This is a genomic window from Arthrobacter sp. zg-Y750 (assembly GCF_020907365.1).
GTDB lineage: Bacteria > Actinomycetota > Actinomycetes > Actinomycetales > Micrococcaceae > Arthrobacter_B.
In genome coordinates this window covers 281399-335659 of sequence record NZ_JAJJOC010000016.1, presented here as the reverse complement: position 1 = coordinate 335659, position 54261 = coordinate 281399, and the positions used below count along the sequence as shown (strand labels likewise).

Genomic DNA, 54261 nt, shown 5'->3' with positions numbered 1-54261 from the left:
CCCCCCGCGGCGGGGGGGGGGGCGGCGCCCGGGCCGGCCCCCCCCCGGGGGGGGGGGGGGGCCCCCCCCGCTGCTTTTAGTTGTGGTCTCCGGTGCAGGCGCCATGGTCTGTGAAGCGGGCAGCAGGTACGCGTGATCGCTTGCACTCAGTGTGTGGGAGTGCTAATTATTGACTTAGCACTCTTGCCGGATGACTGCTAAAAGTCCCCCGGCGTTGAGTGAACCAGCAACCACTGGGGTGAGGTTCGGGGAACCGCGTAAAGAGATCGCGCTAGCCGGGCCGTCCGTCGCGGGCACCTCAGCCGGGAATGGAAATTTTTGCTCCAAGCATGACTGTTCCGGAAGGACGATAGCCGTTATGGCCAAGATCATTGCATTTGAAGAAGAGGCACGCCGCGGCCTCGAGCGCGGGTTGAACATCCTCGCCGACGCCGTCAAGGTCACCCTCGGCCCGCGTGGCCGCAACGTAGTCCTCGAAAAGAAGTGGGGCGCTCCCACGATCACCAATGACGGCGTGTCCATCGCCAAGGAGATCGAACTGGACGATCCCTACGAGAAGATCGGCGCTGAGCTGGTCAAGGAAGTTGCCAAGAAGACTGACGATGTTGCCGGTGACGGCACCACCACGGCAACTGTCCTGGCCCAGGCGCTGGTGCGCGAAGGCCTGCGCAACGTTGCCGCCGGTGCCGACCCGCTGAGCCTGAAGCGCGGCATTGAGAAGGCTGTTGCAGCCGTCACCGCCGAGCTGATTTCTTCCGCCAAGGAGATCGAAACCAAGGAGCAGATCGCGGCTACGGCTTCCATCTCCGCCGGTGACCAGCAGATCGGCGACCTGATCGCCGAAGCACTGGACAAGGTCGGCAAGGAAGGCGTCATCACGGTCGAGGAGTCCAACACCTTCGGCCTGGAGCTGGAACTCACCGAAGGCATGCGCTTCGACAAGGGTTACATCTCCGGTTACTTCGTCACTGACGCTGAGCGCCAGGAAACGGTCCTCGAGGATCCGTACATCCTGATCGTCAACTCCAAGATCTCCAACGTCAAGGACCTCGTTGCCGTCCTCGAAAAGGTCATGCAGTCCGGCAAGCCGCTGCTGATCATTGCCGAAGACGTCGAGGGCGAAGCCCTGGCAACCCTGGTGGTCAACAAGATCCGCGGCACCTTCAAGTCCGTAGCCGTCAAGGCTCCGGGCTTCGGCGACCGCCGCAAGGCCCAGCTGGCTGACATCGCCATCCTCACCGGCGGCCAGGTCATCGCCGAAGAAGTTGGATTGAAGCTCGAAAACGCCACGCTCGACCTGCTGGGCAAGGCCCGCAAGGTTGTAGTCACCAAGGACGAAACCACCATCGTCGAAGGTGCAGGCGACGCTGAAGAGATCGCCGGCCGCGTCAACCAGATCCGCGCCGAAATCGAGAACTCCGATTCCGATTACGACCGCGAGAAGCTGCAGGAACGCCTTGCCAAGCTGGCCGGCGGCGTCGCCGTCATCAAGGCCGGTGCCGCAACCGAGGTGGAACTGAAGGAACGCAAGCACCGCATTGAGGACGCCGTCCGCAACGCAAAGGCTGCCGTTGAAGAAGGCATCGTCGCCGGTGGCGGCGTGGCCCTCATCCAGGCCGGCCTCAAGGCCTTCGCCAACCTCTCCCTCGAGGGCGACGAAGCAACGGGCGCGAACATCGTCCGCGTTGCCATCGACGCCCCGCTGAAGCAGATTGCCTTCAACGCCGGCATGGAGCCCGGTGTTGTGGTGGACAAGGTCCGCGGCCTGCCCGAAGGCTTCGGCCTGAACGCAGCCACCGGTGAGTACGAAGACCTGCTGGCTGCCGGCATCAACGACCCGGTAAAGGTGACGCGTTCCGCCCTGCAGAACGCTGCCTCCATCGCCGGCCTGTTCCTGACCACCGAAGCTGTGGTTGCGGACAAGCCGGAGAAGTCGGCTCCCGCCATGGGCGGCGCTGACGAGATGGCCGGCATGGGCGGCATGGGCGGCTTCTAAGCCCCCGGCTGACTCGGCTCAGCCTCTGCGCCACGCGTAAAGCAGGCACGGCACCCCGTTGGGGTGTCGTGCCTGCTTTGTTTAACCCGGGTCTAATGGCGGAACAGTGAGGTGTTCGCTGCCTCCGTTTCGGCATACTGCGCCGACGCGAAGGCCAACGCCTGGTTAATGCTGTCCAGGGACTCCTCCACACGGGCCTGCGTAGCCCGCCAATCAGTAACCAGCGACTGGAAGTTGGCCGAGGCAGCGCCCCGCCAGATCTCGCCCAATGACGCTAGTCCGGCCTGCATGCCGTTGACGTCCGCCCTCAGGCGCTCGATGGTTCCCTGTACTTCTGCACTCTTGGCGGCCAGCGCCTCGCTGTCCACGGCGAATAAGGGCATGTCTTCCTCCTGGTAAGGGTGCGGTTCGGATACCGGCAAGGCTAAGCAGCCCCGGGCACCGGAGCATGCCGGGAGGAACCCCTGTGGACGGCAGGAACAGGTGTTACACGGCCGGAAGGGGTGTGGAGGAGCGCAGGGGCGCCCGTCAGTTTCCCTTGCCCTCTTCGGCCCCGTCAGCGTCTTCGACCTCATCAGGGCTCTCCGGGAACTGCTCGGGTGCCCGGTACGGCAGCCGGATGGAGAGGGTGGCGCCGCCGCCCTCTGTTTCCGCGAGCCGCACCGTCCCGTCGTGCTGGGCCACCAGGGCAGCCACGATGGCCAGCCCAAGCCCGGTGCCGCCGGTTTCCCGGTAGCGGGAGGAATCGGCGCGGTAGAAGCGCTCAAAGACGCGCGCGGCGTCGTCCTCCGAGATGCCGGGGCCGTGGTCTCGCACCTCCAGGACGGCGTCCATCCGGTCGTGGATGACCGGGGCAACCCCCACCGCCACCTCAATGGGCGAGCCGTCCGGGGTATAGCGCAGCGCATTGGTCATTAGGTTGGCCACCACCTGGCGCAGCCGTGCCTCGTCCCCCATGGTGGGCGCACTCTGCGGACCGTTCCCGTCCAGCCCCACCACCTTGATGACCCGGTCCGGTGCGCTGGCGCGGGCATCCATGGCGGCGTCGTTCCCCAGGATCATCAGGTCCACCGGTTCGTATTCCAGCGGCCGCTGCTCATCCACCCGGGCCAGGGTGAGCAGGTCTTCCACCAGTTGGCCCATGCGTTTGGCCTCGGATTCAATCCGTCCCATGGCCGCGGCAACTTCATCGGGTTTCTGCAGGGCGCCGTGCCGGTACAGTTCCGAGAATCCGCGAATAGTCACCAGGGGTGTCCGCAGCTCGTGGGAGGCGTCCTGGACAAAGCGGCGCATCTTCCGTTCGGACTGGGTCCGGGCGGCGAAGGCAGTCTCAATGTGCGCCAGCATTGCGTTCAACGAGCGGGAAAGGCGGCCGATTTCCGTGGCGGGATTGCCGACCTCCACGCGCCGGGACAGGTCGCCGGCGGCAATGGCGGCTGCCGTCTTCTCCACCTGGCTCAGGGGCCGGAACTGCCGGGTCACGGCCCAATAGGCAATACCGGTGGCGCCCAGGGTGCCCAGCAGCCCCACGGAGAAGACCAGCGAGGCGGCCTCGTCCACTGTAGCGGCCACCGAATCCAGCGGAATGGCAACGGCCACGGAGCCGGGCAGGTTCTGGAAGTCGTAGATCCGTACCCGCCACCCCTTGGACATGGGGGAGGTGCCGCGTACGTCAAAGCCGCGCGTTCCCATTTCGGCGACCTGGTCGGAGGTGTAGTCCGGGATCATTGGGATGTCCGCCGCGGACTCGGAGTGGGTCGCGGGACCGTGGCTGCCGTCTTCGTTCAGGTAGAGGCCGTAGTAGCGGAACAGGGACGCATCGGTGCTGGGGTCATTCACCAACAGGTAACGGGAGACGGCAGGAGCGTTCTCGTTAATGTCGGCATCCAGGCGGCCCACCAGGATCTGGCGCAGCACATAGATGGTCGCCAACCCGGTGATGGTTACAGTCACCACCATCAGCACCGCCATGATGGCGACCAGCTGCGACCGCAGCGAAGCGGATTTCCAGCGCCGTACCAAGGCCCTAGCGCTTCTCCGAGGAGCGGAGCAGGTAGCCCACGCCGCGCTTGGTCTGGATCAGGGCCGGGGCGTCGGGGCTGCGGTCGATCTTGCGGCGCAGGTAGGAAATGTAGGACTCCACAATCGAAGCGTCGCCGTTGAAGTCGTATTCCCAGACATGGTCCAGGATCTGGGCCTTGGACAGCACCCGGTTGGGATTAAGCATCAGGTAGCGCAGCAGCTTGAACTCGGTGGGGGAGAGATCGATGGTGACGCCGCCGCGGCGGACCTCGTGGGCGTCGTCGTCGAGCTCCAGGTCATCCACGCGGATGACGGCGTCATCATCCTCCAGGGGCTGGGTGCGGCGCAGCACTGCGCGGATGCGGGCCACCACCTCGTCCAGGCTGAACGGCTTGGTAACGTAGTCGTCGCCGCCCACGGTCAGGCCGGTGACCTTGTCCTCGGTGTCGTCGCGGGCGGTCAGGAAGACCACGGGGAAATGCTGGCCGGCAGCGCGGAGCCTGCGGGTGAGCGTGAACCCGTCCATGTCCGGAAGCATCACGTCCAGGACGGCGAGGTCCGGGTTGTGCGAGTCCACGGCGGCCAGTGCTTCACGGCCGTTGGCGGCAGCGACGACGTCGAAACCGGCGAACCGCAGCGAGGTGGACAGCAGTTCGCGGATGTTCGGCTCATCATCGACAACAAGGAGGCGTGCTTCGGGTGCAGACGATTTGTTCACCTGCCCAGTTTCTTACATTTAGCTGGACGTTGTCTGTAGGTGCGCCGGATGAATTCTGGAAGTGCTCAGTAAACATCTGGTGCAAAGCCGGGGAAGCTGCCGGAACGTCGGAGAACTTAGACAGGCTTTTCGATATCGGAGGCGTCGAGGATGGAATACGCATAACCCTGCTCGGCCAGGAAGCGCTGCCGCTTGGCCGCAAAGTCCTGGTCCAAGGTGTCGCGGGCCACCACTGTGTAGAAATGGGCTGCCTTGCCGTCCGCCTTGGGGCGCAGCAGCCGGCCCAGCCGCTGCGCTTCCTCCTGCCGGGAGCCGAAGGAACCGGACACCTGGATGGCCACGGAGGCCTCGGGCAGGTCGATGGAGAAGTTGGCCACCTTGGAGACCACCAGGGTGTTCAGCTTGCCCTCGCGGAATTCGCCAAACAGCCTCTGGCGCTCCTTCACCGGGGTATCGCCCTTGATGACGGGGGCGTCCAGGCGTTCAGCCAGTTCGTCCAGCTGGTCCAGGTACTGCCCGATGACCAGGGTCTGCTCACCGGTATGGCGCTTCACCAACTGCTCGACGACGCCGGTCTTGGTCTCCGACGTCGAGCACAGCCGGTACTTGTCCCCGTCTTCGGCCATGGCGTAAGCCACCCGCTCATCGCGGGGCAGGTCGACGCGGACCTCGACGCATTCGGCCGGGGCAATGTAGCCCTGCGCCTCAATGTCCTTCCAAGGAGCGTCGTACCGCTTGGGCCCGATCAGGGAGAAGACCTCACCCTCGCGTCCGTCTTCGCGCACCAGCGTGGCGGTCAGGCCGAGCCGGCGGCGGGCCTGCAGATCCGCCGTCATCCTAAAGATCGGGGCCGGCAGCAGGTGCACCTCGTCATAGATGATCAGGCCCCAGTCGTTCGCGTCCAGGAGTTCCAGGTGCGGGTACAGGCCCCCGCGCTTGAGCGTCAGGACCTGGTAGGTGGCGATCGTGACCGGGCGGACTTCCTTCACGGCACCGGAGTATTCACCGATCTCGTCCTCGGTCAGCGAGGTCCGCTTGAGCAGTTCGTCTTTCCACTGCCGGGCGGAAACGGTGTTGGTGACCAGGATCAGCGTGGTGGTGGAGCTGGTTGCCATGGCGGCGGCTCCCACCAGGGTCTTGCCGGCGCCGCAGGGGAGGACCACCACACCGGACCCGCCGGCCCAGAAGTTCTCGGTGGCCAGTTTCTGGTACGGGCGCAGGGCCCAGCCGTCTTCATTCAGCATGATGGGATGCGGGGTGCCGTCCACGTAGCCGGCCAGGTCTTCGGCAGGCCAGCCGAGCTTGAGCAGCAGCTGCTTCAGCTGCCCCCGCATGGCGGACTGCACCACCACCGTCTCGCCGTCGATCCGCGGACCGAGCAGCGGCTGGATCTTCTTGGCGTGCATTACTTCTTCCAGCACCGGGTAGTCGGTGGTGCGCAGCACCAAGCCGTGCTGGGGGTCCTTTTCCAGCCGCAGCCTGCCGTACCGGGACATGGTTTCTTCAATGTCGATCAGCAGTGAATGCGGCACCGGGAAGCGTGAATAGGTGAGCAGCGTGTTCAGGACCTGCTCGGCGTCGAGCCCCGCGGCACGCGCATTCCACAGACCCAGCGGGGTCAGCCGGTAGCTGTGGATGTGCTCGGGTGCCCGCTCCAGTTCGGCAAACGCGGCAATTGCATGCCGTGCCTCGGTTGCCTGCTCATGGTCGACCTCAAGGAGAATCGTTTTATCGCTCTGGACAATCAACGGTCCGTCAACCATGCGCCGGGCTACCCTCCACTATTTCCACATCCATAATCCGATGTACTGACACTGTACGTTCCACGTCGTGGCGCGGATCGTAGACCCGCACCCTTCCCTCGGTCACCGATAGGGGAACGAATATCTCCTGCCGCTGATTCCCCTGGCTGTCCACAACGCCCATCCGCACCGAACTCTTGGTCCGGATGGCCTTGCGCAGGGTCTCCAGGCTGACGAGGGACTGGCTTTCCCCGTTCGCCTGCAGCGGCGGTCCTTCGCCGCGCAGGGCTGCCAATTGCCGTTCCAGGTCCGCGTCGGTCAGTTCCCACGGGTTCAGGCGCGTCTTGGAGGAGGACGGGGCGGCCACCGGGACCATCCGGTGGGAGCCCACCGGTTTGCGGGCCGGGCCCTCCAGCGCCGGGGGATACCCCAGATCCCGCAGGGACGAGGTCAGTTCCTTGGCCGGCACATTGGCCGCAACCACTGTGGGTGCCAAGCGGACCAGTCCCAGCGACGCTGTCCGCGGATCGGCCAGCAGGGCATTAAGGCCGGCTTCGTCGTCGCTGCGGAGGTATGACCCGGCGGCTCCCACCCGCAGCCTGCCGTACCGGGCGGCGGTGTCCTCCACCAGATAGCGCAGCGGCTGCGGAACCTCCGTGGCTGAATGCTGGCGCAGGAAGGCAAGAATGCCGTCGGCGTCGTGCCCTTCGTCCAGCGCGCGTCGGATGGAATCCGCGGAGAAACGGTAGATGGCCGCCGGGCCCTGACCCTCGGCGGTGGAGATCAGCGCCAGTTCCCGCGCGACGTCCGGCTCCAGGTAACCCGGTGCCACTGCCGTCAGGTCAGCCTGCAGCAGGAACGAATTCAGGGGTGCGGGCAACGCATCGCGCAGCACCTGCGTGGCAGCGGCATAGTCCCCGGCGGCCACGGACGAGCCGAGCAGCGTCAGTGCACCGGAGCCGAGCAGGCCCAGCTGCGCAGCTTCCTTGAGGATGCCCGGAACCAGGCGTGCGAACCGCCGCTGCAGCCGCGGCTGGTGCCAGGTCAGGGCACTGATGAGGTCTTCCGGATCAAACGCCCCCACCGTTCCGTTTTCGCTGTCGCGCTCGGAAAGGAGGGCAAGCATTTCCATGGCCCGACGGCGGACCACGGGGGCGTCGGGCCGGGATACTTCGGCGGCCAGTGCGTTGACCGCGCCGCCTGCCGGCAGGGGAGCACCCACGAGGGAAGGTGCACGGTCCGCATCCAGCCACGCTTCAACCAGCCGGCGCCACTGCTCTTCGCGGTTCTCGTTCAGCCAGTTCCCTTCGGAGGCGCCCCACCGGGAAGTGGCTGCGTCCAGGGTGATCAGCCCGGCAATGGCGGCCAGCTCCAGCAGCCAGGAGGTGGTGGCGCCGTCGAGCCGCAGCGACTCGGACAGGCGGCGCACTTCGCGTACACCCACTCCGCCCGAACGCAGGGTGCCGACCGGATTCTCGGCCGCCAGCGCCAGCAGTTCCGTGACTAGGCGCAGGGTCTCGGCCACTGCACCGAACGCGGCGTTATCCCTCAGGTTTCGGGTGACACTGCGGGGAGAGGGGCGGGGAGCTTCGAGCTGGAAATCGGACACAATGACGTGCCCGCGCGACGCCTGGCCCACGGGACGGGGCAGTTCCACGTGCAACGCGTCCAGGGGAACCAGCAGGCCGCGGGAAACCAGCCACTCCACCGGTGTGGGGGAGGGGTTGTCCAAGACGGCCCGTCCCATGGTGGCTTTCTTCGGGATGGTGCCCACCGGGGAGTACTTGAACCGCCGCAGCAGCTCCGTGGTGCCCGGACGCGCCCCGTTCATCAGCGCCGCCCAGCCGGCAGGATCGGAAACCAAGTGGTGCAGGGAATGGGCAGCCGTGGCGGGGGTGTCCGCTTTCTCCAAGGGCAGCCCGGTGCTGCGCAGCCCTTCCACGATGCCCACCAGGCGCTGCCCGAACTCCGGGTGCTGTGCGGCGAGGGTGGAGTAGGGCCGGCCGAGACCCGCGGGATAGGCGCCCAGCGCCTCACCCAGAACGGACACCGGCAGGTAGAAGCGGCGCGAAGCGTCAGCTTTCGGCGCTCCCGGATGCGGTTTGGCCCGCCGCAGCAGGGCCAGCGAATGGAGGTGGGCCAGGATGGCGTCCAGGGACTTGATGGTGGACCCGGCAATTGCGGCCTTCAGCCATGAGGCGGTGGTGCTGAGCTGGGAATCTTCGTTGGTGGTCAGGTCAACGGCTTCAAGCACCTGCAGCTCGGGGGCAGTCAGCTTTTCAAGGATGCGCTGCACGCTGACCCGAGTGGAGGCGCGGGCCGCCAGGGCCTGGAAATCGGGGACCGGAGGAAGGACCAGATCGGGCCGGGCCGCGAACAATTCACGCAGCTGGTCGTCGCTGCGTGCGGCTAGATCATCGGCCAAAGCTCGAATCGCGGACATCAGCACCACGTTACCTGAGTGGGAAGGGAAACGGACCGATCAGCCTCGGCGTCTGCGCCGAACTCCGCTGATGACCAAACCTGCCATCAGCAGGAAAGCGAGAGGTAACGCAAAGTAGACGGCAGCAACCAGCCACGGGGCAACCGACTGGCCCTGCAGGGCAAGGATCAAAACGGCAGCCAGGGTTCCCAGCCCGAACAGGGCCAGAAGACCGGCCGCCGCGGCCAGGGCCCCCGAAATCCACGCGCGGGTGCGGCGGGGCCCAGGCTGGGAGCCGGAAACAGAGGCCGAGGCGGACCGGACGGAGTCCGGCGGGGTTTTGTTCATGGTGATTAACGCTAACAGCGGAAATCCGCGGGACAAAGGGGCAGCCTTGGAGCCCCTATTCGCTTGTCGGGATATTCTAAAGGGAACAGACTTCCCCGTAGTATCTCAGAGGTACGGGTACCCCCCCCGCTGCTTGCTGGGCAACGCGGAAACGGTGGCGGAACTGAACGGTCATGCAACAAGGCAGATGTCCTGCCGCAATCGGAACTAAGAACGAGGTAACCGAAGTGCCTATCGGCAAGGTCAAGTGGTTCGACACCGGCAAGGGTTTTGGTTTTCTGGCCACGGACGATGGACAGGAAGTCTTCCTCCATGCCTCGGCCCTGCCGGCCGGCGTCAGCGAGGTTAAGCCCGGTACGCGCATGGAGTTCGGTGTAGCCGACGGCCGGCGCGGACCGCAGGCCCTCTCCGCCCGCATCTTGGAGGCACCGCCGTCGGTTGCCAAGGCCACGCGCAAGGACGCCGAAGACATGGCCGTTATAACGGAAGACCTGATCAAACTGCTCGATGGCATTTCCAACGGACTGCGCCGCGGCCGCTACCCGGAAAAGAAGCATGCCACCAAGGTGGCCGCTGTGCTGCGTGCCGTTGCCGATGACTTGGATATATAAGGTTCGTGCGCTGAAGTGACAATGACACCCGTAACTCCCTCTCCCGAAACGCCCTCCGACCCGGCGGCCCGTAAACGTGCGCCCCGGCGGTCGGGGAAGCCCGACGCCGTGCTGGCTGCCGCGGTGGCGGAAGCACGTGCAGGCCTGCTCGAAGTTGCGTCCCCGGCTGAAGTTGGGGAGTACGCGGGGGCCGCGGCCGACGGCGAACGGCTGGTGACCCACCGGTTCACCTCGCTGCGTCCCGGTTACCGCGGCTGGCAGTGGTACGCCACTGTTGCCCGGATGCCGCGCAGCAAGAAGGTGACGGTCAGTGAAGTAGGACTGCTTCCGTCGGAGGATGCGCTGCTGGCTCCGGAGTGGGTGCCCTGGTCGGAGCGGCTGCGTCCGGAAGACATTGCTGCCGAGCAGGAACAGTTGGCCCTCGAACAGGCCGCCCGGGAACATGTTGACGACGAACAGCACGCCCACGCCGAATCCCGGGACAAGGATGGCCAAGCGCGGGACGGCGCTCCCGAAGACGGCGCACGCCAAGACGATGCAGCGCAGTCCGGCGCGCAGGATCATCAGGAGACGGACGCGCAGGAGGACGAATAATCCGTGGCGGTTGCGGCAACTGGTTCAACAATCCCTGAGGGGGCGCTGAGCTGATGTTCCGCTCCCTCCGCCTCTTCAACTACCGGATCTGGTTCTTCGGCGCACTGGTTTCCAATATCGGCACCTGGATGCAGCGGACTGCGCAGGACTGGCTGGTCTACGACATCCTCACCAACCAGGATGCCGCAGCCATGGGAATCGTGATGGCGCTGCAGTTGGGGCCACAGCTCCTCCTGGCACCGTGGTCCGGCCTGATAGCCGACTCCTACAACCGGCGCAAAGTCCTGCTGATGACGCAGATCAGCATGGGTGCCCTGGGGCTGGCCCTGGGCCTGCTCGTGATTTCCGGCCAGGCGCAGCTGTGGCACGTGTACGCATTTGCGCTGGCCCTGGGCATGGTGTCGGCGGTGGACGGACCGGCGCGCCAGGCGTTCGTCTCCGAGGTGGTTTCCGAGCGGGATCTGCCCAACGCCGTGGCCCTGAACAGTGCCTCCTTTAACGGGGCGCGGATGATCGGCCCCGCCGTCGCCGGACTCCTGACCGTCGCCGTCGGGCCGGGGCTGGTGTTTGTACTGAACGCCGTGACGTTCGGCGCCATGGTGCTCGCACTGCTGAATATGCGTGCCGGCGAACTGCGCGTGCTCCCCAAGGCGCCCCCGGGGAAGGGCCGCATCCGGGCAGGACTGGCCTATGTGAGGCACCGGCCCGACCTCATCATGGTGATGCTGGCAATCTTCATCGTGGGCACCTTTGGCATGAATTTCGCCATTTACATAGCGGCCATGGCACGTACCGAGTTCGGCCGGGACGCGGGCACGTTCGGCCTCCTCAATTCGGTGATGGCGATCGGTTCCGTCGCGGGCGCCTTGCTTTCCGCGCGGCGGGACAGGCCGCGCCTGCGCTTTGTCTTCGGAGCCGCAGGGGCCTTTGGCTTGTTCTGCATCCTGTCCGCAGCCGCGCCCACCCTGATTTTGTTCGGTCTATCCCTGATCCCGGTGGGCCTGTCCGCACTGACCCTGATGACGAGCGCCAATGCGTATGTTCAAACCACCACCGCCCAGGTCATGCGCGGGCGGGTGATGGCGCTGTATTTCGCCATCTTTATGGGCGGAACACCGCTGGGCGCGCCGGTGGTGGGCTGGGTTTCGGACTCGTTCGGCCCCCGTTGGAGCCTCGGTGTGGCCGCAGCCTCGGGGCTGCTGGCAGCCGCCATCGGTTTCGTATGGGCCTGGCGGACCTACGGGATGCGGTTCCACTATGACCGGAACCTGCCCCGGCGGCTCAGCATGACCACAGATACGCCGGAAAAAGCGCAGGACCCGGACAGCGCGTAGCGTCCGGGCCCTGCGGGCAGTGCATGGCCATGTTGGCAGTAATCAGGCTCAGGAGTTCGCGATCACGTAGTCGATGCACGCCAGGAGGGCGCTGACGTCGTCGGGCTCAATGGCGACAAAGGTGGCAATGCGCAGCTGGTTGCGGCCGAGCTTGCGGTAAGGCTCCACGTCCACGACGCCGTTGGCCCGCAGCGTCTTGGCAATGGCGGCGGCGTCGATGTCCGCTGCGAAATCGATGGTGGCAATAACGTTGGAACGGTCCTCCGGGCGGGCCACGAACGGGGTGGCAACGGCGGACTGTTCGGCCCACGAATAGATCCGTCCGGCAGATTCCGCGGTGCGACCGGCGGCGAACGCCAGCCCGCCGTTGCCGTTCAGCCAGTCAATCTGGGCGTTGAGGGTCACCAGCGTGGACAACGACGGCGTGTTGTAGGTCTGGTTCAGCCGCGAGTTGTCCACGGCGGTCTGCAGGTTGAGGAAATCCGGGATCCAGCGGTCGCCGGCATTGATCCGCGCGGCGCGTTCCAGCGCAGCGGGGGAGAACATGCCCAGCCACAAGCCGCCGTCTGACGCGAAGTTCTTCTGCGGGGCGAAGTAGTACACATCGGACTGCGCCAGGTCCACGTCCAGGCCGCCGGCAGCCGAGGTCGCGTCGATCAGCACCAGGGCGCCGTCGTCGGAACCTTCCACCCGGCGCACCGGAGCGGCAACGCCGGTGGAAGTTTCGTTCTGCGGCCAAGCATAGACATCCACCCCCGCTTCAGCCGCCGGTTCCGGACGGGTGCCCGGTTCAGCCGTGATGATGCTCGACGCCGAGAGGAACGGCGCTTTATTGGTAGCCGCCGCAAACTTGGAGCCGAATTCGCCGAAGGACAGGTGCTGGGCCTTCTCCTGAACCAATCCGAAAGCGGCGACGTCCCAGAAAGCAGTGGAGCCGCCCACGCCCAGAACTACCTCGTAGCCCTCCGGAGCGGAGAACAGCTCGGCCAGTCCCTCGCGGATGCTGCCCACGAGGTTCCGTACGGGTGCCTGGCGGTGGGAGGTGCCCAGAAGCCCGGTGCCGGAACGTTCCAGCGCCGCCATCTGTTCCGGACGTACTTTGGACGGCCCGGCACCAAAGCGGCCGTCCTGCGGGAGGAGTTCAGCGGGAATCTTCAGTGCGGCGGTGTCGCCCATTGTGTCGCTCCAAGCGTGTCGAAAGGAAAGCGCGTCTGCATTTCCATTCTGCCGCACCGCATTCTTTCGGACGGTTTATGACCGCCGCCACAGGGATGTGTGGCGGAAAGCCCGCAATTTTCGGGCGGTCCGGCCGGTAGGCTAACGTGTTGGCGTAGACCCGGGCAGCGCGTTTTGCCGCTGTCCTCTTGCCTTCTACTAGGAGCGGCCCGTCATGACGGATCTCATTGACACAACTGAGATGTATCTCAGGACCATCCTGGAGCTGGAAGAAGAGAACATTGTGGCGCTGCGGGCACGTATTGCCGAGCGGCTGAGGCACTCAGGCCCCACCGTGTCCCAGACCGTTGGCCGGATGGAGCGTGACGGCCTCGTGGTGGTGGCGGGAACCCGCCGGCTCGAACTGACGGAACTGGGCCGCCGGCGCGCTACCGAGGTGATGCGCAAACACCGGCTCGCGGAGCGGCTGCTCTCGGACGTTATCGGCCTGGACTGGGCCTACGTCCACGACGAGGCCTGCCGGTGGGAACACGTGATGAGTGAGCGCGTGGAGCGCCGGCTGTATGAGCTGCTGGGACATCCCACGGAATCCCCTTACGGCAATCCGATTCCAGGCCTCGAGGGCATCGGCGGAGAGCCGGCACCGGTCTTCCACCAGGGCGTGCATGACCTGGTCTCTGCCGTGGCTGCCGTAGAGGCAGGATCCAAGCTGACCCTCCTGCGGCTGGCCGAACCCATCCAGGTGGAGCCGGAGCTGCTGTCCCAGCTGGATGAAGCCGGGCTCCGCCCCGGTGCGGAAATCACCGCCGAAGTCGTAGGCGGTTACATTTCCGTGCGTGTCCCCGGCATCGAAGGAGCGCTTGAATTGCCGGCAGAAGTGGCCGCACATGTTTTTGTGGCACACGCCGGGTAACGGAATGGTTACTTTTGGGACATTTACCCTATAGTGAATTCCGACGTTGAAACACCATCGTTATCCGGTCTGTCCGCCGAGCCCTGCCAACGGACCGGAGCACCAAACTCGTCAGGCAGGGGCGGAGGACCCAATTTCCGGCAGTAGAACTGCCTTGGGGTGAAGCCTTCCGGAGGCCGGCGGCAAAACGTGCATAGAAGCACGCAGTGCCGGCGGTGAGCCGAGGGCCGAGTTTCTCTACTCGAATCCGACAGCTAACTTCGCAGGCGTTCCAAGAGAGGGAAACACTTGTCGAAGCATGCTGCTTCGGGGCGCCGCCGTGCGGCTGCCCCTGTTGCGCCCGCCCGCCGGCGCAGCTCCCCGCCCTCCGGGCGCAGGCGGGTTGAAACAAAAACCCTGTCCATGGGTGGAGCCGCCCAGAAGGTGGCCATCACCGCCGCCACATCAGGCCTGATCCTCACCGCTGCGCTGCCCACCTCCGCGGCCGCTGATGATCCCGTCCAGCCGCAGCCGGTTTCAGCCGACACGCCGGTCTCCGCGGATGCCAACGCGAACATCGGATTTGCCCGCGCCGGGTTGAGCAGCAGCTATGACCCGGACGCCAAGCTGGCTTCCGTCGGCGTGGCAGCAGGGTCCCATGCGGTCCCCGCGGCCGCCAAGGGCACGCTGTCCACCCCGCTGGATTCTGCGTTGGTGGAGACATCGGGATTCGGCCACCGCGTCAGCCCCATTACGGGCGCAGCCGGGGAAATGCATAACGGCCAGGATTTCGCCGCCACCTGCGGCACCGCAGTAAACGCAGCGGCTTCCGGAAAAGTGGTCTTTGCCGGCTGGCACCCCTACGGCGGCGGCAACCGCGTTGTCATTGACCACGGCAACGGGGTCGAAACCACCTATAACCACCTCTCCGCCATTTCCGTGTCGGTAGGAAGCGAAATCAAGCGCGGAAACCTGGTGGGAGCAAGCGGAACAACGGGCTCTTCCACGGGTTGCCACCTGCATTTCGAGGTCATGGTAAACGGCGAAGTAGTGGACCCACTGAACTGGTTGTAACCGCACGAATATCATTTCGTGACCGGAACGTGACATAGCGCAAATGTTGCTGTACGCTCGTCCTCGTGCCCGATTGGCCAAAGATCGGGCACCTTCGAACAGATCGCCTAGCTCTGCCACTGTTTGAAGTCCGTTCGCAGAATCGCATGGCAGAGGCGGGGGAACCAATTTCGGGTTTCGCAAGAAGCCCTTGGGGTTAAGTTGCAAATGGCCTTAGGCCTGGCAACCGGGTGACTCCCATCCGAATCCGACAGCTCACCTCGTAGGCAATTGGGAGAGGCAAACCTGTGTCATCACACGCTCATGGCCGCCGTCGCGCAGCCACCGTTCAGACCAACCCGATCACTGCACTTTCCAAGGCAGTCAGCAGCAACGCAGGCATGGTAGGCCGTCAGGCCGCCGTCGTTGTGGCAGCATCCGGCCTCGTGCTGGCTGCAGGACTCCCTGCACAGGCAGCGTCCGTCAGCATGGACCGCCAGGCACTCGAATCCACCCCGCTGAACGTTGTAGCCGGGACAGTCAAGGCTAATGCGGACGCGGACGTAAAGCTCGCGGTCATGGAAGCACCCAGCTCCACCTCCGGCGCAGACTACCGTGCACAGGTAGCAGCTGAAGAAGCCGCAGTCGCAGCAGCTGCTGAGGCTCAGGCCCAGCAGGCAGCAGCAACCCAGCGTGCCGCTGCTTCCCGTGTTGCCGCACCTGTTGCAAACGGCGCAGTACAGACCGCATCCTCCACTCCCGCAGCACCGGCCGCTGACGCCGTAGCTCCGGGCAATGTGGCCGCCGGCCTCGTGGCCTCGGCTTACAGCCAGATCGGCGTGGCACAGGATTGCACCGCCATGGTCGAGAAGGCCCTGCGCTCCGTCGGCAAGTCCGTCGGCGACCTGGCTCCCGGCCAGTTCTTCCAGTACGGCACCGTTGTTGGCAGCCCCGCTCCCGGTGACCTGGTCATCAGTGCTACCCACGTCGCCATCTACGTTGGCAACGGACAGGTCATCAGCGGCGGTCTGAACGGTATGAACACCGGTCTGCACAGCCTCTCCGACCTGCACGGCTACAGCTTCGTCCGCGTCTCCTAAGCCCTGGTCTCCGAGAACAATCATGACCTCGACAATTGAGCGCGCCCGCCACCGGGCGCCGGTTGAACGCACCAGCACGCTGAACGCCCTTGCAGGTGCGGTCAGTGCAAACGCAGGAACGGTTGGCCGCCAGGCTGCCGTTATCGCAGCTGCCTCAGGCTTGGTCCTCACCACCGGTGTGGCCGCCAATGCTTCCGGCACGGAGCCCCTGCGGGATGTCCAGACGAGCACCCTGGATCTCACGGCAGCAAAGCTCGACAAAGTGTCTGCAGAAGCTGTGCTTCACTTTGAGTTCGAAGGCATTGCGGGCACCACTCCCGCGTCGGCGCCGGCAGCCCCTGTGGTGGAAGAGGCGCAGACCGCTCTCCAGGTTCAGGAAATGCCGGCCGCAGGTGCTGCGCAGGTTGCCCGTCCGGCATCCAACACAGCTCCGGCGGCAGGGGTCAACACCGCCGCCGCACCGGCACCGCAGGGCAGCCCCTCAGGGCTGGCCGCCACCATTGCTGCAGCAGCCTACGCCCAGCTGGGCGTCAACCAGGACTGCACCATGCTGGTGACCAATGCCCTGGCGGCTGCGGGGATCAACTTCCACGGATGGCCTGCAGGCTACCTGTCCCTTGGACGGACGGTCAGCGCAGCCGAGGCCATGCCCGGTGACTTGATCTACTACGCCGACGGCGGCATGGGCCTGGCCCACATTGCCGTATACGTAGGCGGTGGCCAAGCCGTGCACGGCGGCTTCAACGGCAACAGCACCGTTGTGGCACCGGCAGAACTCGGCTCGGGCGGCGTCTACATCCGCGTAGGCGGATAACGGCTTTTCTCTCCGGCCAAAAGCTCCTCCTTCGGGGGGAGCTTTTGCCGTTAACCGTCCGGGTCCGTCCCCGGGGACGGACCCGGACGGCGGAAGAAGGCGCCAGCGCCCAGGGCAAGGTTTCGGCCCCGAAAATGGCCAAGACTGCATTCCCGTCATACTCTTGCATAGACAATCCGATGTGCCGTAAGTGTGCCGGTGTCTAGTATTCACTGGCTCATGGACGGCCGACGAAGAGGTATGTGCATGCGCACTCTCGTTCTGAATGCTGGATATGAACCGCTGGCCGTGATCACCTTCCGCCGCGCGCTGGTGCTGGTCCTGAGCGGGAAAGCGAGTGTGGTGGCGGAGAGCGGCGAGCCGGTAGTCGGGCCCTCTGAAATCCTCCCCAGACCCTCGGTTATCCTGCTCCACCGGTACGTCCGGGTCCCGTACCGGGAGGGCACCGTTGCCACCCGTCGGGGCGTGCTGCGCCGGGATAACCACGAATGCGCGTACTGCGGAAAGGCGGCAGCCACGGTGGACCATGTTGTTCCCCGTTCACGCGGCGGCGATGACAGCTGGGAGAACCTGGTTGCATGCTGCCTGCGCTGCAACAATACGAAGGGCGACAGGACGTTGGCACAGCTTGGCTGGCAGCTGCGTATTTCCCCGAAGGCGCCCCGTGGAGCGCGCTGGCAGATCCGCGAACTGGAGCGTCCGTCACCGCAATGGGACCCCTTCCTGCAGAACGACACTGCCGCCTGATGCCCGTTGTTCCGGTGTACGACGCCGTAATCCTCGCCGGCGGCCGTTCCTCCCGCCTCGGCGGCAGCCCCAAGGCACTGCTGCGTACCGGTGGGCGCACCCTGCTGGAAACCACCTTGGACGCGGTTGCCGGGGCCCGGCGTGTGGCCGTAGTGGGACCGGGCTCACTGCTGCCGCTGCTTGAGGACGCGTCCCGCGAAACCGTGCTGGTGCGGGAGGAACCGGAGTTCGGCGGCCCGGCAGCCGCTGTTGCAGCGGGGCTGGAAGCCCTGCCCGCCTCGGGTGACTGGACGCTGGTCCTGGCCTGCGATATGCCGCGAATTGCCTCCGCGGCCGGAGTCCTCCTGGATGCGGCCGGCAGCGATGATTCCGACGGCGACTCCACCCTTCTGGCCCTTGACGCTGACGGCAGGAGCCAGCCGCTGGCGGGCCTGTACCGGACCGCAGACCTTCGTCAGGCCGTCCTCGGCCATGCACCCGGCGGCCTGACGAACATGTCCATGAAGGCTCTGCTTGCTAGGGTGCAATGGAGGGGTGTTGATGTTCCCCCCATGAGTACCGCCGATGTCGACACTTGGGCGGACGCGCGGATCTTGGGCGTAAGCACCGAAGGAACCGCGTTAACAGCATCGTCCAGCGAAGCGAAGGAGCACTAATGCCAAGCCAGCAGGAACAACTCGAGGCGTGGAGCGGGAGACTGCTCAAGGCACTGGAGCTCGAGGGGACACCCGTGGATATCTCCGCCGTGCTTGACCTCGCTGCGGCCGCAGCCCACAACGTGGTGCGGCCGGCAGCGCCGTTGACCACTTTTATTGCCGGGTACGCAGCGGGACTGGCTGCCGGCAGCGGACAGGCGACCGACGCCGCGTCCATGCGTTCGGCCATGGCGGTGGCAGCCGCCGAATGCCGGGACGCAGCAGACGAAGGGGATGCGCAATGAGTGAAAAAAGCGCTCCCGTTATCCTGCCCGCACAACCCAATGCGTCTTGGGCCCAGGCCCGGCACGCGGCCTATGCCGCCGCCCGCCCGCTGCCCTACGAAACCGTTCCACTGGACGAAGCGCTGGGGCGGATCCTTGCCCTGGAGACCTCCGCGCTGCAGCCCGTCCCGCATTATGCTTCCGCCGCAATGGACGGCTGGGCCATAGCCGGGCCTCCGCCCTGGACGGTCATCACCCAGGAGGAACCGGAAGTGGAACGCTGGCAGATCCACAAGGAGTCCGGGCGGCGGGCGCTGCAGCCCGGGGAAGCCGTGAAAATCCTCACGGGCGGATTGATTCCCGAAGGCGCCGACGCCGTCCTGCGGTCCGAGAGCGGCTCTGTTTCGAACACCACGCCGCCGCGCCTGACCCGCAACGACCGGGCCCGCGAATCCGAACCGGCCGCCGGGGAGCACATCCGGCCCGCCGGGGAAGAGGCATCTGCCGGAGAGACCACCATCCCCGCAGGCAAGCTGCTCAACCCTGCCCATATTGCCCTGGCCGCCGTCTGCGGCCACGACACGCTGCCGGTGCTGCGTTCACCGCGGGTGTCCCTGCTGCTGACCGGTGATGAAGTGATTGATGCGGGGCTCCCGGAACCGGGCCAGGTCCGGGATACCTTCGGACCGCAGCTGCCGCAGCTGGTGTCCATGCTCGGCGGCAAGGTGGATGTGGTGCGCCGGCTCCCGGACCGGCTGGAGGAAGTGGTAGCAGCGCTCAGCAGCGAAGCCACGGACGAAATGTCTATTGCGATGTCCTCCGGCGACGTCCTCATCACCACCGGCGGTACCGGACGTTCCGAGGCCGACCACTTGCGCCGTGCCTTGGAAGAAGTGGAAGCCGAGCTCCTGATCGACGGGATTGCGATGCGTCCGGGCCACCCCACCATGCTCGCCCGGCTCCGGGACGGCAGGCTCCTGGTGGCCCTGCCGGGTAACCCGCTGGCAGCCATGATGGCCGTTTTTACCATCCTCCAGCCCCTCTTGGACGGACTGCGCGGCGCTCCGATTTCCCGGGAACGCCACGTGCTGGCCGGTGTGGACCTGGAACCGCTGCCCGGCCGCACCAGGCTGGTGCCGTGCAGTATCCAGGAGGACCGGGCCATGCCGTCCCCCTACTTCCGCTCCGGCATGCTGCGCGGCCTGGCCGAAGCGGACGCCGTGATGGTGGTGCCGCCCGAAGGCTGCATCAGGGACCAAGCAGTGATGGCCCTTCCCCTGCCCTGGCAGGTCAACCGGGCGCCCGCAGGATAACGTGCCGTAGGCGGGCACCCGCTGACTGCGGATCCCGCCGCGGAGGGGCAACATATAAGCAGGAAACAGGAATCAGGGAGGCATCATGGGACGGGTCACCACACGGGGACGGGTCACGAAATTCCGGCTGGACGGAAACGTCAGCCGGCGCGACGACGTCTTGGCGGGGGAGGAGCCGCTGGAGATCCGGGTGGGAGGAAAGAGTTTCACCGTCACCATGCGCACCCCCGGCGACGACTTTGACCTGGTAGCCGGTTTCCTGGTCTCGGAGGGTGTGATCTGGGAGCCCGGCCAGCTCATCAGCCTGCGCTACTGCGCGGGTGTGGATGAGGACGGCAAACAGACCTTCAACGTGGTGGATGTACAGCTGAGGCCCGGGACCCCGCTGCCGGATACCGGAATGGAACGGCACGTCTATACCTCCAGTTCCTGCGGCATCTGCGGCACGGCCTCCATCGAGGCCGTGCGCAAGTCCTCCCACTTTGATTTGGAGGGCGACGGCGTCCGGTTGCCCCTGGAGATGCTCGCGTCCCTGCCGGACCGGTTGCGCGAAGGGCAGAAGGTCTTCGACCGGACCGGCGGCGTGCACGCGGCCGGACTCTTCAGCGCCGAAGGGGAGCTGCTGTGCCTGCGTGAGGACGTGGGCCGGCACAATGCGGTGGACAAGGTGGTGGGCTGGGCCCTTCGCGCCGGGCTGCTGCCATTGCGCGGCATGGTGCTGCAGGTCTCCGGCCGGGCCTCGTTCGAACTGGTCCAGAAGGCGCAGTTGGCCGGCATCCCGGTGCTCGCCGCCGTAAGCGCACCGTCGGCGTTGTCCGTGGAATTGGCCCAGGACGCGGGGCTCACGCTGATTGGATTCAGCCGCGGCACCTCGCTCAACTGCTATTCGGCACCCGAACGGATCCTGGCCCCGGTCACCGCGGTAAGCGCCTAGCGCCCACGGTCCCGTGTCCGCCTAACCGGCCCCGGGTCCGGGTGCCGGTGCGGAGTACGCCTAACGGCCTGCGGGCAGCAGGACCGTTGCGGTGGTGCCCGAACCCACCTTCGATTCGACGCCCAGTTCCCCGCCGTGCTGCAGCACAATGTCCTGCACAATGGCCAGGCCAAGCCCGGTTCCGGGAATGGCGGCCGAGGTGGCGTTGGAAGCGCGGAAGAACCGGCGGAAGAGATTGGGCAGCTCGGCTTCGGGGATGCCGATTCCGGTATCCGTGATCTGCACTCGGACGCTCGGCCCGGCGCCCTCGGCACGCACCAGCTCTGCCCGGACCAGGACGGATCCGCCAGCGGGGGTGAACTTCACGGCATTGGAGCAGAGGTTGGTGAAAACCTGCTCCAAGGCAGCGCTGTCACCGTCCACACAGAGCGGATCCGGGCCGAGCTCCAAGCGCAGATCCAGGTTGTTCGCGCCGGCCGCAGGGGCCAGGGACGCCGCAACCGCCTGGAGCAGCTCATGAAGGTCCACCTCTTCAACATCCAGGGTGCCCTCGTCGGCATCCTGGCGGGAGATGGTGAGCAGGTCGGTAATCAACTGGTTGAGCCGCACCGCGTTGCGGCCTACGATCTTCAGCATTTCCGCGACGTCGGCGGGGATGTCGCCGCCGGAGCCGTCCAGGATGAGGTCGAGGTATCCGGTGATGGAGGTCAGCGGGGTCCGCAGCTCATGGTTGACGGTGGCCACGAAATCCGTTTTCGCCTGGTCCAGTTCCCGCAGGCGTTTGAGCACCATCCGCTGCGCGGTGATCAGGTTTCCCTGCACCAGCCCGTGGGCAAGGTTTCCGCTGGCATGCTGGATCAGGGAGGTTTCAGTGCTGGTCCAGTCCCGGGGGCCGCGTTCACCGGCAAGCCACACCAAACCGAAGGCCTTATCCCCGTGGCCCAGCGGCACAATCATGGACGTCCCGAGCCCGGCGGCCAATGACGCCGGGCTCAGCGGGACCGGCTCGTCGCCGGCCGGCTGGCGATGGTCTTCGACGGCGAGTCCGCGGCCCCGTACCCACAGCTTTTCCGCAAGCTCGACGGCGGTGGATCCCGCCAGTGCTGGAATGGAACCGGTGGCTCCCTCACGGCTCCAGGACAGTGCCAGCTCGGGAACGCGCTCGTCCGGGAACGTCATCAGGAAGACATGGTCCGCTTGGAAGGTCTCGCCGAGTCCGTGGACCACTACTTCCGACATCTGCTGCGGATCATTGGTGGCACGGATGGACGCGGAAATGCGGCGGGTGTCCTCGCGCAGCCGGGCTGCAGTCATCCGGCGGCCCCGGCGCGCCTCGGCGGTCGCCAGCATAAGGTCCACCCGGCGGGTCAGGTCATCGGGGTCTACCGGACTGGCGACAAAGTCCGCAATTCCCAGTTCGACCATAAGGTCTATGTCGAGGCCGGCTTCGTCCGCCACCAGGATCACCGGCAGCTTGGTCAAGGCCGGTACTTCATGGCGCAGGCGCTTAAGCAGGTCCATTCCAGCGATCCGGCGGACACTGGAATCGACAACGGCGAGTACCGGTTCGGCAGCCCGTGCGGAAGCAACGGCCCCGTCCAAGTCCCGGACGGCAACAGGTTCCAGCCCCGCGGCGGCGAGGATTCCGGCGGTCACCGAGAACACGTCTGGCCGCTGCACGGCCACCAGCGCGGTACAGCGGCGTGCGGCGCCGTCCGTGGGGACAGCCCCGGGGGCCGCCTCCGGCACGGAAGCGTCCAAGGTGGGTACGCCCTCCGTGGGGGCAGCAGGGGGTTTCAGTGCCGGAGACATAGCGGCCTTTCGTAGGTGCCCGGTTCAGCACGGGGGCAGCGTTTCGAAGTGTATCAGCGCACGGCGCCAATTCCGTGACATGTTTCACGCTGTGGAAAGGAAAGTCGCCGGCGGTTTCAGCCCCTGGCGATCGGCCGGGCCGGAGCGGGACAGGGGCTTAAGCTGGAACGTGCATACAACGGAGGAAAACACATGAGTATGGAAGGCGCAGCCTGGAGCTCGCTTCACAAAATCTCGCGCGGCAGCGGAAATGACCGGAAGATCTCCCGGGAAACCCTGAAGCGGATCATCCGTTTCGCCGCTCCCTACCGTTTCCGGCTGCTGGGCTTTGTCCTGCTGTCGGTGGTCGGGGCATTCCTTGCCGTGGCCACGCCTGTACTGGCCGGCGAGGTGGTCAACTCCATCGTGGCCGGGACCGCTCCCGGCGTGGTGGTTCGGCTGGCCCTGCTGATCGCCGTCGTCGCCGTTGCCGACGCCGCCGTCTCCCTCGCCACCCGGTGGTTCTCCTCGCGCATTGGTGAAAGCGTCATCCTGGACCTGCGGACCGCGGTGTTCGACCACGTGCAGAAAATGCCGGTGGCGTTCTTCACGCGTACCCGCACCGGCGCCCTGGTCAGCCGGTTGAACAATGACGTCATTGGCGCCCAGCAGGCCTTCAGCGGCACCCTCTCCGGAGTGGTGAGCAACGTCGTCGCCCTGGTGCTGACCCTGATCGTGATGCTCGGGACGTCCTGGCAGGTGACTGTGCTGGCCATGCTGCTGCTGCCGGTGTTCCTGCTGCCGGCCCGGCGGATGGGAGGACGGCTGGCCGCCCTGCGGCGCGAAGCCGCCAACCACAATGCCTCGATGGGCACCCAGATGACCGAGCGGTTCTCCGCCCCCGGTGCCACCCTGATCAAGCTGTTCGGCCGGCCCGACGCCGAATCCCGGGAATTCGCCCTGCGCGCGTCCCGGGTCCGCGATATTGGCGTCAAGACCGCCATGATGCAGTCGGTCTTCGTGACCGCCCTGACCCTGGTTTCTGCCCTGGCGCTGGCCCTGGTTTACGGGCTGGGCGGCTATCTGGCCCTGCAGGGAAGCCTGAACACGGGCGACGTCGTCACCCTGGCCCTGCTGTTGACCCGCCTGTACGCGCCGCTGACCTCCCTGGCCAATGCCCGCGTCGAGGTTATGAGCGCGGTGGTGAGTTTCGAGCGGGTCTTCGAGATCCTCGACCTGCGCCCCCTCATCCGGGAAAAGGACAGCCCCGCCCCGGTGCCCGCCGGTCCGCTGAGCGTGGAGTTCGACGACGTGCGCTTCGCGTACCCCACCGCGGACAAGGTTTCCCTGGCCTCGCTGGAGGACGTGGCCGTTTTGGACACACGCGGCGGCGAGGAAGTCCTGCACGGGATATCTTTCCGGGTGGACCCGGGCCAGACGGTAGCCCTGGTAGGCACTTCCGGCGCCGGCAAATCCACCATTGCGCAGTTGCTCTCCCGGCTTTACGACGTCGACTCGGGTGCTGTGCGCTTCTCCGGCACCGACGTCCGTGACCTGAGCTTTGCCGGCATCCGGCAGGCCCTGGGCATGGTCACGCAGGACGGGCACCTGTTCCACGAAACCATCCGGGCCAACCTGCTCCTGGCGAACCCCGGGGCCAGCGACGAAGAGGTCTGGGACGCACTGCGCCGGGCCCGGCTCGAGGACATGGTGCGCTCCCTGCCGGACGGGCTGGAGACCATGGTGGGGGAGCGCGGGTACCGGCTTTCCGGCGGTGAACGCCAGCGCATGACCATTGCACGGCTGCTGCTGGCACAACCGCGCATCGTCATCCTGGATGAGGCGACGGCGGCCCTGGACTCGACGTCCGAGGCCGCGGTCCAGGCCGCCCTGGGGGAGGCCCTGCAGGGCCGGACCGCCGTCGTTATTGCGCACCGGCTCTCCACCATCCGCAACGCGGACCGCATCCTGGTGATTGAGGACGGACGGATTGCGGAGCAGGGCACGCACTCGCAGCTGCTGGCACAGGGAGGACGTTACGCGGAGCTCTACAACACACAGTTCGCAGCAGATCCGGCAGCGGAAAGCGATACCGCCGCCAGGTCCTAGGCCGGGCCTACCGCAGGGTGTCCATCCCGCTGCGGACCTCCCGGTAGTAGTCCTGCAGCTTCAGTTCCGCGGCGGCGTCGGGGTCCAGGACAAACGTGGCGTGCGGGTGCATCTGCAGCACGGAGGCGGGGCACATGCTGGACAGCGGGCCCTCCACCGCGTCCGCAACGGCCCGAGCCTTCGCCTTCCCCTGCGCCACCAGCAGCACCTTCCGCGCTTCACCGATGGTACCCAGTCCCTGGGTGAGGCACAGGGCGGGCACCTGCGATGCGTCGGCGAAGAAACGGGCGTTGTCCCGCCGGGTGGCGGACATGAGGGTTTTGACCCGGGTGCGGGACGCCAGCGACGACGTGGGCTCGTTGAAGCCGATGTGCCCGTTCCGGCCAATGCCCAGGATCTGCAGGTCAATACCGCCGGCTGCACGGATGGCGGCCTCGAAATCCGCGCAGGCGGCAGCCAGATCCGCGGCCGTACCGTTCGGCACGTGCACGTTGGCAGGGTCCAGGCCCAGCCGTTCGGTGACCTCGCGGTGGATCACTGAGGCGTAACTCTCCGGGTGCTGCGGGTCCAGGCCCACGTATTCGTCCAGGGCAAAGGCCTGCAGCGCGGACAGTTGCGGGCTGCGGTGCCGCTCCAGGACTTCGTAGATCGCCAGCGGAGAGGATCCGGTGGCGACGCCCAGGGTGCGGAGCTGCCCGGCCGCCACACCGCGCAGGATTTCCTGCGCCGCGAAATCCCCCACCTCGGCAGGACTGTCAAGGATCACTACATGCATTGTCAGCTCCCTGCCCGCTGGGCGGACCCGGTGACCGTTTTGGCCGGCCCCACAATAACCCGGGTTCCGCGGCTTTCGAACTCCGCTTTCTCGCCCTCGGTGATACCGCTGTCGGTGATCAGGTTGCTGAAGACGTAGCCGCTCAGCGTCGCGAAGCTCCGGGTGCCGATTTTGGAGGAGTCGGCCACGATGTAGGTTTCGGAGGCCCGCTGCGACATCAGCGAATTCACTGCAGCCTCCCCTTCATCGCTGACTGTGGGGCCTACCTCGGCGTCGAGCCCGTTGACCCCCACAAAGGCCAGGTCCAGGGCTACGCGCTGAAGGATCACATCGGTGTAGGGCCCCACCAGCTCATAGGATCTCGGGTTCACGACGCCGCCGGTCACCATAACGCGGATATTCGGCCGGACCACCAGTTGCACGGCGATGTTAATGGCATTGGTGACAACCGTGAGCGTGGGTTTGCTGGACGGTTCCATCAGGTCCCGGCGCATGCCCAGGGCCTGGGCAATGGCCGTGCTGGTGGTTCCGCCGCAAAGTCCGATCACCGCGCCTTTGGGCACCAGCGCACTGGCGGCCTGCGCGATGGCCTGCTTTTGCGCAGTGTGGTCATCGCGGGTGTACCGGGTCGGCAGGTCATAGGCCACTGCCTCCATGGTGGCACCCCCGCGGGTCCGGGTGAGGAGCCGCTGGGCGGCAAGGGTATCCAGGTCCCGCCGGGCGGTGGCGGGGGATACCTTCAGCTCGGCCATGACGTCCTCAACCTGCACGTGGCCGCGCGCAGCCAGGAGGTCGAGGATGGAGTTGAGCCGCTCAGTCTTTTCCATGGGTGACAGCCTTTTCCGCGTTCGCGCTCAGCGCGAAGAGGGACAGCAAACGGCTTGCTTCGGGGGCGAGCGCCCGGCGGCCTGCGGAGAAGTACTTCCTGGAGTCGACCAGGTCCGGGTCGGTTCCAAGCGACTGGCGCACGGCGCGGGTGAAGAAGCCGTTCAGGTGCGTGGAAACGTTAATCTTAGTCATCCCGGCGGTGATGGCGGCAGCCAGCATGGCATCTGCAACCCCGGAGGAACCATGCAGGACCAGGGGGATGGGCAGGGCCGAGTGCAGTTCCGCGATGAGGTCCAGGTCCAGTGCGGCAGTGCGCTGCGCCATGGCATGCGAGGAACCTACGGCAACGGCCAGCGCGTCGACGCCGGTGGACATCACAAAGTCCGCTGCTTCGAAGGGATCCGTCCGTACCCCGGGAGCGTGTGCACCGTCCTTGCCTCCTATCTTCCCCAGCTCGGCCTCCACAAACACGCCCAGCGGCTCGGCATGCTTAACCACCCGTGCCGTGGCCGCCACGTTCTCGCTGTACGGCAGGTGCGCGCCGTCGTACATCACCGAGCCGAAGCCGAGCCGGACCGCCTGGTGCACCAGGTCCTCATCCTGCGCGTGGTCCAGATGCAGGGCAACGGGCACGGCTGCGGCCGAGGCCACGGACAGGCATGCTGCCGCCAGCGGTTCAAGGGCGCCGTGGTAGGAGGCGCAGTTCTCCGAAATCTGCAGTATCACCGGCAGCCCTGCCGCTTCGGCGCCCTCGACAATGGCTTCCGCCGTCTCCAGGTGCAGGACATTGAAGCTGCCGATGCCGTTCCCTGCGGCAAAAGCGTCCGCCACGAGTGCCCGGGTTGGTGTAAGACCCATCAGTTTTCCTCCAGTACAGCGGATGCGGTGCGGTCATGATGCAAGGTGATGGTGATCTGCTCCTGCAGGGAGCGGTAGCTGGACGGGATTTCACCGGCCGCCGGCATCAGCACGGCGGCGGAGGAACAGGCGGCCGCCAGGCGGAGCATGCGGGCGGTGTCCCGGCTGCCGGCGGCCAGAGTCACCGCGACGGCGGCCACCGCCGCATCGCCTGCGCCGGTGGGGTTGCCGGCCAGGGTCCGTCCCAGCCGGGCGTGCAAGTAGTGGTCCGGATCCGTTGCGGAAAACGCGAGCAGTCCAGCCTCCCCGCAGCTGAGGAAAACCGTCCGCGCGCCGGCGTCGAGCAGGGAACGCGCCGCCCGGCGCAGGTCTTCTTCGCCGGTGGCTTCCCTCAGCTCGTGCTGGTTGGGTTTGAGTGCGAAGGCACCAGCCTCGGCCGCCCGCACCAGGTCCGCGCCCGAGGCGTCGATGATGCAGGGGATGTCCAGGCCGGCCGCGGCGTGGACCAGATCCGGGTAGAACCCGGCAGGGGCCCCCGGCGGGAGGCTGCCTGAGCCCACCACCACGCTTGCCCCGGACATGGCGGCGTCCACCTGGCGTTCAAGTTCCTGCCACTGGGCGGAGGCGAGGGGCAGCCCGGTTTCGTTGAAGATGCTGGTGAGGCCCGAGGTGCTGTCCACGAACGCCATGGTCCGCCGCGTTGCCGCGGTGACCGGCACCAGCCGGTGCGGGATTCCGCTGCCGAGGAGGTCCTCACGGCAGCGCTCGCCGGTCAGCCCGCCGCAGGTGGCAACGGCCAGCACCGGCGCGCCGAGCTGGTGCGCCACCCGTGCAACATTGAGGCCTTTGCCGCCGGCCCGGACCAGGGGAGGGGAAACCCGGTGGCTGCCGCCCGGGGTGAAGGCCGAAACAGTATAGGTCTCGTCCAGGGCGGGATTGGCGGTCACGGTCAGGACACCGCCTGCGCGGCCCCACCCGTTCACGCCGGTTCCCCCAGCATCCCCCGTGCATGCAGCGCCGCGCCCATAAGCCCGGCATCCTGTCCGAGGGTGGACACCCGGATGTCCGGGCGGCGGTGGAAAGACAACCGTGAGTCCAGAGCCCGGACCAGGGGCCCGGTTAATTCGTCTCCGGCCTGGGACAGTCCGCCGCCCAGGATCACTGCCTCGGTCCCCAGCACCGCGGCCAGCTGGCAGATTCCCTCGGCCAGGGCTGCCACCGCCTGGTCCCACACCTCCCGGGCTGCCGGCTCCCCGGCCCGGGCTGCCCTGAGCACCGCTTCCGCACCGGTTGCCCGATTGCCCGTTCGTTCGTTGTAGCGCCGGACGATGGCACCGGCCGAGCCCACCGTTTCCAGGCACCCGTAGGCCCCGCACGCGCACTGCGTACCCGACGGGACAGGTGAGTGGCCTATTTCCCCGGCAAAACCGCCTGCACGTACCCTGCGTCCGTCACAGAACACCGCTCCGGCAATCCCCGTGCCGATGATCAGGACCACTGCATCCCGCAGCCCGCGTCCGGCACCGAGGTGCATTTCCGCCTCACCGGCTAGGCCGACGTCGTGCCCGAACGCTACCGGCAGCATGCCGTTCTCCTCGCGCAGCCGCCGGGCAAACGGGAAGTTCCGCCACCCGAGGTTCGCCGCAACAATGCCGATCCCGGCCTGCTCATCCACGAGGCCGGGCACCACAAAGCCAAGGGCCCGCACCGATGCCTGCGGGAACTCGCGCACGTACCGGCGGGCCAGCCCGGATACTTCGCGGATTATCGCCTCGCCGGGGCTCGCTGCGTCCCGGGGCGTGGGGACCCGCTGCAGGGAGTGGAACACGCCGTCGTTGTCCTGGAGGGCGGCCTTGATATCTGTCCCGCCCACATCGAAGGCCAGGACGGATTCCCCGAAGGAATGCCGGCTCGGCGGGAGATGGGACATGGTGCTCCTAGGTGTGTGACTGGCCCGGCAACTACGGAAAGTCCCTCAATGATGGACTTTGATTGGTATGCGTGTCTATAGATCAATAAAAATCATGCACTTCGACCCCGCTGGAGGCCCAAGTTGACCCTGCAACCGCGGGACAGGGGTAACTCGAGCAGTAAATATCCCGCAGAAGGGGTTGACTGCGCGCCCGGAGAGGGCAATTATTTCCTGCAACAGGCTGACGGAGCCTGATTGATAGTCCTGCATACTTATCAACTTCCATCACACCTACTTCAGCATTACCTTCCCCAGCACGTTCCTCCCCGCCGCGGAATGCGGCCCGCTACTATCCGGTTTCCCGCCCTCGGCACCCTCGGCACCGGGCGGGAACCAATTGAAAGAGGACCCAATGAAGAGCACACTTCGAATTGGCCTGGTGGCGCTGGCAGCCTCCGGAGCACTGGCCGTTTCCTCCTGCGGTTTCGGGGGCAGCGGTTCCGACGGTGACGGCGACGCAAGTTCCATCGACCTGCTGGTGCCGAGCTACTCGGACGGCACCAAGGCGCTGTGGGAGGGCGTCATCGAGGATTTTGAAGCCGCCAATGAAGGGATCACGGTCAACCTGCAGGTTGAGTCGTGGGAAAACCTCGAATCGGTGCTGCAGACCAAGATCCAGTCCGGCGAAGCTCCGGACATCTACAACGGCGGAGCGTTTTCGGCTTTTGCCGATGAGGGACTGCTCTACCCGGCAGAGGACGTGGCGTCCGACGAAACCATCAGCGACTTCCAGGACTCGTTTGCGGCCAATGAGACGCTGGACGGCACGCAGTACGGATTCCCGCTCATTGCCTCGGTGCGCGCCCTTTTCTACAACAAGGACCTGTTCCAGGCTGCGGGTGTGGCCGAGCCTCCGACCACCTGGGATGAACTGTATGCAGCTGCGCAGAAAATCTCGGCTACCGGGACCCCCGGCTACGGCATGCCGCTGGGCTCCGAGGAAGCACAGGGTGAAAGCCTGATTTGGTTTGCTGGCAACGGCGGAGATTTCGGCGACGAATCCGCCATAGCCGTGGACACCCCGGAGAACCTCGAGGCCGCCGAATTCATGAAGAAAATGATTGCCGGGGGCGTGACCCAGCCGGATCCGGGAGCCACGCAGCGTACCCCCATGATCAACGTGTTCGCACAGGGCAAGATCGGCATGGTCTACGCCCTGCCCCAGACAGTAGGCCAGATTGCCGAGGACAACCCGGACCTGAACTACGGCATAGCCAGTGTTCCCACCCGCACCGGCGAGCCCTCCACCTTGGGCGTAGCGGACCGGCTGATGGCCTTCAAGAACGACGAGGATAAGCAGGAAGCCATCACCGCATTCATGGACTTCTTCTACGCCGAGGACAACTACGTGGACTGGGTCCAGACCGAAGGGTTCCTGCCGACTACCAAGAGCGGCTCCAAGGCGATGGCCTCGGATGAGGACCTGTCGACCTTCCTGGACATGCTCCCCAGCGCCAAGTTCTACCCCACTACCAACCCGGCCTGGAACACCACGGACGGCGCCTTCAAGTCGCTGATGGGCCAGCTTGAAGACCAGGAGCCCAAGGCAGTCCTGGAGCAGATCCAGTCCAAGGCTGACGCAGCCTGATCCGCCCGGGGCCGCTGCCCGGCGCAGGCGGCGGCCCCACCAGTCCCAGAACAGGTTGAACTCCATGAGCACACTTCGGCAGGTACGCCTGCGTACCGGCAAGCGGCGGGGCAGCAATGAAAGCGTGTGGGCCGCGCTGCCCTGGATCGGTCCGGTCCTGCTGCTGATCTTCGGCATTGTTATTTTCCCCGCCGGCTACATGATCTACAGCTCCACCCGGCGTATCAGCCAGGCCGGCACCAATGTGGAGGGTGTGGGAGCGGCGAACTTCCTCACCGTCTTCGAGGACCCCAACCTGCCGCGGATCCTGCTTAACACAGTGGTCTGGGTGGTGGTGGTGGTCACCTTGACCGTGGCCATTTCACTGGCCCTGGCGAACTTCCTGAACAAGCCGTTTCCAGGACGCACCTTTGTGCGGATGGCAGTGGTGGTCCCGTGGGCGGCCAGCGTGGTCATGACTACCACCGTGTTCTACTACGGCCTGGACCGCGACTACGGCATCATTAACAAGTTCCTGGTGGACGTGGGGCTGATGGATGCCTCCTACGGGTTCACCAAGAACACGGCCACGGCGCTCGCCGCCGCCATTGTGGTGGGTGTGTTTGTATCCATCCCCTTTACTACCTACACGCTGCTGGCCGGCCTGCAGGCCGTGCCGGGGGACGCGCTGGAAGCGGCCAAGATGGACGGTGCCGGACCGGTGCGCACCTACTTCAGCGTGGTGCTTCCCCAGTTGCGCGGCGCCCTGGCGGTGGCGGTGCTGATCAACATCATCAACGTGTTCAACAACCTGCCCATCCTGAGGATCATGACCGGGTCCATTCCGGGCTACAGCGCCGACACCCTGATGACGTACATCTTCAAGGTCCTGCAGTTCGACCGGCGCCTGGATGTGGCCAGTGCGCTCAGCGTCGTTAATTTCGCCGTCGTGCTGGTGATAGTGGCCGCCTACGTGAAGATCGTTCGACCCATGAAGGAGGCCTGACATGGCCGTCACTGCCCCTGCGCCCCCGGCAGGTTCCGTGCCCGCTGCGGAACCCCGGAAGCGGCGCTACGGCGCCGACAATGTCAGTGCCCGGCGGATGTGGGCGCGCACGGTCATCGGTGCGCTGATTGCCCTGGTTTTCCTCACCCCGTACCTCATCATGCTGGTGGGGTCGCTGAAAACCAGGTCGGAAATCCTTTCGGTTCCCCCCGAGTACCTGCCCGGGGACGGGCTGCAGTTCGGCAACTACCAGTCCATGTGGTCCACCCCGGAAACCCCGCTGACCTACAACCTGCTGTCCACCATCATCATTGCGGTCCTAGCCACGCTGCTGGTGCTGCTGGTGGCCACCCCGGCCGCGTATTACACCGCGAGGTTCCGGTTCCCGGGCCGGCTGGTCTTCCTGTTCCTGGTGATTGTGACCCAGATGCTCCAGCCGGCGGTCCTCACGGCCGGACTGTTCCGGCAGATGCTGTGGCTGGACCTGAACGACACATGGGTGGCCATGATCCTGATTAACGCGGCCTTCAACCTCTCCTTCGCGCTATGGATCATGCACAGCTTCTTTGCCGCCATTCCGCAGGAGATTGACGAAGCGGCACAGATCGACGGCGCCGGACGGCTCAAAGTGCTGATGCGGATCAACCTGCCGCTGGTCTGGCCGGGGATTGTGACAGCGGTGATTTTCACTTTTGTGGCGTCCTGGAACGAGTTCGCGGCGAGCCTCGTGATTATGTCCACGGCGGAGAACCAGCCCCTGTCCGTGGCGCTGACTAAGTTCATCGGCCAATACGCCACCAGCTGGCAGTACGTTTTCGGCGTGTCAATCGTCGCCATTGTGCCGGTGATTATTCTCTTTGCCGTCATCGAAAAGCGCCTCATCGGCGGACTTACCGCGGGTGCCGTGAAGTAAGCAATCCATAGGAGCGGACATGATGAAACTCGCTGCGGGCGTCCTGCTCGCCTCAGTCGTTGCGCTTTCGGCCTGTTCCGGTCCGGCCGGCGCCACTGCTTCGGCCACGGCCTCCCCGGGTATGTCCTCTCCGGGGGCCGACGCCGGCGGGGAGGGGGAGTCGCTCGAGTCACTGTTCAGCGCGGTCCGCAACAACGCCCCCACAGGCGAGCGCATCGACGCCCTGGAGGCCATCGCGATGCACTACTACTGGTACGGCGGCGACCTATTGCAGGCCGAAGAGGAAATCTTCCAAGGCATCACCCTGCACGGGGATTACGACGTGGTGGCGCAGGCATTTGCGCAGGCGGTGGAAATGGACCCGTGGGACGTGGACCTGAGGTATTCACTGGCCTCGGCACAGGTGCTGCAGAAGAAGCTTCCGGAGGCCATGGACACCTACGCCGGCATCCTCGCCCTGGATCCGAAAAACTTCAATGCCCGGCTTATGCACACCGTGTATTCAAAGGTGACCGGTGACACCGCGGCCTACACAGCCGGGATGGAAGAACTGCGGCGGCTGGACCCTGAACGTGCCGCGGAGTTTGAGGCGCGGATCCAGACGGTCGACGACGTAGCCGCCGTTCCCTTTAACACAAAGGTCCCGGACGGACTGCCCGCTGAGCACCACGCCTTCGTTGTCCTCGGCTATGCACTTTCGGACACGGGTGAAATGGAAGAAACACTGATTGAACGGCTCAAAGTAGCGAAGGCGGCAGCGGACAAGTATCCCGATTCCCTGCTGATCGTGACTGGCGGCGTTCCCAAGGGCGGCATCACGGAGTCGGATGCGATGGCCCGCTGGCTGACGGAGAACGGCGTGGCGGAGGACCGGATCATCAAGGAGGGCCTGGCAACGGACACGGTGGAGAACGCACTCTTCTCGCTTGAACGGGCGCAGGACGCCGGCGTGGAAAGCATGACGCTCATCAGCAGCGCCAGCCACATGCGGCGTGCCCTGGTGGTCTTCGGGGAGACCGAGAAACTGCTGGCCCATCTGTCCGGCAGCAAGCCGCGCGACATCGGCAACGCCGTCTACCTCGACTACCCCACCGCCGAAGAGGCGTCTGTTATGGGCCCGGACGAAGAAATGGTCATTATGCGGGACCTGATGCGTTCCTCGGGAATCTGGGCCTTCCCCGGGCTGCAGCGCTAGCCGGTTCGCGTGAACGCAGGCAGGGGACCTTAAAACAGAAAGTGCCCCCGGCCGGAATCGAACCGACGACCTGCCCTTTAGGAGAGGGCCGCTCTATCCTACTGAGCTACGGAGGCGGACCGCCGGGCTTCCCGGCGGGCGATATCAGCTTACCCGTTTCTCCCGCGGCCCGTTTGCAGCGTTTCCGGTGCGGCGCCGTCGGGCCCGGCTGCCTGGCTGCCGTCGGGCGCCAGCCGGGCCAGGTACCGCGAATAGCTCTCGCGGATGGACTGCATAAAGCCGAGTATGGTGCGCAGCTCCTGGTCCGTGTAGCGGGACATCACTTCGTCATTCATGGCACCCAGCGGGCCGAAGTATGCTCCGGCCAGCTCCATGGCCAGCGGTTCAAAGTGCAGGGTGACTTTCCGCCGGTCCGAGTGGGTGCGGTTGCGGTGGATGTGGCCGATGCGTTCAAGCCGGTCGATCACCGCGGTGGTGGCACCCGAGGACGTGCCCAGCCGGGCGCTCAGCTGCCCGGCGGTCAGTGCCTCGTGGCGGATTTCCGCCTCCATGATGAGCACCAGGGCCCGCATGTCCGTGGCGTTGAGTCCGTGGGTGTGCGCAAAGGCATCCGCCACACGCTGTCCGTCCACGCTCATACCGCGGATTGCGTCGACGATGTCGCGCCTCAGTTCCTGATCTTCCACAAGATCCATACTAACTTGGAATTGAAGTATCTCGATATCTGAGATACTTTCGAATGGAGATACTTACGTCACGGGAGAAGCACATGTACGCAGGGATAGTGAAGAACGCCAAGACGGCGTGGGTCACTCTGCTGATCGGGGTGGCCGTCATCATTGGCCTTTTTGCCCTGCCAGTCGAGGAAAACGACACCACGGGGGTGGGCGGCCTGGACGACAAGTACCAGTCCACCCAGGTTGCGGAACTGCTTGAGGAATTCCCGGACGCACAGGAATCCTCCGCCATCGTGGTCATCTCCCGGGAAGACGGCGGTCCGCTGACCGACGCCGATACTGCAGCCATTGCCGGGATCAATGCCGCGGCCACCGAAGCCGGGGCCTCCGGCCCGCCGCCGCAGGTTCCGCCTGTGGTTTCGGAAAACAAGCTGGTGGCGATCGTGCCGCTGACACTGCAGGCAGCGGCCGACGACGGCGACGCCGTCTCCGCGGAAGTGGAGGCCCTGCGCAGCGCCGTTTCCGATGCAGCCCCTGAGGGGGTCAAAGCGGAGCTGACCGGCGGAGCCGCATTCAGTGCGGACCTGGCCGGAGTGTTCTCCGGGGCAAACTTCGTGCTGCTGACCGTCACCGCCGGCGTCGTTGCCGTGCTGCTGCTGATCACCTACCGTTCTCCGTGGCTGTGGATTGTGCCGCTGGCCATTGTGGGTGCCATTGAACAGCTCGCCGCCAAGGTGGTGGACCTGCTGGCCCCGGCCACCGGTATTACCGTGGACCCGTCCGCGGTCGGCATCACCAGCGTGCTGGTCTTCGGTGCCGCCACGAACTACGCGCTGCTGCTGATTGCCCGCTACCGGGAGGAACTGCGCGCCCACAGCTCGGTGTACGAAGCCATGGCCAAGGCCCTGACCCGCACCCGCGGGGCGATCATTGCCTCCGGCGGCACCGTGATCCTGGCGCTGCTGACCCTGCTGTTCACTGACACCGCCAGCTACCGGGGCCTGGGTTTCTCCGCCGCCATCGGCATTGTGCTGGCAATCTTCAGCGCCCTGTTCCTCCTGCCGGTGGCGCTGGTGCTGCTGGGCCGCAAACTGTTCTGGCCGTTTGTGCCCAAGGTGGGGGACCCGGCCAAGGAAGGCAAGTTCTGGGGCCGGCTGGGTGAGGCCACCGCGCGCCGCCCCAAGACCATTGCCGGCATCGCCGTCGTCGTCCTGCTGGCCCTGGGCAGTGCCCTGTTCAGCCTGCAGATTGGCCTCAGCGAGAACGAACAGTTCCGCGAAAAGCCGCAGGCCGTCACAGCCGCCGAGACGCTCGCTGAAGGCTTCCCGGCAGGTTCCTCCTCGCCGGTCACCGTCCTGGTGGACACCGCCGCGGCCGACGACGCCGTTTCACAGCTGCAGGACGTCGAGGGCGTTACCGCGGCCACGGCGGGCACCGAGCATGACGGCAAGACCCGGATTGAACTGATCACCGGCTACGAGGCAGGCACCGACGAGGCGAACACCTTCATCACGGACCTGCGCGCGGACCTGGCCGGGGAGGACTACGGCGCTCTGGTGGGCGGTGAAGCCGCCGAACGCGTGGACCAGCTCGCCGCCAACCAGCACGACACCGTCCTGGTGGGAACCACCGTGATTGCCTTGGTCTTCCTGGTCCTCACCATCCTGCTGCGCTCCCTGGTAGCACCGGTGCTGCTGGTGGCCTCGGTGCTGCTGACCTTCCTGGCCGCCACCGGGCTGAGCTGGCTGGTCTTCGAGAATGTGCTGGACTTCCCGGCCATGGACGTGCAGACCCTGCTGTATTCCTTCCTGTTCCTGGTGGCGCTGGGTGTGGACTACAACATCTTCCTGACCACCCGGGCCCGTGAAAACGCGGTCACCATGGGAACAAAGCAGGGCATGCTGGCGGCGCTGCGCTCCACCGGCGGCGTCATCACCAGCGCCGGTATCCTGCTGGCCGCTGTGTTCGCCGTGCTGGGAGTGCTTCCGCTGGTGACCCTGACGCAGGTGGGCATCATCGTGGCCGTCGGTGTCCTGTTCGACACCCTGCTGGTGCGGACCGTGGTGGTACCGGCCCTAACCTTCATCCTTGGCGAGCGGTTCTGGTGGCCGTCCCACCCGTCGCGTGAAGACGGCAACCACGGACGCCGCAAGGCTGAGGGCCAGCAGGATCCAGCGGGAGACGGTCAGCGTGCACGCCAGGGCGGCGTCGCCTCCCGATAGTTCGGCTGCGCCAAGGGCATTGTCAATGGCGATGTTCTCCCACAGGTCCGCGACCACAAAGAGGATCGGCGCACTGAAGAGCACCCAGCGCAGCGTCCGGCGCTGGGTGTTCAGGCCGATTATCAGCAGCCAGGTCAGGCCGAAGATCAGCGGGAAAAGCACCCCGGCGGTCTTGTGCACATAGCTGAGCTGGCCCAGGGCATCGGCGTCCATGGCCGCACGCAGCGCGGACAGATGGTCTTCGCCGTATCCGAAGACCATCGAATCCGGCATGGCCAAGCCGTCGGCGAGCTGGGTCAGCTGGCCCAGGACCAGCAGATGCAGGTACCAGAAGAGGAAGAGCGTGGTCACCACGCCCGCAATGACCACCAGGCCGGGGCTGGACTTGCCCTGCGGTCCCGGGGTTCCCGGACCGGCAGGGGCTCCGGGGGTGCCGGGCCGCGGCAGGCCGGCCTGAGGTCCGTGTTTTGCGGCGCGCTGTGCTGCTGATTTTCCCATACGTACAGTATGGCCGCACTGCCGGTGAGGCCCGGCCTGCAGCGCCGCGGGGACCGGGCGCTGCGGGTTTGGGGGTCCTTCACCGTCGCCTTCCGTACAGCTGATGCGGCCTGCCTGGTGCCTTATGTACAGCTGATGCGGCCTGCCTGGTGCCTTATGTACAGCTGATGCGGCCTGCCTGGTGCCTTATGTACAGCTGATGCGGCCTGCCAGCCCTCCAAGCCGCATTAGCTGTACACCCGCGCCCCCGCACACCGCCCACCTGCACCCCGCCCAAATGCCCCCTCCTGACCTGCGCCTGTCCGGGGCGGAGACGGGCGGCTACGCTGGGAGGCATGAGTGAGAATGCCCTGCCCGAGGACTTCCAACTGGCCGCCGACCTGGTGCGCGAAGCCGGGCAGCTTGCCCTGCAGATGCGTGCCGAGGGGCTGACCGCCAGCCAGAAAACCTCGGTGTCCGACGTCGTCACCGCCGCGGACCGCGAGGCGGAGGCGCTGGTGGTGCGCCGGCTGCGGGAACTGCGTCCGGACGACGGCATCGTGGGGGAGGAGGGCGCCAGCCACAACGGCACCTCCGGCCGGTCCTGGGTCATCGACCCCGTGGACGGGACCTACAACTTTTTCACCGGGTCCACCTACTGGTGCTCGGCCATTGCACTGCGGTCCGAGCCGGGCCCGCACGAACTGCCGGGTGACCCCGACGTGCTGCTCGGCGCCATCTACCAGCCGCAGGAAGACCTGCTGTGGGTTGGCGGCAAGGGCCGCCCGGCCACCCTCAACGGCGAGCCGATCGGTGCGCCGGCCGACGAACCGCTGAACCGGCTATGCGCCGGCACCTACTTGCACCCCACCTGGCTGCAGCGCCCGGAAGTGGTGGGCCCGTGGACGGCAGCGGCGTCGCGCGCGGCAACCCTGAGGATGATGGGCTCGGGCTCCTGCGACCTGGGTCGGGTGGCTTCCGGCCAGCCCGGGGCCTGGTTCCAGCACAGCTGCCCGGAATGGGACTGGCTGCCCGGCAAAGCCATTGTGCTGGCTGCAGGCGGCAGCACCGCCGTCGTCGAAGTAAACGGGTTCCGCTGGCACATTGCCGGTTCCGCCGGCGCCGTGCGGGAGATCCACGAAGCCCTGACCTCCGCCTGACCGGCTGCCCGTGGTCCGGGCGTGGACCGGACCGCAGGCGGTGCTCACCGGATTGTCAGCCGCAGCGCCTAGACTTAAAGCCATCATGGACTACCTCTTTGATCCACTCTTTCCCGCACCCCGCAAAAACGCTCCGGAGCCTGCCGCGCAGGCACCGCAGGCCGAACACACCCGGCGGGGATCCTCCTATGCGGACGAAAGCCGTGCCGCGGACCTGCTGCAGGGCCTGAACCCGCAACAGGAAGAAGCGGTGAAACACGCCGGGTCGCCCCTGCTGATTGTGGCCGGTGCCGGATCGGGCAAAACCCGGGTCCTCAGCCACCGCATCGCCTATCTCCTGGCCACCGGCCGCTCGAACCCCGGCCAGATCCTGGCCATTACGTTCACCAACAAGGCCGCCGCGGAAATGCGCGAGCGGATCGAGAACCTGGTGGGCGGCGTCGCCAAGACCATGTGGATCTCCACCTTCCACTCCTCCTGCGTGCGGATCCTGCGCCGCGAGGCCAAAACGGTGGGGATGAACTCCAACTTCTCCATCTACGACTCGGCGGACTCGCTGCGCCTGATCACCTTGGTGGCCAAGGGCCTGGATCTGGACCCCAAGCGGTTCACCCCCAAGTCCATCATGAACAAGATCTCTGCGCTGAAGAACGAACTGGTGGACGAAGAGTCCTACGCCGAATCGGCGAATTACTCCGACCCGTTCGAATCCGCTGTGGCCGAGGTCTACAAGGGCTACGCGCAGCGGATGCGCCAGGCCAACGCCATGGACTTTGATGACCTGATTGCCCAGACGGTGTTTATGTTCCGGGCCTTCCCTGGCGTGGCCGAATACTACCGCCGGCGGTTCCGGCACATCCTGGTGGACGAGTACCAGGACACCAACCACGCCCAGTACGCGCTGGTCCGCGAACTGGTGGGCAGCGACGACGACGCCCTTGACGTTCCGCCGGCGGAACTGACCGTGGTGGGCGACTCCGACCAGTCCATCTACGCATTCCGCGGCGCCGACGTGCGGAACATCAACGATTTCGAGAAGGATTACCCCGCAGCACGGACCATCCTGCTGGAGCAGAACTACCGCTCCACCCAGACCATCCTCAATGCGGCCAACGCGGTGATTTCCCGCAACCCCAACCGGCCGGAGAAACGGCTCTGGACCGCTGAGGGCGACGGCGAGAAGATCATCGGCTACGTGGGCGAGAACGAACACGAGGAAGCCCGGTTCATTGCCGAGGAGATTGACCGGCTGCAGGACGAGGAAAACCTGCGCCCCGGCGACGTCGCGGTGTTCTACCGGACCAACGCGCAGTCCCGTTCCCTCGAAGACGTGCTGGTCCGCGTAGGGCTGCCCTACAAAGTGGTGGGTGGCACCCGGTTCTACGAACGCAAGGAAATCAAGGATGCGCTGGCCTACCTGCGCGTCCTGGTGAACTCCGACGACGTCGTGAACCTGCGCCGGATCCTCAACGAACCCAAGCGCGGCATCGGCGACCGCGCGGAATACTCCGTGGCGGCCCTGGCCGAACGGGAACGGATTTCCTTTATGGCCGCACTGCGCCGTGCCGCCGAGGCGCCGGGCCTGGCCACCCGGTCGCTGAACTCGATCAACGGCTTCGTGAAACTGATCGATGACCTCTCGGAGGTAGCCTCCGGCTCGGGTGCCGCCGCAGCCCTGGAAGCAGTACTGGAACAGACCGGCTACCTGGCCCAGCTGCGCTCCAGCAACGACCCGCAGGACGAGTCGCGGGTCGAGAACCTTGCCGAACTCGTGGCCGTGGTGCGCGAGTACGAGCGGGACAACCCCGAAGGGTCCCTGGGCGAGTTCCTGGAGCAGGTCTCTTTGGTGGCGGACGCCGATTCCATCCCCGACGCGCCGGAAGGCTCCGCGGAGGAAGTTGCGGCAGCCGTGGAGGAATCCCGCCGGCAGGGCGTGGTGACCCTGATGACCTTGCACACCGCCAAGGGCCTGGAATTCCCGGTGGTGTTCCTGACCGGTATGGAGCAGGGACTGTTCCCGCACCAGCGCTCGGCCACAGACCCGGCCGAACTGGCAGAGGAGCGGCGGCTGGCCTACGTGGGGCTGACCCGGGCGCGGCAGCGGCTGTACCTGACCAGGTCCGAGGTTCGCAGCATGTGGGGACAGAGCCAGTACAACCCGGCCAGCCAGTTCGTGAGCGAGGTCCCGGCGGACCTGATCGATTGGAAGCGCGAAGGAATGGAGCGGCCGGCCTGGGGCGGCGGCGGCGGAAGCATCACGTCCAGCCGCTACTCCGGGTCCTCCTGGGGCGCCGGTACACCGCTGGGAACCGGCGGCAGCACCGCCAATGCGCCGGTGGCCAAGGCCATGGGCCGCGTGCAGCCGCAAAAGGAAGTCATCTCCGTGGCAGCCGGGGACAAGGTCAACCACACGTCCTTCGGGCACGGCACCGTGCTGGCCGTGGAAGGTGCGGGGGACAAAACAGTGGCAAAGGTGAAGTTCGACATCGGGGAAAAGCGCCTGCTGCTGCGCTATGCGCCGCTGACGAAGGAGTCCTGAAACGCGCCGTTCTTCATAACGCAGACCGGCCGATTTCTACAAGCGATAGAAGTGTGTCCTTCATCACTAAAGAGGTAGTCTGTGATCGGCGCCAAGCGCCGAGGTACTAAAGTTCCCAATGGAGCAGACCGGCTGGATGCATCTGCTCTGCGATCGTCAGATCGAATGTAAACCTACTTCGACGTAGAAGGACACTAGCCCGTGGACCTGTTTGAATATCAGGCGCGCGATATGTTTGAGGCGCACGGTGTACCCGTGCTCGCCGGAATCGTGGCGCACACTCCTGAAGAAGCCAAAGCTGCTGCTGAGAAGATCGGCGGCGTTGTCGTCGTCAAGGCACAGGTCAAGGTTGGTGGCCGCGGCAAGGCCGGCGGCGTAAAGGTCGCGAAGACCGCCGATGAAGCTTTCGAGCACGCATCCAACATCCTGGGCATGGACATCAAGGGCCACACCGTTCACACGGTGATGATCGCCCAGGGTGCCGACATTGCCGAGGAATTCTACTTCTCGGTCCTGCTGGACCGCGCAAACCGCAACTACCTGGCCATGTGCTCGGTCGAAGGCGGCATGGAGATCGAGCAGCTGGCCGTGGAGCGTCCCGACGCCCTGGCCCGCGTGGCTGTTGATCCCGCCGTCGGCATCGACACCGCCAAGGCCGAAGAGATCGTCGACGCCGCCGGGTTCGCCCCCGAGCTGCGCGAAGGCGTGGTCAACGCCATCCTGAAGCTGTGGGACGTTTTCACCAAGGAAGACGCCACCCTCGTTGAGGTCAATCCGCTGGTGAAGACCGGCGACGGACAGATCCTCGCCCTCGACGGCAAGGTCTCCCTGGACGAGAACGCCGACTTCCGCCAGGCCGGCCACGCCGCCCTGGAAGACAAGGACGCCGCGGATCCCCTCGAGGCCAAGGCCAAGGCCAATGACCTGAACTACGTCAAGCTTGACGGCCAGGTGGGCATCATCGGCAACGGCGCCGGTCTGGTCATGTCCACGCTCGACGTCGTCGCCTACGCCGGTGAGAAGCACGGCAACGTGAAGCCGGCCAACTTCCTGGACATCGGCGGCGGAGCCTCGGCATCCGTCATGGCCGCCGGCCTGGACGTCATCCTGAATGACGAGCAGGTTCGGTCTGTATTCGTGAACGTCTTCGGCGGCATCACCGCCTGTGACGCCGTGGCCAACGGCATCGTCAAGGCCCTGGAAATCCTCGGCGACGAAGCCAACAAGCCGCTGGTTGTCCGTCTGGACGGCAACAACGTCGAAGAAGGCCGCCGCATCCTTGCCGAGGCCAACCACCCGCTGGTCACCCTGGCCACCACCATGGACGAAGGCGCCGACAAGGCTGCCGAGCTCGCTTACGCCGCTCGCTGACCAAGAGCCTGTCGAACCTTTAGAAAGAGAATCCCCTTATGTCTATCTTTTTGAACAAGGACTCCAAGGTCATCGTTCAGGGCATCACCGGCGGCGAAGGCACCAAGCACACCGCCCTGATGCTCAAGGCCGGTACCCAGGTTGTCGGCGGCGTTAACGCCCGCAAGGCCGGCACCACGGTTACCCACGGCGACGTGGAACTGCCCGTTTTCGGCACCGTGACTGAGGCCATGGACAAGACCAACGCAGACGTCTCCATCGTCTTCGTGCCGCCGGCCTTCACCAAGGACGCCGTCATGGAAGCGATCGACGCCGGCATCGGCCTCGTCGTCGTCATCACCGAAGGTGTTCCCGTGCAGGACTCCGCCGAGTTCTGGGCCCACGCCCAGTCCAAGGTGGATGCTGACGGCAACCAGGTCACGCGCATCATCGGCCCGAACTGCCCCGGCATCATCACGCCCGGCGAAGCTCTGGTTGGCATCACCCCCAACAACATCACCGGCAAGGGCCCGATCGGCTTGGTCTCCAAGTCCGGCACCCTGACCTACCAGATGATGTACGAACTGCGCGACCTTGGCTTCTCCACGGCCATTGGCATCGGCGGCGACCCGGTCATCGGCACCACTCACATCGACGCCCTGGCTGCGTTTGAAGCGGATCCCGAGACCAAGGCCATCGTAATGATCGGTGAGATCGGCGGCGACGCCGAGGAACGTGCCGCAGAGTTCATCAAGGCCAACGTCACGAAGCCGGTTGTCGGCTACGTGGCAGGTTTCACGGCTCCCGAAGGCAAGACCATGGGCCACGCAGGCGCCATTGTCTCCGGTTCCGCTGGAACCGCCCAGGCCAAGAAAGAGGCCCTCGAGGCTGCCGGCGTGAAGGTCGGCAAGACGCCGTCCGAGACCGCCACCCTGCTGCGCGAAGTTTTCGCAGCCCTCTAGTTCCACCGCGCATGCCCCCGTCCTGCGGATTTTTCCGCAGGACGGGGGTTTTTGTGCGTACTGATCCGGTAAGAAAGTTAGACATGTCCACCTCAGTATCAAACGGCTCCACCAAGCCCGCGAAAGCAACACCGCACCGGCGGGCGCTCCGGCGTGCGTCCTGGATTGTTACCCTTGGCGGATTCCTCTTCGGCTACGACACCGGCGTTATCAACGGTGCACTGCCGTACATGCAGGACGATCTCGGCCTGACCCCGGTCACCGAGGGCCTGATTACGTCCAGCCTGCTGTTCGGTGCAGCCTTCGGCGGAGCCATTTCCGGCAAGCTGACGGACCGGTTCGGCCGGCGCAGGGTCCTGATGGGTCTGGCCGCCGTCTTCCTGCTGGGCACGCTGGGCACCTCCTTGGCGCCCACCATTGCCGTAATGGTGGGCTCCCGCGTGGTTCTTGGCCTGGCGGTCGGCGGCGCCTCCGCGCTTGTACCCGTGTTCCTGGCCGAACTGGCGCCGGCGGAGCGCCGCGGCCAGATGGTTACCCGCGACCAGCTGATGATTGTCACCGGACAGCTGGTGGCCTTCATAGCCAATGCCGTGATCGGCAACCTCTGGGGCGAGGACCAGGGCGTGTGGCGGTGGATGCTCGTGGTGGCCACCCTGCCTGCCATCGCCCTGTGGATCGGCATCAGCTTTGTTCCGGAAAGCCCGCGCTGGCTGGCGTCCAAGGGCCGCTTCGCCGAGACCCTCGCGGCCCTTCGCCGGATCCGCAGCGAGGAAGACGCGCAGGCGGAACACGAAGAAGTACGCACCCTGGCCGAAAAGGACTCCGCGGAGACCGGGACGCTGCGCGATTTCGCCGAGCCCTGGTTGCTGCGGGTGCTCCTGATCGGCATGGGACTGTCCATTGTCCAGCAGATCACCGGCGTCAACGCCATCATGTACTACGGCACCCAGATCCTGGAGGACGCGGGGTTCGGCACCGAAGCCGCCCTGACCGCCAATATCGCCAACGGCGTGGTCTCCGTTGTGGCTGCCATCTTCGGTATCTGGCTGCTGGGCCGGGTCCGCCGCCGGCACATGCTGATGACCGGCCTCATCGGCACCGGTTCCTCGCTGCTGCTGATCGGCGTGGTGTCGCTCTTCGTTGCCGAAGGTGATGCCCGCGGATACATCATCCTGGCCCTGACGGTTCTGTTCCTGGGCTTCCAGCAGGGCGCGGTATCCCCGGTGACCTGGCTGATGCTCTCGGAAATCTTCCCGCTGAAGGTCCGTGGCCTCGGTATCGGCCTGTCCGTCTTTGTGCAGTGGATGACCAACTTCGCCGTCGGCTTCTCGTTCCCCATCCTGATGGACGCCATCGGTATCTCGAAGACCTTCTTTATCTTCGTGGTGCTGGGGCTGCTGGCCCTGGTGTTTGTCCGCCGCTTTGTTCCGGAAACCCGCGGACAGAGCCTGGAGCAGGTGGAAGCGCAGCTTCGCGCTGCCGGCACCAAGTAGCCCGACGCTGGAAACGGAAGGGACCCTGCACCACGGTGCAGGGTCCCTTCCGTTTCTGTTCCCGGTGCCCCCCTAGGGCACGGCCGGGTAGGCGGCAACGGTCGGCAAAGCCACCGAAGCGGTGAAGCTGGTCAGTGCCGTCGCCTTGGGCAGCGCATACACGGACGTGGCCGGGGTGATCTGCAGTACCAGCCGGCTGGCGGCAGTCACTGTGTAGGACACCTCTTCCAGCGGCACTGTCAGGGTATGTTCCGTGCCGTCCAGGATCAGCGGAACGGGTGTCACCTGGTTGCCCAGTACAAGTGATGCCCGGGATTTGTCGATGATTTGGGCGTAAACGTGGGTGTTGCCCCGCGGTGCGTAGCCGCGGTAGGTGAGGGTCAGCTGCGGGGCCCCGAAGACCGACGTCGGAACCGCCGGGGAAACGATCGGCACGTTCACTGCCACGGGCGCCACAGCGGCGGCGATCACGGCGCCGCTGATGGCTGCGGGGGAGAGCAGGATCGAGCCGCGCCCGGTACCTGTCAGGGATCCGGTGGCCTGCGGGTAGCCCGGCGCGGCGCGGGTGATGCCGTTCTGGTCGATGAACTCAAAGGCTGCCCCGGTGTTCACCGGTTCATTCCGGAGATACCTGGCAAACCAGTTCAAGACCGCCGGAGTGATCCGGTCCGGTCCCGCAGTGGAGTTGCACAGGCCATGCCCGCCGCAGAACTGCAGCATTTTGGTGGGGGTGCCGGTGCTGCTGATGAGTTCATAGTTGCGGGTGGCCTCATTGAGGGTGAACAGGGTGTCTGCGGTGCCCTGGATGATCAGCGTGGGTGCGGTGATCGAGGTGAACATTTCGTCCGGTGTCAGGGACGCAAAGTAGGCGATGGATTCCGGACTGAGCTGGTTCGGGTAGGTCAGGCCCTCCTGGCAGGCCTTCCGCACCGGAGCCGAGAGGGCGCCGTCGTTCCCCACCAGGGAGCCCAGCTGCCCCAGCGCGGTGCCCTCTCCGCAGAGCAGCGCACCCCAGCCGGTTTTGAAGGAGCCGGCCTTGTAGAGGCTGGTGGTCAGATCGTTCCAGGCGATGGTCGGGGTGATGGCATCCACCCGCTGGTCCTGGGCGGCGAGGACAAACTGGATGCCGCCGCCGTAGGAGGCGCCGGCCATGCCGAGTACCGGATCGCCGGGGGCATCCAGGCGGGCTTCGGGCTGGGTGGCGATGAAGTCCACGATGGCCGATGCGTCCCGGCCTTCGTAAGCGGGATTGTTTACATAGGCTTCGCCGCCGCTGAAGCCGAAACCGCGGGGGTCCCAGGTCACTACGTTGTAGCCGGCATCGCGCAGGGGAGCGATGCCGATGGAACCGATCAGGGTATTGGTGGTTGTGGTTGGGATGCGTCCGCCGGGGAGGCCGAACCCGGGTCCCACCATCACGGTAGGCGCCTGCTGTCCGGCAGCAAGACCCGTGGCCGGGAAGAAGTTGGTATGGATGGGGGTGCCGTCAAAGCTGGTGATGACGACGTCGGTGCGGATGGCGGGCGCCGCCGGTGCTGCGATGGCCGGCGCAGCCGCCAGGGATGTACCCAACAGTGCGGCGGACACCCCCAGAATAGCCAGGTGTTTCCTCATGATGACCTCATTGTCTTGGGGAAGGGCTGATAGTTACCGCGTGGTAACTTTCGCAGACTATGAAGAAGGGGAAACGGGCACAAGCCTTCGAGTGCGTATTGGACCCGATAGGGGGCAGTTTGGCGGACGAATCTTGTGCGCCGCTGACTGGCCGCCGCCGCTGGATAACAACACAGGGGCGGCGGCACGGGAAACCCCGCGCCGCCGCCCCTGATTGCAGAGGAGCTACTTTCGCTGCGGCTCGTCAGTGTTTACCGGCGCACCTGTTTCCGGGCCGTCGTCGTGCTCGCGGGTGTGCAGGTCGAAGGAGGAGCCGTGCTCTTCCACGCCGGCCTGGATGGCGCGGCCCACCACGGACACGGCGAGCCGGCGCCGCAGGGAGAGCGGATCCCGGGCCAGGTCCTTCGCCAGGGCGATGGTCATCAGCAGCATCACCACGGCGAACGGCAGGGCGGCGACAATGGTGATCCGCTGCAGACCATCCAGGGCTTCCGAGGGTTCATCACCGCCGGCCAGCAGCATCACCGCCGCCACGGCGCCGGTGAGGACGCCCCAGAAAACCACGACGCCGCGGGAGGGATGCTCCGCGCCGTTGGAGCTCAAGGAGGCCATCACAATCGAGGCGGAGTCCGCCCCGGTGACGAAGAAGATGGCCACCAGGATCATGGCCAGTACGCCCACGGCGCCGGCCACGAGGTTGGGCATGGGCAGGGCGGCGAAGAGGTCGAAGAGCGACCCATCGAAGGAAATGGTAGGTTCACCGTCCACCATGGTCACCAGCCCCGGCTCCCCGTTGGCTGCGGCCTTCTGCTGGGTGCCGATGGCGGCGCCGCCGAAGATCGAGAACCAGACCACGCTGACCACAAACGGCACCAGCAGCACGCCGGTCACGAACTGCCGGATGGTGCGTCCGCGGCTGATCCGGGCAATGAACATGCCCACGAAGGGCGTCCAGGACAGCCACCAGGCCCAGTAGAAGATGGTCCAGCTGGAGAGCCAGGCCCGCATGGATTCATCGCCGGCAACTTCAGTGCGGGAAGCCATCTGGGCGAGGTTGGTTGCGTAGTCGCCGATGGCGGCCGGGATGACATTGAGGATGAACAGTGTCGGACCGACCACGAAAATGACTGCCGCCAGCACCACTGCCAGGACCATGTTGATGTTGGACAGCCACTGGATGCCGCGGGAAATCCCGGACACGGCAGAGGCGACAAAGCAGCCGGTCAGGATGGCAACAATGGCTACGAGGATGGGCGTACCCACTGTGCCGAAGAAGCCGGACGACTCCATGCCGCTGCCGATCTGCAGGGCGCCGAGGCCCAGGGACGCAGCGGTGCCGAAGAGGGTGGCGAAAATGGCGAAGATGTTCAGGACCTTGCCCAGCGGGCCGTCCACCCGCTTGGCACCGAAGAGCGAGGTGAACGCGGAGGAGATCAGCTGCCTCCGGCCCAGCCGGTAGGTTCCGTAGGCCATGGCGATGCCGACGACGGCGTACATGGCCCACGGGTGCAGGCCCCAGTGGAACAGGGAGGTTCCCATCGCCGTCTGCAGTGCTTCTGCGGTCTGCGGATCGTCGGTACCCGGGGGAGGGGAGATGTAGTAGAACAGCGGTTCAGCGACGCCGTAGAACATCAGGCCGATGCCCATGCCGGCGGAGAACATCATCGAAATCCAGGACACGGTCTTGAACTGGGGTTCTTCGCCGTCCTTGCCCAGCGGGATCCGCCCGAAGCGTCCCACGGCAAGCCAGATCACGTACACCACAAGGAAGGAAGCCAGCAGGACAAAGAACCAGCCGGCGTTGGTGATCACCCAGTCCAAGGCGGTCTGGGATACCGAGGCCAGGTTGTCGGTGCCGAAGAAGCCCCAAGCGATGAAGGCCAGGGCCAGCACTGCTGTGACGGCAAAAAGCACCTTGTCCAGCTTGGCCGGGATCTCGCGGCTCAACGCCTTCTCCTGCTGGCGCTGCCCCTCAATCATCAGCTGGACGAGTTCATGCTCCTGCTCCACCACGGGGATGGAGGAGGTAGTGGATTCCTCAACGGTAATGGAGAGCCGGGCGGGTTCAGCGGGATCGCCGTCGTTCCTTCCAGCGTCGCGTATGGGACCTTCAGTGGTAGCCATAGGCCTTTCCTTATGTCAGCGCAAAGGGCCCGGGCCCTGATGGCGGGCACGGGTAAGCAGAATGGCAACCACTCCCGGCGGAGGGCGCAATCAGTGCGCCTGCTTCCCGCCGGTATCCCCAAAGCAACGCGGTCCCGACTCTGCGTTCCTTTACATAATTCGCGAGTGTGTCCCTTCCAGATTTGCGGTATGCAACGTCCCAAGTCAAATTCGCGCAGGAGTCGGGACCATGGCAGCTGCTGTCAGGTGGTGCGGACCAGCATGTTGGGATCCTCCGAGCATGGCCCCTCATAGGACAGGCTGCTGAGGTGGTTGCCGGCTTGGTAAACCAAAGAGTTCCCCTCGGCATCCTCGAGCGTGACGACGATGTAGGAGCCGGACCCGATGTCGGACGGGACGTCCTCGCTGTAGCGGTTCACCTCTTCGAATCCCTGGTCTTCGAAGTGGGACACGTACTTGGATATTGCTGCCTCCGGATCCTCAACGGCCGGTCCCATGATCATGCCGACGTAGTGGTAGGACACCGGGTCCGATCCTGGACAAGCACGCCCGAAATACCCGGCTGTGCCCTTCTCCCAGGGCGCCCGGTCCGGACCGGAGAATGTCCAATCGCCGCCGTGGACCTTCGTGGTCTCGTCGTTGAGGTCGAGCATCCGTTGGAGGAGCTCCGAAGCCGGCTTGGAAGTGTCCATGGCGCCGTCGTTGCCGGATTTGTCTGATTGATACATAGGGTCCTCGGATTCGATGGAGCTGGTGCAGCCGGACAGAACAAGGGAGAGAGCCACAGCGACAGTGGTGGCAACCGGGGTTAGTCGGGGGAAGGTCATAGGTACTCGGCCATCTCTTCGGGGTCATGGAGCGGTGGGATGATCTGTTGGTCCCGTTCCAGGACACTATCGCCCCGCCCTGTTGTAGCGCGCGCCACCGAATCGAGGCTGTGGGTACCATCATTGAGGTATCCGTGCCCCTTCTGCGTGCCGATTGGATTCAGGTTTGTGGCGCCACCACCGATCACGGAGTGTCCACGCGTCGCTACGAGATCCCGTGCCGGATCGCCCAATGAACTAAACTCGTGTGCCCCGAAACCTTCCTCTAGAGGATTGATGCGGTAGCCTCCGTATGCCCCGCCGGGTGCCACCACGTCCTGCGGTGCGTTGGTGGCAAACAATGCCGGAGTACCGTCTGACGCCGGTTTGATATGCAGGTCCGCTGCGTTGTCAACAACCGCCTGGTCCAGCCCTGCTGAACCGAAGAAGGTCACGGAATCCACGTCAAAATCCGTTTGGGTCAAGCCGTAGGCTGATGTGGTTGTTCCATAGGAATGTGCGGCCACGGCCACGTAGGGATCGCGGCCGCCGCTAGCGGCGTGGAACCCGTTCAACGCAGCGGCGAACTTCTCCCCGCCGGCTCTGGCGTGAGCGGTATCGAGGACCTCCAGATGTTCCACCGAGAGTTGCGGAGGGGTCTCGTAACCGATCCACGCGACCACCGCGTGGTTGCGCTCACCCAACATGCTCTGTGCGTCATAGATGTTCTGGGACGCATCGGTCCAGTTTTCACCCGGTTTCCATTCGGTTCCCATGCCCGGGACGTTCCACGTGACGTTGTCCGCAGTGTCCAGGTTGCCGATGGCTACCGCAGCAAGGGGCGGAGCGCCCAGATCCAGGGAAATGATGCCTCGGGGCGCTGCACCATGGGTCGATTCACTTCCCAATTGGATAGCCAGGAGGGCATCCCTGCGCTGGCCATCAGGGGTCTGGTCCAGTTCTGCCTGCAGGGCCACGGCATTGGCGGCGGTCCGGTCGGAATAGGGGATTCCCTCGAGGTTGCCTACCATGAGCGGAAATTGTTTGGCCAAGGACTGCCGCTGTTCCGCCGTCAACCGGCTCCAGGCCTCCTTATTGCTTCGCGGATCCAGCCCCGGGTGCGGTCCGGAAAACAATTCCGGGTTGCTCTGCTTGAACTGCGCAGCTTGGGAAGGAGTCAGCAACGCCAACGCGGCCAGGAGTTGGCGCATGGCGTCCGGTCCGTCGTCGCCATTCAGGACCTTATTCAGCGCACGGGTGGCGTCGGACGCAGCGTATTCGTTTTCATTCGCTGCGGCGGCCGGGAGGACGTCGCTGGTGCGCCGGCGCAGTGCCCGCAGCGCCGTCCGGCACGTTTCTTCCGCGGCCTGCAGGTCCGCTGCCAGCGCATCTGCCTGGCGCTGCAGAAGGGCGCTCACCAGTGCGTCAGATTTTTCATCCACGAAGTCGGCAATGAAGTCGGGCACAAAGCCTGGAGTCAAATTCTCCCTTGCTCTATCCGCAACCTTGGCGGCTCCCACCTCAGCATCCAAGATTGCGCGCTTAGCCTTGATGGTCCGTACCGCGTCGGCAAATTCCTCAAGTGCGTTACGCGCGGACGCCGCAACCCGCCCGATTGCCTCGCCGTGGTCACTTGGCTTGTCCATCGCGCTGAAGACAACCTGCTGTTCCGGCGCGCGGTAGTAGTCCGTGATCGTGCGCCACTTGTCCTGCGCATCGTTCAGCGTTTGCGCCATCTGGTCCGTTTGCTCCGCTATGCCGGCAGCCGCCGTGCTGAGTGCTTCAGGATCCGGAAGATTCTCCGTACCGCTCAGGTCAACTGCAATCAAACTCATGTTAGGCCCCACCTTCCGCGGGATGTCTGGACGGGAGCTGTTGGGGCCGCGTCCGCTTGGGAGCTTGCTTGGAATAACTGAACCGGCTCCGGTGCCGCGCTGGGCTCTCCGCCTCCGGTTTCGGGGATGGGGATTCCAGCGGACGGGTGGTCAGCGGGGTCGATAATGAAGCCCGGATCGATGCCCGGCCATGTAGTCCCGGGGCCGGGGGTTGCAGGGCCGGGGTGGCCCGGAACGGCTGGTGTTGTTCCCTGGTCCACACCGCCCGGGATTGACTCTGGCAGGGGCAGCGGCAGGGGAAGGGTAACGTGCCCGTGCCCGGGGTCCATCCCCGGAAATGAAGGATCGGGAATGTGCAGGATGGGGCCCGGGTGCCCGGGTGTCACCACTCCCGGAGCAGTGCCGACGACCTCCGGAAGCGCAGCGGGCAGGTGGGCGGGCAGTGTTTCCGCGACGGGGATGTGCGCGGCGGGCAGGTGGGCGGGCAGTGTTTCCGCGACGGGGATGTGCGCGGCGGGCAGGTGGGCGGGCAGTGTTTCCGCGACGGGGATGTGCGCGGCTGGCAGGTGGGCGGGCAGTGTTACCGCGACGGGGATGTGCGCGGCTGGCAGGTGGGCGGGCAGTGTTTCCGCGACGGGGATGTGCGCGGCTGGCAGGTGGGCGGGCAGTGTTTCCGCGACGGGGATGGGAATAGGAGCCGGACCAGGCACGGGAGCAGGAGACGGAGGCTCGGGCGCCTGGGCCACGGGAACGGGGACGGTCGCCTCTGGAGCCTGAACAACCGGCACGGGAACGGGGACGGTCGCCTCAGGCGCCGGCGCGGGTGACGGGGGTTCCCATGTCACGCCTGCTGTTGAACCCGGGGGATCCAGCGGGACAACACTGCCAGCCGCCAGCTGTGCGTTAGCCAGCATTTCCTCGTCACCAATGACATAGGCGCGAATCGCCCGCCGGGTGGCGAAGACAGCATTGTCAGAGCGCGTCAAAACGGTCTCAATATCCTTTAGCAGGGTTTCTCCGGCGAAATTGGAAAAGGCGGAAAGGACCGGGCTGCTGCCTAATGCAACTTCGACGTCGTCTATGAAACCCTGGATACGGCTGTGGACACCCTGGCTCGCCGTCAGAATCGTCTCGGTGTCGGTGACGATCCTGCCTACTATTGCGGCATCTATGTCGTACTCGCTCATGCTCTCCCCCTTGAACCGGTTTCCTGCTGCCCCTGGAAATGCGGACACAGTTGGGAGAGCCCATATTCAACAGTTCCCCCGTTTCGGGAAGAACATAACCTGCCGAAAGGAATTCGTACATGGGGAGAACTCCCCATGTACTTCCCCTAGAGTGCCGTGGTGCCGAAAAGCATCCCCAGCAGATATGTGGCGGCCGCAGCACCGAGGCCGATCGCCAGCTGGCGCAGCGCCCGCTTGAGCGGCGAGGCACCGGACAGCAGACCGACGACGGCGCCGGTCATCAGCAGCGCCAGTCCCACCAAGATGCAGGAGAGAACGACGGCGGTGAGTCCGGTGAGGCCGAAGATGTACGGCAGGATCGGGATCACGGCACCGGAGGCAAAGAAGCAGAAGCTGGAGGCCGCAGCACCCAGCCCGGTGCCGACGGATTCGTGCTCGTCGCGGCGGTCCTCGGTGTCGGCCTCGGGGTTGAGGGAGAAGCTGGGGTCACAGTCGCAGGTGTAGAGCCCCATTCGTTCAGCCGCACGGTGCTCGGCGGCCTCCCTGGTCATTCCGCGGGCGCGGTACACCAGCACCAGTTCGTTGGCGTCAATATCCAGCGATTTCGCGGCGGAAAGGGTGATCTGGGTGGGTCGGGAAGCGTCCAGCAGTTCCCGCTGGGACCGGACCGAGACGTACTCGCCGGCACCCATGGACAGGGCGCCGGCGAGTAGGCCCGCCAGCCCGCTGAACAGGATGAATGTGCTGGAAACCCCGGCGGCGCCAATGCCCATAATCAGGGCGAGGTTGCTGACCAAGCCGTCATTCGCACCGAACACCGCGGCACGGAAATTGCCGGAAAGCCGGGTCCGTCCGCGGGTGGCCAAGCCCCGGACCACTTCTTCATGGATCTGCTCATCAGCGGCCATGGCGCTGGTGGCGTTAGGGTCCTGGGCATAGGGCGATCGGCCCTCGGCACGCTGGGCCAGCGCCAGTACAAACACCGAGCCAAAACGCCGGGCCAGCAGGCCGAGGGCGCGGTTACGGAAGGATGCGCGCATCGGGCGGCCGGCGTCGTCGCCCAAAAGCTGGCGCCAGTGTTCCTCATGGCGGCCCTCCGCCTCGGCCAAGGCGAGGAGGATGTCGCGTTCCTCCCCGTCGCGGCGTTCGGCGAGGTAACGGTAGGTGGCGGCTTCGGCCTGTTCGTCGGCGAGGTACTGCCGCCAGCGCTTGAGGTCGGCATTGGAAGGGACGCTGGGCCCGTTGTGCGGCTCCGGCGGTGACTGGGAATTCACGGTGCTCCTGACAGGGACCGGAACAGGGGGATCCGGCCAGTTAAAAAGGTCTCTGACCGAAGGTCTCGCTCGCCCGGGCTGCGTGCCGTCGGGTGGACTGCCGGGACGCCGCGGCGTCCAGTATGTCGACAGGCCTCGGCCGTACGGAACCAAAGGCCCGGGCCGGAGCTACTCCCCTTCAACGTCCCAGTGTAATGCAATCAGCCGGCGCAAGGCGGGACCGAACCGGAGCGGCCCGCCGCGGGCCCGGTTGAGCTGGAGGCTCAATAACTTAAGTCAAGGGGCGGGCAGGCGCTAAAGTCGAATGCGTGAGCAAAAACTACCCTCTTACGGATCCGGACCGCCCGTGGACCCGCCATTACAGCGAGGGAGTCCTGGATGGCTTTAGCCTTCCGGAGGAATCCCTTGTCGACATGGTTGAGACCTCCATCCGCAAGTACCGGTCCAAGACCGCCCTTGAGTTCTTCGGCGCCACCACCAGCTATGAGGAACTCGGAGAGCAGATCCGCCGGGTTGCCACAGGTCTGTTGAAGCTGGGGGTGCGCAAGGGTGACCGCGTGGCACTGGTACTGCCCAACTCACCACAGCACGTGGTCGCGTTCTACGCCGTGCTGCGGTTGGGTGCAGTGGTGGTGGAGCACAATCCGCTGTACACCGACAGGGAACTGCGGCACCAGTTTGAGGACCACGGGGCCACGGTGGCCATTGTGTGGGACAAGACGGTGGAACAGATCCAGAACCTGCCCGCAGACATCCCCGTGCGGACCATCATTTCCGTGGACCTGATCTCCG

General features: G+C 65.5%; 45 protein-coding genes, 1 tRNA gene, 1 pseudogene and 2 riboswitches (1 of these 49 running past the window's edge). Of the genes and pseudogenes, 25 read left to right on the top strand and 22 right to left on the bottom strand.

Features of this window, described 5'->3' with window-relative positions; genetic code table 11:
- The first annotated feature begins 358 nt into the window (after positions 1–358).
- Positions 359–1996 carry a chaperonin GroEL gene (gene groL, locus LOC57_RS12425; protein WP_227913524.1) on the top strand — a complete coding sequence of 546 codons (1638 nt, stop codon included), beginning with the start codon at positions 359–361 and terminating at the stop codon, positions 1994–1996.
- A gap of 92 nt (positions 1997–2088) precedes the next feature.
- Here the strand turns inward: groL and LOC57_RS12420 are convergent, their stop codons facing one another.
- From LOC57_RS12420 to LOC57_RS12395, 6 genes are all read right to left on the bottom strand, one after another.
- Complete coding sequence (locus LOC57_RS12420) at positions 2089–2379, bottom strand: WXG100 family type VII secretion target (RefSeq protein ID WP_227913523.1); 291 nt, start codon at positions 2377–2379, stop codon at positions 2089–2091.
- A gap of 145 nt (positions 2380–2524) precedes the next feature.
- On the bottom strand, positions 2525–4018 hold the full coding sequence (locus LOC57_RS12415; protein WP_227913522.1) for a sensor histidine kinase: 1494 nt from the start codon (positions 4016–4018) through the stop codon (positions 2525–2527).
- Positions 4019–4022: 4 nt separating this feature from the next.
- A complete protein-coding gene (locus LOC57_RS12410) occupies positions 4023–4736 on the bottom strand; it encodes a response regulator transcription factor (RefSeq protein ID WP_227913521.1) in 714 nt (237 codons plus the stop codon).
- A 116-nt stretch (positions 4737–4852) separates the two neighbouring features.
- Positions 4853–6499: a DNA repair helicase XPB gene (locus LOC57_RS12405; protein ID WP_227913520.1), complete on the bottom strand. Its 1647-nt coding sequence runs from the start codon at positions 6497–6499 to the stop codon at positions 4853–4855.
- Positions 6492–8921, bottom strand: a complete 2430-nt coding sequence (locus tag LOC57_RS12400) for a helicase-associated domain-containing protein (RefSeq protein WP_229960057.1) — start codon at positions 8919–8921, stop codon at positions 6492–6494. Before LOC57_RS12400 ends, LOC57_RS12405 begins: the two co-directional genes overlap by 8 nt.
- Positions 8922–8960: 39 nt before the next feature.
- The gene (locus LOC57_RS12395) at positions 8961–9248 is read right to left on the bottom strand and encodes a hypothetical protein (RefSeq protein ID WP_227913518.1); all 288 of its coding nucleotides are present in this window, start codon (positions 9246–9248) and stop codon (positions 8961–8963) included.
- Between the two features lie 227 nt (positions 9249–9475).
- On the opposite strand from LOC57_RS12395, the gene LOC57_RS12390 reads away from it, so the two are divergent.
- Genes LOC57_RS12390 through LOC57_RS12380 form a run of 3 tightly spaced genes read left to right on the top strand, consistent with a single transcriptional unit; the run spans position 9476 to position 11787 of the window.
- Positions 9476–9859 carry a cold-shock protein gene (locus LOC57_RS12390; RefSeq protein ID WP_227913517.1) on the top strand — a complete coding sequence of 128 codons (384 nt, stop codon included), beginning with the start codon at positions 9476–9478 and terminating at the stop codon, positions 9857–9859.
- A 21-nt stretch (positions 9860–9880) separates the two neighbouring features.
- Positions 9881–10453: a DUF3027 domain-containing protein gene (locus LOC57_RS12385; protein WP_229960087.1), complete on the top strand. Its 573-nt coding sequence runs from the start codon at positions 9881–9883 to the stop codon at positions 10451–10453.
- Positions 10454–10506: 53 nt separating this feature from the next.
- Positions 10507–11787, top strand: a complete 1281-nt coding sequence (locus LOC57_RS12380; protein WP_229960056.1) for an MFS transporter — start codon at positions 10507–10509, stop codon at positions 11785–11787.
- 48 nt (positions 11788–11835) lie between these two features.
- On the opposite strand, the gene serC is transcribed toward LOC57_RS12380, so the two are convergent.
- On the bottom strand, positions 11836–12963 hold the full coding sequence (gene serC / locus LOC57_RS12375; RefSeq protein WP_229960054.1) for a phosphoserine transaminase: 1128 nt from the start codon (positions 12961–12963) through the stop codon (positions 11836–11838).
- A 214-nt stretch (positions 12964–13177) separates the two neighbouring features.
- Here serC and LOC57_RS12370 point away from each other — a divergent pair, with 214 nt between their 5' ends.
- The 9 genes from LOC57_RS12370 (at position 13178) to fdhD (ending at position 20735) form a co-directional block, all read left to right on the top strand.
- The gene (locus tag LOC57_RS12370) at positions 13178–13876 is read left to right on the top strand and encodes a metal-dependent transcriptional regulator (RefSeq protein WP_227913514.1); all 699 of its coding nucleotides are present in this window, start codon (positions 13178–13180) and stop codon (positions 13874–13876) included.
- Positions 13877–13966: 90 nt separating this feature from the next.
- A riboswitch (cyclic di-AMP (ydaO/yuaA leader) is annotated at positions 13967–14161 on the top strand.
- Between the two features lie 3 nt (positions 14162–14164).
- Positions 14165–14929 carry a M23 family metallopeptidase gene (locus LOC57_RS12365; RefSeq protein WP_442860177.1) on the top strand — a complete coding sequence of 255 codons (765 nt, stop codon included), beginning with the start codon at positions 14165–14167 and terminating at the stop codon, positions 14927–14929.
- A gap of 125 nt (positions 14930–15054) precedes the next feature.
- Positions 15055–15213: riboswitch (cyclic di-AMP (ydaO/yuaA leader) on the top strand.
- A 3-nt stretch (positions 15214–15216) separates the two neighbouring features.
- The gene (locus LOC57_RS12360) at positions 15217–16008 is read left to right on the top strand and encodes an NlpC/P60 family protein (RefSeq protein ID WP_227913512.1); all 792 of its coding nucleotides are present in this window, start codon (positions 15217–15219) and stop codon (positions 16006–16008) included.
- A 22-nt stretch (positions 16009–16030) separates the two neighbouring features.
- Positions 16031–16822 (top strand): NlpC/P60 family protein, encoded by a 792-nt coding sequence (locus tag LOC57_RS12355; protein ID WP_229960052.1) that lies wholly within the window; start codon positions 16031–16033, stop codon positions 16820–16822.
- A 246-nt stretch (positions 16823–17068) separates the two neighbouring features.
- A complete protein-coding gene (locus tag LOC57_RS12350; RefSeq protein WP_227913510.1) occupies positions 17069–17569 on the top strand; it encodes an HNH endonuclease in 501 nt (166 codons plus the stop codon).
- Positions 17569–18225, top strand: a complete 657-nt coding sequence (mobA, locus tag LOC57_RS12345) for a molybdenum cofactor guanylyltransferase (RefSeq protein ID WP_229960050.1) — start codon at positions 17569–17571, stop codon at positions 18223–18225. The genes LOC57_RS12350 and mobA overlap by 1 nt, the downstream gene beginning before the upstream one ends.
- Positions 18225–18509: a DUF6457 domain-containing protein gene (locus LOC57_RS12340; RefSeq protein WP_229960048.1), complete on the top strand. Its 285-nt coding sequence runs from the start codon at positions 18225–18227 to the stop codon at positions 18507–18509. The genes mobA and LOC57_RS12340 overlap by 1 nt, the downstream gene beginning before the upstream one ends.
- Positions 18506–19801, top strand: a complete 1296-nt coding sequence (locus LOC57_RS12335; RefSeq protein WP_227913507.1) for a molybdopterin molybdotransferase MoeA — start codon at positions 18506–18508, stop codon at positions 19799–19801. The genes LOC57_RS12340 and LOC57_RS12335 overlap by 4 nt, the downstream gene beginning before the upstream one ends.
- Before the next feature lie 85 nt (positions 19802–19886).
- The gene (fdhD, locus tag LOC57_RS12330) at positions 19887–20735 is read left to right on the top strand and encodes a formate dehydrogenase accessory sulfurtransferase FdhD (protein ID WP_229960046.1); all 849 of its coding nucleotides are present in this window, start codon (positions 19887–19889) and stop codon (positions 20733–20735) included.
- Positions 20736–20795: 60 nt separating this feature from the next.
- Here fdhD and LOC57_RS12325 read toward each other — a convergent pair whose 3' ends face one another.
- Positions 20796–22547, bottom strand: coding sequence for a sensor histidine kinase (locus LOC57_RS12325; RefSeq protein ID WP_229960044.1), 1752 nt, complete (start codon positions 22545–22547; stop codon positions 20796–20798).
- 192 nt (positions 22548–22739) lie between these two features.
- Between LOC57_RS12325 and LOC57_RS12320 the strand changes: the two genes are divergently transcribed.
- Positions 22740–24635: an ABC transporter ATP-binding protein gene (locus tag LOC57_RS12320; RefSeq protein ID WP_227913504.1), complete on the top strand. Its 1896-nt coding sequence runs from the start codon at positions 22740–22742 to the stop codon at positions 24633–24635.
- 7 nt (positions 24636–24642) lie between these two features.
- On the opposite strand, the gene nagB is transcribed toward LOC57_RS12320, so the two are convergent.
- The 5 genes from nagB to LOC57_RS12295 are packed head-to-tail and all read right to left on the bottom strand — an operon-like array spanning position 24643 to position 29026.
- Positions 24643–25410: a glucosamine-6-phosphate deaminase gene (nagB, locus tag LOC57_RS12315; RefSeq protein ID WP_229960042.1), complete on the bottom strand. Its 768-nt coding sequence runs from the start codon at positions 25408–25410 to the stop codon at positions 24643–24645.
- Between the two features lie 2 nt (positions 25411–25412).
- Entirely contained in the window at positions 25413–26237 is an 825-nt protein-coding gene (locus LOC57_RS12310) for a DeoR/GlpR family DNA-binding transcription regulator (protein ID WP_229960040.1), read from the bottom strand.
- Complete coding sequence (locus LOC57_RS12305; RefSeq protein ID WP_229960038.1) at positions 26224–27096, bottom strand: class II fructose-bisphosphate aldolase; 873 nt, start codon at positions 27094–27096, stop codon at positions 26224–26226. The genes LOC57_RS12310 and LOC57_RS12305 overlap by 14 nt, the downstream gene beginning before the upstream one ends.
- Positions 27096–28079 (bottom strand): 1-phosphofructokinase family hexose kinase, encoded by a 984-nt coding sequence (locus LOC57_RS12300; protein ID WP_229960036.1) that lies wholly within the window; start codon positions 28077–28079, stop codon positions 27096–27098. Before LOC57_RS12300 ends, LOC57_RS12305 begins: the two co-directional genes overlap by 1 nt.
- Positions 28076–29026 (bottom strand): ROK family protein, encoded by a 951-nt coding sequence (locus tag LOC57_RS12295; RefSeq protein ID WP_229960035.1) that lies wholly within the window; start codon positions 29024–29026, stop codon positions 28076–28078. Before LOC57_RS12295 ends, LOC57_RS12300 begins: the two co-directional genes overlap by 4 nt.
- A 394-nt stretch (positions 29027–29420) precedes the next feature.
- Here LOC57_RS12295 and LOC57_RS12290 point away from each other — a divergent pair, with 394 nt between their 5' ends.
- The 4 genes from LOC57_RS12290 to LOC57_RS12275 all read left to right on the top strand — a co-directional run bounded on the left by LOC57_RS12290 (position 29421) and on the right by LOC57_RS12275 (position 33749).
- Positions 29421–30656, top strand: coding sequence for an extracellular solute-binding protein (locus tag LOC57_RS12290; RefSeq protein ID WP_229960033.1), 1236 nt, complete (start codon positions 29421–29423; stop codon positions 30654–30656).
- Between the two features lie 64 nt (positions 30657–30720).
- Positions 30721–31641, top strand: coding sequence for a carbohydrate ABC transporter permease (locus LOC57_RS12285; protein WP_227926705.1), 921 nt, complete (start codon positions 30721–30723; stop codon positions 31639–31641).
- 1 nt (position 31642) lies between these two features.
- Positions 31643–32554, top strand: a complete 912-nt coding sequence (locus LOC57_RS12280) for a carbohydrate ABC transporter permease (protein WP_227913496.1) — start codon at positions 31643–31645, stop codon at positions 32552–32554.
- A gap of 19 nt (positions 32555–32573) precedes the next feature.
- Complete coding sequence (locus tag LOC57_RS12275; protein ID WP_229960031.1) at positions 32574–33749, top strand: ElyC/SanA/YdcF family protein; 1176 nt, start codon at positions 32574–32576, stop codon at positions 33747–33749.
- A gap of 42 nt (positions 33750–33791) precedes the next feature.
- On the opposite strand, the gene LOC57_RS12270 is transcribed toward LOC57_RS12275, so the two are convergent.
- Together LOC57_RS12270 and LOC57_RS12265 are read right to left on the bottom strand one after the other, a co-directional pair.
- Positions 33792–33865, bottom strand: a tRNA-Arg gene (locus tag LOC57_RS12270).
- A 33-nt stretch (positions 33866–33898) separates the two neighbouring features.
- A complete protein-coding gene (locus LOC57_RS12265; RefSeq protein ID WP_227913494.1) occupies positions 33899–34435 on the bottom strand; it encodes a MarR family winged helix-turn-helix transcriptional regulator in 537 nt (178 codons plus the stop codon).
- A gap of 53 nt (positions 34436–34488) precedes the next feature.
- Here LOC57_RS12265 and LOC57_RS12260 point away from each other — a divergent pair.
- A pseudogene (locus LOC57_RS12260) lies at positions 34489–36480 on the top strand (MMPL family transporter); the annotation flags it as partial.
- Positions 36481–36501: 21 nt separating this feature from the next.
- Here LOC57_RS12260 and LOC57_RS12255 read toward each other — a convergent pair.
- Complete coding sequence (locus LOC57_RS12255) at positions 36502–37146, bottom strand: hypothetical protein (protein WP_229960029.1); 645 nt, start codon at positions 37144–37146, stop codon at positions 36502–36504.
- Between the two features lie 335 nt (positions 37147–37481).
- Here LOC57_RS12255 and LOC57_RS12250 point away from each other — a divergent pair, with 335 nt between their 5' ends.
- From LOC57_RS12250 to LOC57_RS12230, 5 genes are all read left to right on the top strand, one after another.
- The gene (locus tag LOC57_RS12250; RefSeq protein ID WP_227913492.1) at positions 37482–38285 is read left to right on the top strand and encodes an inositol monophosphatase family protein; all 804 of its coding nucleotides are present in this window, start codon (positions 37482–37484) and stop codon (positions 38283–38285) included.
- Between the two features lie 85 nt (positions 38286–38370).
- The gene (pcrA, locus tag LOC57_RS12245; RefSeq protein ID WP_227913491.1) at positions 38371–40824 is read left to right on the top strand and encodes a DNA helicase PcrA; all 2454 of its coding nucleotides are present in this window, start codon (positions 38371–38373) and stop codon (positions 40822–40824) included.
- A 201-nt stretch (positions 40825–41025) separates the two neighbouring features.
- On the top strand, positions 41026–42195 hold the full coding sequence (sucC, locus tag LOC57_RS12240) for an ADP-forming succinate--CoA ligase subunit beta (RefSeq protein ID WP_227913490.1): 1170 nt from the start codon (positions 41026–41028) through the stop codon (positions 42193–42195).
- A 38-nt stretch (positions 42196–42233) separates the two neighbouring features.
- Positions 42234–43136: a succinate--CoA ligase subunit alpha gene (gene sucD, locus LOC57_RS12235; RefSeq protein ID WP_227913489.1), complete on the top strand. Its 903-nt coding sequence runs from the start codon at positions 42234–42236 to the stop codon at positions 43134–43136.
- Between the two features lie 83 nt (positions 43137–43219).
- A complete protein-coding gene (locus LOC57_RS12230) occupies positions 43220–44629 on the top strand; it encodes a sugar porter family MFS transporter (protein ID WP_229960027.1) in 1410 nt (469 codons plus the stop codon).
- Positions 44630–44701: 72 nt separating this feature from the next.
- Here LOC57_RS12230 and LOC57_RS12225 read toward each other — a convergent pair whose 3' ends face one another.
- The 6 genes from LOC57_RS12225 to LOC57_RS12205 all read right to left on the bottom strand — a co-directional run bounded on the left by LOC57_RS12225 (position 44702) and on the right by LOC57_RS12205 (position 53469).
- Positions 44702–46243: an alpha/beta hydrolase family protein gene (locus LOC57_RS12225; RefSeq protein WP_229960024.1), complete on the bottom strand. Its 1542-nt coding sequence runs from the start codon at positions 46241–46243 to the stop codon at positions 44702–44704.
- A gap of 225 nt (positions 46244–46468) precedes the next feature.
- Positions 46469–48367 carry a BCCT family transporter gene (locus LOC57_RS12220; RefSeq protein WP_442860176.1) on the bottom strand — a complete coding sequence of 633 codons (1899 nt, stop codon included), beginning with the start codon at positions 48365–48367 and terminating at the stop codon, positions 46469–46471.
- A 242-nt stretch (positions 48368–48609) separates the two neighbouring features.
- The gene (locus LOC57_RS12215) at positions 48610–49095 is read right to left on the bottom strand and encodes a hypothetical protein (RefSeq protein ID WP_229960023.1); all 486 of its coding nucleotides are present in this window, start codon (positions 49093–49095) and stop codon (positions 48610–48612) included.
- Positions 49096–49190: 95 nt separating this feature from the next.
- Positions 49191–51008 (bottom strand): alpha/beta hydrolase, encoded by a 1818-nt coding sequence (locus LOC57_RS12210; RefSeq protein WP_229960020.1) that lies wholly within the window; start codon positions 51006–51008, stop codon positions 49191–49193.
- The gene (locus tag LOC57_RS16605; protein WP_442860722.1) at positions 51005–52195 is read right to left on the bottom strand and encodes a DUF6507 family protein; all 1191 of its coding nucleotides are present in this window, start codon (positions 52193–52195) and stop codon (positions 51005–51007) included. The genes LOC57_RS12210 and LOC57_RS16605 overlap by 4 nt, the downstream gene beginning before the upstream one ends.
- 146 nt (positions 52196–52341) lie before the next feature.
- On the bottom strand, positions 52342–53469 hold the full coding sequence (locus LOC57_RS12205; protein WP_227913483.1) for a VIT1/CCC1 transporter family protein: 1128 nt from the start codon (positions 53467–53469) through the stop codon (positions 52342–52344).
- Positions 53470–53777: 308 nt separating this feature from the next.
- Between LOC57_RS12205 and LOC57_RS12200 the strand changes: the two genes are divergently transcribed.
- Positions 53778–54261, top strand: partial view of a long-chain-fatty-acid--CoA ligase gene (locus LOC57_RS12200; protein ID WP_229960018.1) — the 5' portion only. The gene runs 1292 nt beyond the window's last position; 484 of the gene's 1776 nt are visible here — the first part of the coding sequence; it begins with the start codon at positions 53778–53780; its stop codon lies off the right edge, out of view.

Coding starts and splice junctions, on each gene's coding strand:
- groL (WP_227913524.1), top strand. CDS start 359: ATGGCCAAGATCATTGCATTTGAAGAAGAGGCACGCCGCGGCCTCGAG.
- LOC57_RS12420 (WP_227913523.1), bottom strand. CDS start 2,379: ATGCCCTTATTCGCCGTGGACAGCGAGGCGCTGGCCGCCAAGAGTGCA.
- LOC57_RS12405 (WP_227913520.1), bottom strand. CDS start 6,499: ATGGTTGACGGACCGTTGATTGTCCAGAGCGATAAAACGATTCTCCTT.
- LOC57_RS12400 (WP_229960057.1), bottom strand. CDS start 8,921: ATGTCCGCGATTCGAGCTTTGGCCGATGATCTAGCCGCACGCAGCGAC.
- LOC57_RS12395 (WP_227913518.1), bottom strand. CDS start 9,248: ATGAACAAAACCCCGCCGGACTCCGTCCGGTCCGCCTCGGCCTCTGTT.
- LOC57_RS12385 (WP_229960087.1), top strand. CDS start 9,881: ATGACACCCGTAACTCCCTCTCCCGAAACGCCCTCCGACCCGGCGGCC.
- LOC57_RS12380 (WP_229960056.1), top strand. CDS start 10,507: ATGTTCCGCTCCCTCCGCCTCTTCAACTACCGGATCTGGTTCTTCGGC.
- serC (WP_229960054.1), bottom strand. CDS start 12,963: ATGGGCGACACCGCCGCACTGAAGATTCCCGCTGAACTCCTCCCGCAG.
- LOC57_RS12370 (WP_227913514.1), top strand. CDS start 13,178: ATGACGGATCTCATTGACACAACTGAGATGTATCTCAGGACCATCCTG.
- LOC57_RS12355 (WP_229960052.1), top strand. CDS start 16,031: ATGACCTCGACAATTGAGCGCGCCCGCCACCGGGCGCCGGTTGAACGC.
- LOC57_RS12350 (WP_227913510.1), top strand. CDS start 17,069: ATGCGCACTCTCGTTCTGAATGCTGGATATGAACCGCTGGCCGTGATC.
- mobA (WP_229960050.1), top strand. CDS start 17,569: ATGCCCGTTGTTCCGGTGTACGACGCCGTAATCCTCGCCGGCGGCCGT.
- LOC57_RS12340 (WP_229960048.1), top strand. CDS start 18,225: ATGCCAAGCCAGCAGGAACAACTCGAGGCGTGGAGCGGGAGACTGCTC.
- LOC57_RS12335 (WP_227913507.1), top strand. CDS start 18,506: ATGAGTGAAAAAAGCGCTCCCGTTATCCTGCCCGCACAACCCAATGCG.
- fdhD (WP_229960046.1), top strand. CDS start 19,887: ATGGGACGGGTCACCACACGGGGACGGGTCACGAAATTCCGGCTGGAC.
- LOC57_RS12325 (WP_229960044.1), bottom strand. CDS start 22,547: ATGTCTCCGGCACTGAAACCCCCTGCTGCCCCCACGGAGGGCGTACCC.
- LOC57_RS12320 (WP_227913504.1), top strand. CDS start 22,740: ATGAGTATGGAAGGCGCAGCCTGGAGCTCGCTTCACAAAATCTCGCGC.
- nagB (WP_229960042.1), bottom strand. CDS start 25,410: ATGCATGTAGTGATCCTTGACAGTCCTGCCGAGGTGGGGGATTTCGCG.
- LOC57_RS12310 (WP_229960040.1), bottom strand. CDS start 26,237: ATGGAAAAGACTGAGCGGCTCAACTCCATCCTCGACCTCCTGGCTGCG.
- LOC57_RS12305 (WP_229960038.1), bottom strand. CDS start 27,096: ATGGGTCTTACACCAACCCGGGCACTCGTGGCGGACGCTTTTGCCGCA.
- LOC57_RS12295 (WP_229960035.1), bottom strand. CDS start 29,026: ATGTCCCATCTCCCGCCGAGCCGGCATTCCTTCGGGGAATCCGTCCTG.
- LOC57_RS12290 (WP_229960033.1), top strand. CDS start 29,421: ATGAAGAGCACACTTCGAATTGGCCTGGTGGCGCTGGCAGCCTCCGGA.
- LOC57_RS12285 (WP_227926705.1), top strand. CDS start 30,721: ATGAGCACACTTCGGCAGGTACGCCTGCGTACCGGCAAGCGGCGGGGC.
- LOC57_RS12280 (WP_227913496.1), top strand. CDS start 31,643: ATGGCCGTCACTGCCCCTGCGCCCCCGGCAGGTTCCGTGCCCGCTGCG.
- LOC57_RS12275 (WP_229960031.1), top strand. CDS start 32,574: ATGATGAAACTCGCTGCGGGCGTCCTGCTCGCCTCAGTCGTTGCGCTT.
- LOC57_RS12255 (WP_229960029.1), bottom strand. CDS start 37,146: ATGGGAAAATCAGCAGCACAGCGCGCCGCAAAACACGGACCTCAGGCC.
- LOC57_RS12250 (WP_227913492.1), top strand. CDS start 37,482: ATGAGTGAGAATGCCCTGCCCGAGGACTTCCAACTGGCCGCCGACCTG.
- pcrA (WP_227913491.1), top strand. CDS start 38,371: ATGGACTACCTCTTTGATCCACTCTTTCCCGCACCCCGCAAAAACGCT.
- sucD (WP_227913489.1), top strand. CDS start 42,234: ATGTCTATCTTTTTGAACAAGGACTCCAAGGTCATCGTTCAGGGCATC.
- LOC57_RS12230 (WP_229960027.1), top strand. CDS start 43,220: ATGTCCACCTCAGTATCAAACGGCTCCACCAAGCCCGCGAAAGCAACA.
- LOC57_RS12225 (WP_229960024.1), bottom strand. CDS start 46,243: ATGAGGAAACACCTGGCTATTCTGGGGGTGTCCGCCGCACTGTTGGGT.
- LOC57_RS12220 (WP_442860176.1), bottom strand. CDS start 48,367: ATGGCTACCACTGAAGGTCCCATACGCGACGCTGGAAGGAACGACGGC.
- LOC57_RS12215 (WP_229960023.1), bottom strand. CDS start 49,095: ATGTATCAATCAGACAAATCCGGCAACGACGGCGCCATGGACACTTCC.
- LOC57_RS12210 (WP_229960020.1), bottom strand. CDS start 51,008: ATGAGTTTGATTGCAGTTGACCTGAGCGGTACGGAGAATCTTCCGGAT.
- LOC57_RS16605 (WP_442860722.1), bottom strand. CDS start 52,195: ATGAGCGAGTACGACATAGATGCCGCAATAGTAGGCAGGATCGTCACC.